General features: G+C 45.6%; 48 protein-coding genes, 4 tRNA genes and 3 rRNA genes (2 of these 55 running past the window's edge). 10 read left to right on the top strand and 45 right to left on the bottom strand.

Annotated features, from left to right (window positions below; translation table 11 throughout):
- The 18 genes from der to trmJ form a co-directional block, all read right to left on the bottom strand.
- Positions 1-1,165, bottom strand: the 5' portion of a protein-coding gene (gene der / locus ACZ5ZC_RS10865; RefSeq protein ID WP_005381694.1) for a ribosome biogenesis GTPase Der. 332 nt of this gene lie to the left of the window's left edge; only the first 1,165 of its 1,497 coding nucleotides appear in the window; it begins with the start codon at positions 1,163-1,165; its stop codon lies beyond the left edge, outside the window.
- A 167-nt stretch (positions 1,166-1,332) separates the two neighbouring features.
- Entirely contained in the window at positions 1,333-2,493 is a 1,161-nt protein-coding gene (gene bamB, locus ACZ5ZC_RS10860; RefSeq protein ID WP_005381696.1) for an outer membrane protein assembly factor BamB, read from the bottom strand.
- 12 nt (positions 2,494-2,505) lie between these two features.
- Positions 2,506-3,120, bottom strand: a complete 615-nt coding sequence (locus ACZ5ZC_RS10855; protein ID WP_005381697.1) for a YfgM family protein — start codon at positions 3,118-3,120, stop codon at positions 2,506-2,508.
- Between the two features lie 126 nt (positions 3,121-3,246).
- Positions 3,247-4,515: a histidine--tRNA ligase gene (gene hisS / locus ACZ5ZC_RS10850; protein ID WP_005381698.1), complete on the bottom strand. Its 1,269-nt coding sequence runs from the start codon at positions 4,513-4,515 to the stop codon at positions 3,247-3,249.
- Between the two features lie 26 nt (positions 4,516-4,541).
- Entirely contained in the window at positions 4,542-5,660 is a 1,119-nt protein-coding gene (gene ispG, locus ACZ5ZC_RS10845; protein WP_005381699.1) for a flavodoxin-dependent (E)-4-hydroxy-3-methylbut-2-enyl-diphosphate synthase, read from the bottom strand.
- A gap of 6 nt (positions 5,661-5,666) precedes the next feature.
- Complete coding sequence (gene rodZ, locus ACZ5ZC_RS10840) at positions 5,667-6,617, bottom strand: cytoskeleton protein RodZ (protein WP_005381700.1); 951 nt, start codon at positions 6,615-6,617, stop codon at positions 5,667-5,669.
- A 435-nt stretch (positions 6,618-7,052) separates the two neighbouring features.
- A complete protein-coding gene (rlmN, locus tag ACZ5ZC_RS10835; RefSeq protein ID WP_017633913.1) occupies positions 7,053-8,180 on the bottom strand; it encodes a dual-specificity RNA methyltransferase RlmN in 1,128 nt (375 codons plus the stop codon).
- Positions 8,181-8,553: 373 nt separating this feature from the next.
- On the bottom strand, positions 8,554-8,979 hold the full coding sequence (gene ndk / locus ACZ5ZC_RS10830; protein ID WP_005381702.1) for a nucleoside-diphosphate kinase: 426 nt from the start codon (positions 8,977-8,979) through the stop codon (positions 8,554-8,556).
- Between the two features lie 95 nt (positions 8,980-9,074).
- Positions 9,075-10,373, bottom strand: a complete 1,299-nt coding sequence (gene pepB / locus ACZ5ZC_RS10825; protein ID WP_005381709.1) for an aminopeptidase PepB — start codon at positions 10,371-10,373, stop codon at positions 9,075-9,077.
- Positions 10,374-10,534: 161 nt separating this feature from the next.
- Positions 10,535-10,729 carry a Fe-S cluster assembly protein IscX gene (gene iscX, locus ACZ5ZC_RS10820; protein WP_005391546.1) on the bottom strand — a complete coding sequence of 65 codons (195 nt, stop codon included), beginning with the start codon at positions 10,727-10,729 and terminating at the stop codon, positions 10,535-10,537.
- Between the two features lie 44 nt (positions 10,730-10,773).
- Positions 10,774-11,112 carry an ISC system 2Fe-2S type ferredoxin gene (gene fdx / locus ACZ5ZC_RS10815; RefSeq protein ID WP_005391548.1) on the bottom strand — a complete coding sequence of 113 codons (339 nt, stop codon included), beginning with the start codon at positions 11,110-11,112 and terminating at the stop codon, positions 10,774-10,776.
- Positions 11,113-11,125: 13 nt separating this feature from the next.
- On the bottom strand, positions 11,126-12,979 hold the full coding sequence (gene hscA / locus ACZ5ZC_RS10810) for a Fe-S protein assembly chaperone HscA (protein WP_258662719.1): 1,854 nt from the start codon (positions 12,977-12,979) through the stop codon (positions 11,126-11,128).
- Between the two features lie 21 nt (positions 12,980-13,000).
- Positions 13,001-13,516 (bottom strand): co-chaperone HscB, encoded by a 516-nt coding sequence (gene hscB, locus ACZ5ZC_RS10805; RefSeq protein ID WP_012842113.1) that lies wholly within the window; start codon positions 13,514-13,516, stop codon positions 13,001-13,003.
- 55 nt (positions 13,517-13,571) lie between these two features.
- Positions 13,572-13,895: an iron-sulfur cluster assembly protein IscA gene (iscA, locus tag ACZ5ZC_RS10800; protein ID WP_005391554.1), complete on the bottom strand. Its 324-nt coding sequence runs from the start codon at positions 13,893-13,895 to the stop codon at positions 13,572-13,574.
- Between the two features lie 70 nt (positions 13,896-13,965).
- A complete protein-coding gene (gene iscU / locus ACZ5ZC_RS10795) occupies positions 13,966-14,349 on the bottom strand; it encodes a Fe-S cluster assembly scaffold IscU (RefSeq protein ID WP_005381718.1) in 384 nt (127 codons plus the stop codon).
- 38 nt (positions 14,350-14,387) lie between these two features.
- Positions 14,388-15,602: an IscS subfamily cysteine desulfurase gene (locus ACZ5ZC_RS10790; protein ID WP_005381719.1), complete on the bottom strand. Its 1,215-nt coding sequence runs from the start codon at positions 15,600-15,602 to the stop codon at positions 14,388-14,390.
- Between the two features lie 28 nt (positions 15,603-15,630).
- On the bottom strand, positions 15,631-16,137 hold the full coding sequence (gene iscR, locus ACZ5ZC_RS10785; RefSeq protein ID WP_005381720.1) for a Fe-S cluster assembly transcriptional regulator IscR: 507 nt from the start codon (positions 16,135-16,137) through the stop codon (positions 15,631-15,633).
- A gap of 125 nt (positions 16,138-16,262) precedes the next feature.
- Positions 16,263-16,982 (bottom strand): tRNA (cytosine(32)/uridine(32)-2'-O)-methyltransferase TrmJ, encoded by a 720-nt coding sequence (trmJ, locus tag ACZ5ZC_RS10780; RefSeq protein WP_005383693.1) that lies wholly within the window; start codon positions 16,980-16,982, stop codon positions 16,263-16,265.
- Positions 16,983-17,213: 231 nt separating this feature from the next.
- Between trmJ and suhB the strand changes: the two genes are divergently transcribed.
- Positions 17,214-18,017 carry an inositol-1-monophosphatase gene (suhB, locus tag ACZ5ZC_RS10775; RefSeq protein ID WP_005381722.1) on the top strand — a complete coding sequence of 268 codons (804 nt, stop codon included), beginning with the start codon at positions 17,214-17,216 and terminating at the stop codon, positions 18,015-18,017.
- A 209-nt stretch (positions 18,018-18,226) separates the two neighbouring features.
- Here the strand turns inward: suhB and secF are convergent, their stop codons facing one another.
- The 6 genes from secF to ACZ5ZC_RS10745 all read right to left on the bottom strand — a co-directional run bounded on the left by secF (position 18,227) and on the right by ACZ5ZC_RS10745 (position 25,351).
- Complete coding sequence (secF, locus tag ACZ5ZC_RS10770; protein ID WP_464931913.1) at positions 18,227-19,174, bottom strand: protein translocase subunit SecF; 948 nt, start codon at positions 19,172-19,174, stop codon at positions 18,227-18,229.
- Positions 19,175-19,188: 14 nt separating this feature from the next.
- Positions 19,189-21,045 carry a protein translocase subunit SecD gene (gene secD / locus ACZ5ZC_RS10765; protein ID WP_006741889.1) on the bottom strand — a complete coding sequence of 619 codons (1,857 nt, stop codon included), beginning with the start codon at positions 21,043-21,045 and terminating at the stop codon, positions 19,189-19,191.
- A 21-nt stretch (positions 21,046-21,066) separates the two neighbouring features.
- The gene (yajC, locus tag ACZ5ZC_RS10760; protein ID WP_005381725.1) at positions 21,067-21,396 is read right to left on the bottom strand and encodes a preprotein translocase subunit YajC; all 330 of its coding nucleotides are present in this window, start codon (positions 21,394-21,396) and stop codon (positions 21,067-21,069) included.
- A 166-nt stretch (positions 21,397-21,562) separates the two neighbouring features.
- Positions 21,563-22,711 (bottom strand): tRNA guanosine(34) transglycosylase Tgt, encoded by a 1,149-nt coding sequence (tgt, locus tag ACZ5ZC_RS10755; RefSeq protein WP_005391577.1) that lies wholly within the window; start codon positions 22,709-22,711, stop codon positions 21,563-21,565.
- 150 nt (positions 22,712-22,861) lie between these two features.
- Positions 22,862-23,914 (bottom strand): tRNA preQ1(34) S-adenosylmethionine ribosyltransferase-isomerase QueA, encoded by a 1,053-nt coding sequence (gene queA / locus ACZ5ZC_RS10750; RefSeq protein ID WP_006741890.1) that lies wholly within the window; start codon positions 23,912-23,914, stop codon positions 22,862-22,864.
- A gap of 270 nt (positions 23,915-24,184) precedes the next feature.
- Positions 24,185-25,351 carry a S1 family peptidase gene (locus ACZ5ZC_RS10745; RefSeq protein WP_464931912.1) on the bottom strand — a complete coding sequence of 389 codons (1,167 nt, stop codon included), beginning with the start codon at positions 25,349-25,351 and terminating at the stop codon, positions 24,185-24,187.
- A gap of 323 nt (positions 25,352-25,674) precedes the next feature.
- Here ACZ5ZC_RS10745 and ACZ5ZC_RS10740 point away from each other — a divergent pair, with 323 nt between their 5' ends.
- Entirely contained in the window at positions 25,675-26,124 is a 450-nt protein-coding gene (locus ACZ5ZC_RS10740; RefSeq protein WP_005391583.1) for a CBS domain-containing protein, read from the top strand.
- A 124-nt stretch (positions 26,125-26,248) separates the two neighbouring features.
- On the opposite strand, the gene aceA is transcribed toward ACZ5ZC_RS10740, so the two are convergent.
- The 3 genes from aceA to ACZ5ZC_RS10725 all read right to left on the bottom strand — a co-directional run bounded on the left by aceA (position 26,249) and on the right by ACZ5ZC_RS10725 (position 30,823).
- Positions 26,249-27,562 (bottom strand): isocitrate lyase, encoded by a 1,314-nt coding sequence (aceA, locus tag ACZ5ZC_RS10735; protein WP_005391585.1) that lies wholly within the window; start codon positions 27,560-27,562, stop codon positions 26,249-26,251.
- A 120-nt stretch (positions 27,563-27,682) separates the two neighbouring features.
- Positions 27,683-29,311, bottom strand: coding sequence for a malate synthase A (gene aceB / locus ACZ5ZC_RS10730; protein ID WP_054868178.1), 1,629 nt, complete (start codon positions 29,309-29,311; stop codon positions 27,683-27,685).
- 606 nt (positions 29,312-29,917) lie between these two features.
- Positions 29,918-30,823 carry a hydrogen peroxide-inducible genes activator gene (locus ACZ5ZC_RS10725; protein WP_005383681.1) on the bottom strand — a complete coding sequence of 302 codons (906 nt, stop codon included), beginning with the start codon at positions 30,821-30,823 and terminating at the stop codon, positions 29,918-29,920.
- Positions 30,824-31,022: 199 nt separating this feature from the next.
- Between ACZ5ZC_RS10725 and ACZ5ZC_RS10720 the strand changes: the two genes are divergently transcribed.
- From ACZ5ZC_RS10720 to ppk2, 3 genes are all read left to right on the top strand, one after another.
- A complete protein-coding gene (locus tag ACZ5ZC_RS10720) occupies positions 31,023-31,634 on the top strand; it encodes a peroxiredoxin C (RefSeq protein ID WP_005381738.1) in 612 nt (203 codons plus the stop codon).
- 283 nt (positions 31,635-31,917) lie between these two features.
- Positions 31,918-32,661 carry a copper homeostasis protein CutC gene (locus ACZ5ZC_RS10715; protein ID WP_395204212.1) on the top strand — a complete coding sequence of 248 codons (744 nt, stop codon included), beginning with the start codon at positions 31,918-31,920 and terminating at the stop codon, positions 32,659-32,661.
- A gap of 70 nt (positions 32,662-32,731) precedes the next feature.
- Positions 32,732-33,508, top strand: coding sequence for a polyphosphate kinase 2 (gene ppk2, locus ACZ5ZC_RS10710; protein WP_464931911.1), 777 nt, complete (start codon positions 32,732-32,734; stop codon positions 33,506-33,508).
- Between the two features lie 62 nt (positions 33,509-33,570).
- On the opposite strand, the gene phoU is transcribed toward ppk2, so the two are convergent.
- Genes phoU through ACZ5ZC_RS10690 form a run of 4 tightly spaced genes read right to left on the bottom strand, consistent with a single transcriptional unit; the run spans position 33,571 to position 39,029 of the window.
- On the bottom strand, positions 33,571-34,269 hold the full coding sequence (gene phoU, locus ACZ5ZC_RS10705; protein WP_005381744.1) for a phosphate signaling complex protein PhoU: 699 nt from the start codon (positions 34,267-34,269) through the stop codon (positions 33,571-33,573).
- A gap of 30 nt (positions 34,270-34,299) precedes the next feature.
- The gene (gene pstB / locus ACZ5ZC_RS10700; RefSeq protein ID WP_005381745.1) at positions 34,300-35,118 is read right to left on the bottom strand and encodes a phosphate ABC transporter ATP-binding protein PstB; all 819 of its coding nucleotides are present in this window, start codon (positions 35,116-35,118) and stop codon (positions 34,300-34,302) included.
- 2 nt (positions 35,119-35,120) lie between these two features.
- A complete protein-coding gene (gene pstA, locus ACZ5ZC_RS10695; RefSeq protein ID WP_047010198.1) occupies positions 35,121-36,794 on the bottom strand; it encodes a phosphate ABC transporter permease PstA in 1,674 nt (557 codons plus the stop codon).
- A gap of 30 nt (positions 36,795-36,824) precedes the next feature.
- Complete coding sequence (locus ACZ5ZC_RS10690) at positions 36,825-39,029, bottom strand: ABC transporter permease subunit (RefSeq protein WP_464931910.1); 2,205 nt, start codon at positions 39,027-39,029, stop codon at positions 36,825-36,827.
- Between the two features lie 207 nt (positions 39,030-39,236).
- On the opposite strand from ACZ5ZC_RS10690, the gene ppk1 reads away from it, so the two are divergent.
- Positions 39,237-41,327, top strand: coding sequence for a polyphosphate kinase 1 (gene ppk1, locus ACZ5ZC_RS10685; protein ID WP_017820555.1), 2,091 nt, complete (start codon positions 39,237-39,239; stop codon positions 41,325-41,327).
- Positions 41,311-42,816, top strand: coding sequence for an exopolyphosphatase (ppx, locus tag ACZ5ZC_RS10680; RefSeq protein ID WP_047010200.1), 1,506 nt, complete (start codon positions 41,311-41,313; stop codon positions 42,814-42,816). Before ppk1 ends, ppx begins: the two co-directional genes overlap by 17 nt.
- Before the next feature lie 34 nt (positions 42,817-42,850).
- Here the strand turns inward: ppx and ACZ5ZC_RS10675 are convergent, their stop codons facing one another.
- From ACZ5ZC_RS10675 to phoB, 3 genes are read right to left on the bottom strand one after another with little or no spacing between them, the layout of a single operon-like run.
- A complete protein-coding gene (locus ACZ5ZC_RS10675; protein WP_176320218.1) occupies positions 42,851-43,810 on the bottom strand; it encodes a PstS family phosphate ABC transporter substrate-binding protein in 960 nt (319 codons plus the stop codon).
- The gene (phoR, locus tag ACZ5ZC_RS10670; protein ID WP_006741902.1) at positions 43,810-45,108 is read right to left on the bottom strand and encodes a phosphate regulon sensor histidine kinase PhoR; all 1,299 of its coding nucleotides are present in this window, start codon (positions 45,106-45,108) and stop codon (positions 43,810-43,812) included. The genes ACZ5ZC_RS10675 and phoR overlap by 1 nt, the downstream gene beginning before the upstream one ends.
- A gap of 40 nt (positions 45,109-45,148) precedes the next feature.
- Positions 45,149-45,838, bottom strand: a complete 690-nt coding sequence (gene phoB / locus ACZ5ZC_RS10665; RefSeq protein WP_005381752.1) for a phosphate regulon transcriptional regulator PhoB — start codon at positions 45,836-45,838, stop codon at positions 45,149-45,151.
- A 224-nt stretch (positions 45,839-46,062) separates the two neighbouring features.
- On the opposite strand from phoB, the gene rdgC reads away from it, so the two are divergent.
- The 3 genes from rdgC to ACZ5ZC_RS10650 all read left to right on the top strand — a co-directional run bounded on the left by rdgC (position 46,063) and on the right by ACZ5ZC_RS10650 (position 48,800).
- Positions 46,063-46,977: a recombination-associated protein RdgC gene (gene rdgC, locus ACZ5ZC_RS10660; protein WP_464931909.1), complete on the top strand. Its 915-nt coding sequence runs from the start codon at positions 46,063-46,065 to the stop codon at positions 46,975-46,977.
- Between the two features lie 165 nt (positions 46,978-47,142).
- Positions 47,143-48,543 (top strand): prephenate-dependent tRNA uridine(34) hydroxylase TrhP, encoded by a 1,401-nt coding sequence (gene trhP, locus ACZ5ZC_RS10655; RefSeq protein WP_006741904.1) that lies wholly within the window; start codon positions 47,143-47,145, stop codon positions 48,541-48,543.
- 2 nt (positions 48,544-48,545) lie between these two features.
- Entirely contained in the window at positions 48,546-48,800 is a 255-nt protein-coding gene (locus ACZ5ZC_RS10650; protein WP_464931908.1) for a YfhL family 4Fe-4S dicluster ferredoxin, read from the top strand.
- 42 nt (positions 48,801-48,842) lie between these two features.
- Here ACZ5ZC_RS10650 and ACZ5ZC_RS10645 read toward each other — a convergent pair whose 3' ends face one another.
- The 11 genes from ACZ5ZC_RS10645 to clpB form a co-directional block, all read right to left on the bottom strand.
- Entirely contained in the window at positions 48,843-49,151 is a 309-nt protein-coding gene (locus ACZ5ZC_RS10645) for a hypothetical protein (RefSeq protein WP_005391608.1), read from the bottom strand.
- A gap of 322 nt (positions 49,152-49,473) precedes the next feature.
- Positions 49,474-50,310, bottom strand: coding sequence for a penicillin-insensitive murein endopeptidase (mepA, locus tag ACZ5ZC_RS10640; RefSeq protein ID WP_237283612.1), 837 nt, complete (start codon positions 50,308-50,310; stop codon positions 49,474-49,476).
- 12 nt (positions 50,311-50,322) lie between these two features.
- The gene (locus tag ACZ5ZC_RS10635; protein ID WP_005391613.1) at positions 50,323-50,655 is read right to left on the bottom strand and encodes a DUF1904 domain-containing protein; all 333 of its coding nucleotides are present in this window, start codon (positions 50,653-50,655) and stop codon (positions 50,323-50,325) included.
- A 345-nt stretch (positions 50,656-51,000) separates the two neighbouring features.
- Positions 51,001-51,077: transfer RNA gene (locus tag ACZ5ZC_RS10630), tRNA-Trp, on the bottom strand.
- Positions 51,078-51,112: 35 nt separating this feature from the next.
- Positions 51,113-51,189, bottom strand: a tRNA-Asp gene (locus ACZ5ZC_RS10625).
- A gap of 46 nt (positions 51,190-51,235) precedes the next feature.
- A 5S ribosomal RNA gene (rrf, locus tag ACZ5ZC_RS10620) occupies positions 51,236-51,352 on the bottom strand.
- Positions 51,353-51,437: 85 nt separating this feature from the next.
- A 23S ribosomal RNA gene (locus ACZ5ZC_RS10615) occupies positions 51,438-54,328 on the bottom strand.
- Positions 54,329-54,626: 298 nt separating this feature from the next.
- Positions 54,627-54,702, bottom strand: a tRNA-Ala gene (locus tag ACZ5ZC_RS10610).
- 42 nt (positions 54,703-54,744) lie between these two features.
- A tRNA-Ile gene (locus tag ACZ5ZC_RS10605) sits at positions 54,745-54,821 on the bottom strand.
- Positions 54,822-54,887: 66 nt separating this feature from the next.
- Positions 54,888-56,440: ribosomal RNA gene (locus ACZ5ZC_RS10600) — 16S ribosomal RNA — on the bottom strand.
- Together the 16S, 23S and 5S rRNA genes with 4 tRNA genes alongside form the textbook arrangement of a ribosomal RNA operon.
- A gap of 550 nt (positions 56,441-56,990) precedes the next feature.
- Positions 56,991-57,671 carry the final stretch of an ATP-dependent chaperone ClpB gene (clpB, locus tag ACZ5ZC_RS10595; protein ID WP_464931907.1) on the bottom strand. Its footprint extends 1,893 nt past the window's final position, so the window shows 681 of its 2,574 coding nt (coding positions 1,894-2,574); the start codon falls outside the window, past its right edge; the stop codon is at positions 56,991-56,993.

The raw sequence follows: 57,671 nt of genomic DNA, 5'->3' as shown, positions 1-57,671 counted from the left end.
ACGTACCCACACGCGTTGTCGCCGAGTTATATGCTTCTTGGATAGATTCAAACAAATGACCAACGCCAGTACCGTGCAGCGCAGAGATAAAGTGGATACGCGCGAAGTCGACGAATCCTAGACGGCGGTCCAGTTCTTTCTTCACACTTTCTTTCACGTCACTGTCTAGACCATCCCACTTGTTAACGGCGATGACAATTGAGCGGCCAGCATTCAGTGCAAAACCAAGCAAGCTTAGGTCTTGGTCTGAAATATTTTCACGTGCATCAATCACCAGTAGAACGACGTTTGCATCTTCTACCGCTTTCAGCGTCTTAACAACAGAGAACTTTTCAACCGTTTCATTGATACGACCACGACGACGAACACCTGCGGTATCAATTAGTACGTATTCGCGTCCATCACGCTCCATCGGGATATAGATAGAATCACGCGTCGTACCAGGCATATCGTATACAACCACACGTTCTTCACCCAGAATACGGTTAGTCAGTGTCGATTTACCTACGTTAGGACGACCGATGATCGCCAACTTAATCGGCTGCTCTTGAAGGCGTTTGAACTCTGCTTCTGCGTCTTCTTCAGTGTAATCTTCAACAAGAGGCTCTTCGTCTTCGAATCCAGTCAGGTCTTCAATCTCACCGTCTTCAGACTCACTTGTTAGTAGATCATCAAAGAATGGAGATAAAGCACGCTCAAGCAAAGCGGTCACACCACGGCCATGAGCGGCCGCAATCTGGTACATATCATCCACGCCGAGCTGCCAAAAGTCAGCACACGCCGCATCGGCATCAATACCATCGATTTTGTTTACTACCAGCATCGCTGGCTTTTCAATTTTACGCAGATGAGCAGCAATTGCTTCATCTGAAGGTGTCAGACCAGCACGACCGTCAACAAGGAACAATACAACATCAGCCTCATCAATCGCGGCTAATGACTGTTCTGCCATCTTTGTTTCCACGCCTTCTTCTGTGCCATCGATACCACCAGTATCAATCACAATGAATTCGTGCTCTTCACCAAGTCTCGCCTGGCCATATTTACGGTCTCGCGTTAGGCCTGGAAAGTCCGCAACCAACGCGTCACGAGTGCGAGTCAATCGGTTAAATAGTGTAGATTTACCTACGTTCGGACGCCCTACTAGAGCTACAACAGGTACCATAACAACCTCTACAATAATCTTTCTTCTGTAGTTATAGGTAACGACTTGCTCGATGCCAAATCAAACCAGCTTTTTACCTATAACCACGTCAGGGTTAATAAATTCAAACAACAAAACGGCTCCTAGCTGTCACCAGCCAGGAGCCGAATGTGAATTATATCACGATATTATTCGTTAATGGTTAGTTTCTTTACATCGCCGTTGCGAGTTGTAATCACATAACCATCCGACAATAACGTCGGGCCAACAGCCAAGCCGCTATCATCGACAAACTGCTGCGCAACAAATTCGCCCGTTGAACGATCCATCCAGTGAAGGTAACCAAGCGTGTCACCGACAACGAGATAATTGCCAACAATAACTGGCGCTGTAAGTTGTCGGTGCTCAAGCAAGCTGTTTTCCCACAACTCAGTCCCGCTTCGTGAATCAACGGCAACAACATGATCTTTTTCCGTTATCACAAAGATGCGACTACCATCTGTAGAAATGTCTGTCGCAGATGAGTAATTACGCTTCCAAATCGGGTTCGCTGAACGCAAGTCAATGGCGATAAGTTGACCATTGTATCCAATGGTGAAAAGAGTACCGCCTAGCACAATTGGCGATGAATCAACGTCAACCAAACGATCAATTTCTGTCGCGCCTTTTGGCGTACCAACAGGCTGTTGCCAAATCAACTGACCACGCTCAACGATAGCAGCTGCGAGTCGGCCATTTGCCGTTCCCCAAAATACACCGCCGCCAATTGCAGTCGGAGTACTGTCGCCACGTAAAGTTAAGTTCGGCACTTCTGTACTCAATGCCCAGCGTTGCTCACCTGTACTCTCATTAAGGGCAATCAACATGCCTCGGCTAGTATTGATGATAATAAGGCCTGAATCTGCAACTGGCTTCGCCAGTACCTCACCACCAACTTTTACACGCCAAACAATTTCACCTGTTTCTTGGTCAAGAGAGATGACTTCACCATTCTCAGAGCCAATGTAAAGGTTTCCGTATGCCGCTGTGATACCACCAGAGAGACGAGCAATGACATCTTCTTCTAGGTCCGTTTGCCAACGTTGTTTACCATTCTCAGGATCCAGCGCTTTTACTAAGCCATCACGACTTGCCACGAACAATGTATCATTCGCAAATACAGGGGATAGTTTTGAAAAGTAATGACCAACACCATCGCCAACCGACGTGCTCCACTCACTACTGGTTGTAAACTGACTGTCTACCTGAGGTAGTGGCGCCATTACAATGGTGTCTTTCTCACCTGCACAACCGGCAAGTACTCCCATTGTTAACGCCCCTAGCAAGGCTTTCTTAAAGACTCTTTTCATCCAATGCGGTCCTTATTTCGCCAGATCGTCCAATTTCATTTGTAGTGTCGGGCTTGCATCTGCCGCTTGCTGAGCTTCAGTATACGCAGCGTACGCAGCATCTTTGTCACCTTGGCGAATCGCAATATCGCCACGAAGTTCAGCAATACGACCTGTCCATGCTGTATCAGTGACGTTACTTAACTCTGCCGTTGCAGCGTCGAAGTTACCCATTTCCGTCTCAATACGCGCAATGCGGTAACTAATCAATGGTAACAACGCAGCATCTTGAGTGTTGCTTTGCGCCCACTTCAGTTGCTCCAATGCAGCAGAAAGGTCTTGAGCTTCAACTTGTGCTTTAGCAAGTTGTAGCGCAGCCAATACTGAATATTCTTTTACTTCATTTGACTCAATGAAAGCTTTCACGTCAGCTTGAGCATCAGTGCCTTTGTCTTGCAAAGCATTCATTGCTGTCGTGTAGCTTTGAGAAGCTGCTTCACTCGCCTGAATCACAGAATCCTGGTAGTAACGCCAGCCAAATAGACCACCTAAACCAACAACCGCACCGATGATGACGGCTTTGCCGTTTTCCTTCCACCAGTCTTTAATGGCTTCAACTTGTTGTTCTTCAGTATCGTAAAGTTCCACTTCCTGTCCTCTTAAAACATGTAAATGGCAGCTTAGCTGCCATTGTTCCTATTTCGTTTAAAGGCTCCACATTTGGGAGCCTTAGCTTACGAACTAGGATGTAATTTTGTTAGATTACTAAAAGACTTAAATCAGTGCTGCGATCTTTTCTGCAACTTCTGCTTGGTTGTAAGTCTCTTGCTCACCACCAGCTAAGTCTTTCAGTACTACGGTATTATCCGCAACTTCGTTTTCGCCCAGAACCAATGCTACAACAGCACCAACTTTGTCTGCGCGTTTAAACTGTTTCTTGAAGTTACCGCCACCGAAGTGATTCATCACACGAACGCCTGGAACAGACTCGCGAAGCTGTTCTGCTAGCTTCATTCCTGCCATCATGGTGCCTTCACCCGCTGTGACTACGTACACGTCAACACTGCGACGAACGTCTGTCAGTTCCAACGTTTCTAGCATCAGTACTAGACGCTCTAGGCCCATTGCAAAGCCAACCGCTGGTGTTGGTTTACCACCTAATTGCTCTACAAGGCCATCGTAACGACCACCGCCACATACAGTGCCTTGAGCACCTAGGCTCTCAGTGATCCACTCAAATACCGTGCGATTGTAGTAATCCAGACCACGAACTAGACGTTCGTTAACTGTGTATTTGATACCTGCGGCGTCTAAAAGTTCACATAGACCTGCGAAGTGTGCTTTAGATTCTTCACCCAAGTAATCTGAAAGGCGAGGCGCATCACCTAAAATAGCTTGAACGTCTGGGTTCTTCGTATCCAAAACACGCAGTGGGTTCGTGTGCATGCGACGCTTACAATCTTCGTCTAGCACATCAATATGTTGCTCAAGGAATGCAACCAGTGCAGTACGGTAGTCTGCGCGGTCTTCTTGAGAACCGATAGAGTTCAGCTCAAGACGAACATGTTCATTGATACCTAGCTCACGCCATAGACGCGCCGTCATCATGATAAGCTCTGCATCAACATCTGGACCATTTAGACCAAACACCTCAACACCACACTGGTGGAATTGACGGTAACGACCTTTCTGCGGACGTTCATGGCGAAACATAGGTCCCATGTACCACAGACGCTGTTCATCACGGTTGATAAGGCTGTTTTGAATACATGAACGTACACAACCCGCCGTACCTTCAGGGCGAAGTGTTAGGCTGTCGCCGTTACGGTCATCAAAGGTGTACATTTCTTTTGAAACGACGTCTGTTTCTTCACCAACAGCGCGGCTGAATAGGTTTGTTTCTTCAACGATTGGCATGCGCACTTCGTTATAACCGTATGCGCTAATTACATTTTTCACTGTGTTTTCTAGTTTTTGCCACAGTGGCGACTGAGTTGGGAGGCAATCGTTCATGCCTCGAATTGCTTGAATTGTTTTTGCCACAATACTTACCGTAATTCTCGTTGAGATTAATCTTGTACTTTAACTTCGATGCGGTTTTCGCCATTCATCATAGCTGCTTTCGCACGGATCTTAGCTTCTAGCTTATTCACAAGGTCATCGTTATCAAAGCGCTCTTTCTGGCGTTTACCATCTTCGTAGAATGCGCTCTTCTTGTTACTACCTGCTAGACCTAAGTGAGAAACTTCTGCTTCACCAGGGCCGTTTACCACACAACCGATGATAGACACATCCATTGGCGTGATGATGTCTTCTAAACGTTGCTCCAGTGCATTCACCGTACCAATCACATCGAATTCTTGGCGTGAGCAGCTTGGGCACGCAATAAAGTTGATGCCTCGAGAGCGAATGCGCAGAGATTTAAGGATGTCGAAACCGACTTTGATTTCTTCAACTGGATCGGCAGCCAAAGAGATACGCAGCGTATCGCCTATCCCTTCAGATAACAGCATACCTAAGCCAACAGATGACTTAACAGCGCCAGCTCGAGCACCACCCGCCTCTGTTATACCTAAATGAAGAGGCTGATCGATTTTCTTCGCCAGCAGACGATATGAATCCACCGCAAGAAAAACGTCTGAAGCTTTCACGCTAACTTTAAATTGGTCAAAGTTAAGACGATCGAGATGATCTACGTGACGCATCGCAGATTCAACCAAGGCTTCTGGCGTAGGCTCACCGTATTTCATCTGTAGATCTTTTTCCAAAGATCCACCATTGACACCAATACGGATCGGGATATTTTTATCGCGAGCGCAATCAACAACAGCGCGAATGCGCTCTTCATTGCCGATGTTACCTGGGTTGATACGTAAACAGTCAACTCCGTACTCCGCAACTTTCAGCGCGATACGATAGTCGAAATGAATATCAGCCACTAATGGTACAGAAACTTGCTGTTTAATCAGTTTGAAAGCTTCTGCTGCGTCCATCGTAGGTACAGAAACTCGAACGATATCTGCGCCAACTTTTTCTAGTGCTCGGATTTGAGCGACTGTCGCTTCTACGTCAGTCGTGCGAGTGTTAGTCATTGACTGTACTGCAATTGGCGCACCATCACCAATTGGCACATCACCCACATAAATACGCGTCGATTTACGACGAATAATTGGAGATTCGTGTTGCATAATTTTTTATAACGGTAGAGTGAATCTAGCTACTTTGCCTGAAGTATACCCAGAAAGGTCGACAGGTTCACTTGCAAATGTCATTGTAACCCCTTCCGGTGCGCCCAATATCACTTTAAATGGCGCTTTTCCGGTAAGTTCTACATCTTGTCCTGGCTTATGAGTACCACTTACCAGCGTTTTACCATTGGTGTCTTTTACTTGAATCCAACAGTCCGCTTTAAACTTCATAGTAAGAAGTGTCATGCCTTCAGGTACTACTGGCGCAGGCTGTTCCTCTTCCGCCGCTTCAATCACGGCAACAGGTTCTTCAGAATCTACGCTTGTTGTATTTTCAGTTTCAGTCAGCAAAGGATCCGCCCCTTGCTCAACGGATGCTTCAGTCGATTCAGCAACGCCTTCATTAGTTGAAGCAACTTCTTCAGGAGTGCTTGCGATTAACTCTTCAGCCGTCATCAAATCGATATCAGCTAATTCTTGAGCTGTGGGCTGCGGCGCTTCAACACTCGAATCCGTTACTTCCTTAGTTAGGCTATTCTCTTGTTGGTTTTGCCACCACCATGCCGCTGAAATGCCAATAATGACCAGCCCGATAACCCAAGTAAGGAGCATAATACGGCTATTGTGCTTCTCGTCTTTTGTTTTACGAGAGAAGCTTTGCATTTCAATTTCTTGCTCTTGAGGCTGAGCATCTGCAGTCTGCTCTAACGCCGTCAAAACCACCTTCTCATCAAGACCTACGAATTTAGCGTAAGAGCGTAAGTAACCACGCGTAAATGTCGCGACTTGTTGAGATTCAAATCGGTTATTTTCAATATCTTCAATCACAGAAATGCGAAGCCTCAGGCGATCGGCAACTTGCTTTTGGCTCATTCCCAAGGATTCACGTTTGTTTTTCAGTAATGTGCCAGCTTCAATAGAGAGTGGCACTTCATTCGTATTTTCGTGTTCTGTCATAATGGCGGTATTTAATCTGTTTTAGTGGCTAACGTGGTCATGTATTTTCGTTATTGTTCTTAAGCCTCTTTAAAGATAGCTAGCCTAAACGCGTTAACCAAAAATAATAATTTTAAGAAACTCTCAGCGATCTGAGTGCGAATACCCGTTTTGCAAAAATCAGCAAAACGTATGTGAGAAAGTGCTGAGAATTATCGGTGTCATCGTTAGTGTTACATATCATGATAAGCGAATGCGCAACGAAGACAAAAACTCTTTACACTCAAACTAACAGATAGCTCAAGCTTTTGTCCAAACTTTGACAAAGGAATTCGAAATTATACCCAAATAACCTTAGGTTGAAGAGTGATAGTCCCAAATCTTGGCGAAAATGTCCTAAACAATAAACAAAATAGCCAGAGCGAATGGCTCTGGCTATTTTTGAATTCCGGTCGTTTATACAGCTTTCACTTCAATGGTATCAGCACCGCGTGACGCTTTCAGCATTGCCGTACGTTTAGTTCGGTCAATTACATCACCGACCAACTGACCACATGCGGCATCAATGTCATCACCACGCGTTTTACGAACCGTAACTGTGTGCTCGTATTGCATCAATGTTTTTTGGAAGCGATCAATACGTGAGTTACTTGGTTTCTTGTAAGGTGAACCTGGGTACGGGTTAAACGGAATCAAGTTAATCTTACATGGTGTGTCTTTCATCAGCTCAGCCAGTTCACGAGCATGGTCCATGTCATCGTTCACATGATCAAGCAACACGTACTCGACTGTTACCTTGCCACGGTTTGCATTCGATGAAGCAATGTAACGACGAACGGATGCTAGGAAATCTTGAATATCCCAACGATCGTTAATTGGCATGATTTCACTACGCAGCTTATCGTTTGGCGCATGAAGAGAGATCGCCAACGCAACGTCGATTTTGCCCGTCATCTGATCAAGACCAGAAACCACACCTGATGTTGATACGGTTACGCGACGCTTCGACAAACCAAAGCCAAGGTCATCCAGCATTAACTCCAATGCAGGAATCAAGTTCTTCATATTAAGAAGCGGCTCACCCATGCCCATCATCACGACGTTCGTAATTGGGCGACGGCCTGTTTCTTTCTCAAGACCAATTTCACGTGCAGCACGCCACACCTGACCGATGATCTCTGAAACTTTCAAGTTACGGTTAAAGCCCTGCTGTGCTGTTGAGCAGAACTTACATTCCAATGCACAACCTACTTGAGAAGATACACAAAGCGTTGCGCGATCATCTTCTGGAATGTAAACCGTTTCTACATCCTGATCACCAACCTTCATTGCCCACTTGATCGTGCCGTCTGAAGAATGCTGGGCTTCTGCTACAGTTGGAGCTTTAATTTCACACTTGTGTAAGAGCTTTTCGCGCAGCTTCTTGTTGATGTTTGTCATTTTTTCGAAGTCATCTACACCGAAATGGTAGATCCACTTCATAACCTGATCGGCACGAAACGCTTTCTCGCCAAGTTCTTCCGCGAAAAACTGACGCATGCCTTTGCGATCAAAGTCGAGTAGATTGATTTTTTCAGTGGTCATGTTGCCTCTCAATGACTGAAACAAGAATAAGGGCGCGAATTGTACAGCCTTTATGCAGCTACAACAAGGGGTGTAAGACCCTGAGTTTGCTAAGGCATTAAAATAAAAACGATTAAATTTTAAACAGATTTTGCGGTGAGAATAATGATTAGACAACCGACAGCAAAAGCGTAGAAGTGATACAGAGAAAACAGTGAGAACAAACACACTTAACTAAGCTTTCCCCCCTGTAAGATGCTCAAATTAGCCAACGTCTTCGCGAATAATTACGAATGAACTCGCCGGGGAAATGGAGAACGCGGAATAAAAAACCTCGGACAATTCCGAGGTCATTACGAACTAGATCATCACGCAAAAGTGATGCATGAACGAGTTAGCGAGAGAAAACTTCTGATTCAGGGAAGAAAAACTCAATTTCACGAGCGGCAGACTCAGGGCTATCTGAACCATGAACTGAATTGTGACGCATGCTGAGTGCGTAATCAGCACGCAAAGTGCCACATGCCGCGTCCTCTGGGTTGGTTTTACCCATTAGCTCGCGGTAACGTGCAATCGCATTTTCGCCTTCCAATACCTGAACCATAATAGGACCAGATGTCATGAACTCTTTTAGAGGAGGGAAAAACTCTTTACCTTCATGCTCTGCATAAAAGCCGCTTGCCTGATCTTCTGTCAGGTGAACCATTTTGGCAGCGATGATACGTAGGCCAGCCTTTTCAATACGATTGTAGATTTCACCAATTAGGTTTCGCTCTACAGCATCAGGCTTAATGATTGAAAATGTTCTTTCTAGAGCCATAAAATTTCCTTTCTGTACTTGTAATAATAGTTGTGCTTTTAAAGTGACTTACTGGGTAAGAGCAGCACTCAAACAAGAGAGTGCTGCAATCAATCTTATTTTCCAGCTTGCTCATTGAGGAAACGAGCAAGTGTACGAACACCCATACCCGTTGCTCCCGCAGCCCATTTATCAGAAGCGGCTTTACGATACGTACCCGCACAGTCGAAATGTAACCAGCCTTTTTTGTAGTCCTCAACGAAGTAAGACAAGAATGCAGCTGCAGTACTTGCACCTGGAGAATAATCACCAGAGCTGATATTCGATAAATCGGCAAAATTAGATGGCAGCATTTCTCGATGGAAATCAGCAAGTGGTAGCGGCCACAAGCCTTCTTTTTCCTGGTTTGCCGCCGTAAGCGCTTGATGCGATAGCTCATCATCAAAGCTCATTAGCGCATGGTAATCGTTACCTAACGCATTCTTCGCTGCGCCTGTTAACGTCGCGCAGTCAATGATTAACTCAGGCTTTTGCTCACTGGCGTAGATAAGACCGTCTGCAAGCACCAAGCGACCTTCCGCGTCGGTATTCATAATCTCAACGGTTTTGCCGTTTTTGTAAGTGATGATGTCGCCAAGCTTAAGGGCACGGCCAGAAACCATGTTCTCAGCACAACACAAGATCAGTTTTACGCGCTTGTTTAAACCGCGCAAGATAGCTAATCCTAGGCCACCAGTTATAGTACCCGAGCCACCCATATCTGCTTTCATTGCACTCATGAAGGTAGAAGGCTTCAAGCTGTAACCACCGGAATCAAAGGTGATGCCTTTACCCACAAGACATGCGAATACAGGTGCGTTTTCGTCACCAGTTGGGTTGTAGTCTAACTGAAGCATCGCAGAAGTACGCTCAGAACCACGGCCTACTGCGTAAATACCTTCCCAACCTTCTGCCAACAAGTCTTTGTCTTTGACGATACGAGCTGTCACCGTGCCTTTCGGCGCAACAGATTTGATGAATTCAGCAGCCATTGTCGCTAGCTGACGAGGAGCAACTTCTTCTGCCGTTTTGTTGATAATATCGCGGGTAAAATCAGTCGAAGTAATACGAGCTTGAAGCTCTGCTTGATCTTCATCAGACAATGCTGCCCACTCAACTGAGCCATGTTTTTTAGGGTTACGGAACCCTTGGTGGAAAGCCCATACGCTCTCTAGATCCCAGTTATCACCAGAAAGAAAAATAGAACGAATTCCTTGGCCATCTAGCTGACGAGCTGCACGTTGAATTGCGCCGAGATCATGACCTTCACCTAAGTGAATAGTTGCGCCGTTTTCAGCAAATGAAAGCAGTGCTTTTTCACCCCAATGTGGTGCTGCCGACTCTTGACTTAAAAATACAGACATCTGTGTAGACATGGTTTCTCCTTGTCTTATAGCAGCGTTGCCTACGCTGCTTCTTTTTAATAACTCACGGATGTTAGCATTATGTAGGGCAAAAATGTCAATTGGATAAAAAAACGGACCTAAAGGTCCGCTTTTTTTAGTAAGAATTGTTAACTAGGCTGTGTTTTACAGACTTAGTCTGCTTCATCCATCCAGCACATGATAACGGCTTCCAGAATCTTTTCGTTACAATGGTTTGGGTCATCTTCAAACTCATCTAACTCCATGATCCATTGATGAAGATCGGTAAAACGCACCGTTTGCGGATCAACATCTGGAAACTTGTCACAAAGTTCAATCGCGATATCGCGAGAATCTGTCCATTTCATTGCTCATCTTCCTTTTGCTTCTTCCCTATATTGGGAAGATAGTTTTAGTGATCTTCTGAAGCGTGGTTTAGCGTGTACTTAGGAATTTCTACCACTAAGTCTTCATCAGCAATTTTCGCCTGACACCCTAGACGTGATTCAGGCTCTAGACCCCACGCTTTATCCAGCATGTCGTCTTCCAGCTCTTCACTTTCTTCTAGCGAATCAAAACCTTCACGGATGATCACGTGGCAGGTGGTACAAGCACATGATTTTTCACACGCATGTTCAATACCGATACCATTTTTTAGCGCTACGTCCAGAACGGTTTCACCAGTGTTTGCTTCCAACACTGCGCCTTCTGGGCACAAATCGTCGTGTGGTAATACAATAATCTTAGGCATAACTACTTATCTCTTATATATCGTCTACTGATTGACCTGACAGAGCAGCTCGAATCGATTTATCCATACGGCGCGATGCGAAATCTTGGCTCGCTTTATCGGTATCTTTAATGCCTTGCTCAATCGCATCTGCATCATCACCATTACGCAGCTCAATCAAGGCTTCGATGGCTTTTATCAGGTCTTGTTTCTCTTGTTCTGATAGTAGTTCGTCACCATCAGCTTGCATGGCTGCAATCAAGCCTTCTATCACACGGTCGGCCTCAACACGCTGCTCAGCTAGCGCACGAGCTTGCATGTCTTCTTTAGCGTGAGTCATTGAATCACGCAGCATATCCGCCACTTCATTATCGCTTAACCCGTAAGAAGGTTTTACTTGAATCTCTGACTGAACACCGGTGCTCTTTTCCATTGCCGTAACAGAAAGAAGACCGTCAGCGTCAACTTGGTAAGTCACACGAATATGTGCTGCACCCGCCGCCATCGGTGGAATGCCTTTCAATGAGAAACGAGCCAGTGAACGACAATCATCAACCATTTCACGTTCACCTTGTACCACATGAACACTCATGGCCGTTTGGCCATCTTTGAATGTGGTAAATTCTTGCGCACGCGCAACAGGAATCGTGGTATTGCGAGGGATGATCTTCTCAACCAAACCACCCATGGTTTCAATACCAAGCGACAGTGGGATCACGTCAAGAAGTAACATTTCTGAATCAGGCTTGTTACCCGCTAGAATGTCGGCTTGGATACCCGCGCCGATTGCGACAACTTCATCAGGATTAATGCTTGTTAGCGGTGTGCGGCCAAAAAACTCGCCTACCATTTCACGAACCAGCAATGTGCGTGTTGAACCACCAACCATGACAACTTCGAGTACTTCCTCTGCATCAACATCAGCATCTTTTAATGCACGACGACAAGACATTAGTGTTTTCTTCACTAGTGGGCGAATCAGATCTTCGAACTGCTCACGAGTAACGGTGCCCTTCCAGCCAAACACATCAACATCAACGCTGTCTTGCTCAGAGAAAGCAATCTTAGTCGCAGTAGCAATGTTCAGTAGCGTACGGTTTTTTTCAGCAGAAAGTGGGGCTTCGAGACCCGCTTGCTCCATTAGGTAATCCGCTAACAGATGGTCAAAGTCATCACCGCCTAACGCAGAGTCACCGCCTGTTGCTAATACTTCAAATACGCCTTTCGACAAGCGTAGGATAGAGATATCAAATGTACCGCCGCCTAGGTCATAAACTGCAATCACTCCTTCTTGGCCTGAGTCTAAGCCATAAGCAATTGCCGCGGCAGTTGGTTCGTTCAGAAGACGGAGCACATGAAGGCCAGCTAATTTCGCGGCGTCTTTCGTACCTGCACGCTGAGCATCATCAAAGTAAGCAGGAACAGTGATCACAACACCCGCTAACTCACCACCTAACGTTTCTTCTGCTCGCTTACCTAGCGCTTTTAGAATGTCCGCAGATACTTCAATCGGGTTTTTGTCACCTTGAGGCGTTTGCAGGATCGGAAGACCATTTTCACTCTCTCTAAAACGATAAGGAAGTGAAGAGTAACGGGACTGGATGTCCTTTAATGAACGACCGATCAAACGTTTTACAGAGATAATAGTGTTCTCTGGTTCAAGCTCTGCTTTGGCTTTGGCTTCGTGGCCAACCGTTAACGTTTCCTCAGTGTAATTAACGACTGAAGGTAAAATAGTACGGCCCTGCTCGTCCGCAAGTGGAGTTGCATCGCCGCTACGTACAGAAGCAACCAAAGAGTTGGTAGTACCTAAGTCGATACCCGCTGCTAACTTATGCTCATGAGGTGCCGAGCTTTGGCCCGGTTCTGCGATTTGAAGTAGTGCCATGATAGGTCCTTGTCACGCTAACTAGCCGAGGAGTTTGTCTTCGACTAGTTCAATTTCGTTCTTTAGTTTGGCAATGAATTTTAGCTTACGAACTCGGTCTGCGGCTTCAGCCCAAAGACCATCATCAAGCTCTTGCTCGACGCTTGCCAGATGCTGTTTGTACATTTTGCTGACCTTAGAATCGAAGTCAAAAAGCGCCGATTCAGGATCGGTGCTGTCAGCAATTTCTTCCAGTTCTTCGCGCAGCTCCATTTGCTCCATTAAGAACATTGGATCTTGCATTGTCTGCTGTTCACCTCGGATCTCAACTCCCTGCTCTGCGAGGATGTACTCGGCACGGGAGATAGGATTTTTCAGAACTTGATAGGCATCGTTGATTTGCGCTGCCTTTTGCACCGCCATCAAACGGTCACGTTCAGATCCCGTTGCAAAGTTATCCGGGTGGAAGCGTTTTTGTAGTTCTCGGAACTGAGAAGAAAGAAGGCTACCATCCAGCTTAAACTGACTTGGTAGCCCAAATAATTCAAAGTGATTCATTAAGTTCGGGTCCTAGTAAAGCCTTCCGGACTCGCTTGCCCAGAAGGACAATCAATTAGACGTTGAAGCTTTCACCACAACCACATTCACTTTTCGCGTTAGGGTTGTTGAATTCAAAACCTTCATTCAACCCTTCTTTCACGTAATCCAATTCGGTACCGTCTAGGTACACTAAGCTTTTTTTGTCGATGATGATTTTCACTCCAGAGAGTTCAAAAACTTCATCTTCTTCGTTAAGCTCATCGACAAACTCAAGTACATATGCCATGCCTGAACAACCAGTCGTCTTCACTCCAAGGCGTAAACCGATACCTTTGCCTCGGTTATCTAGGAATGCTCTTACGCGACTTGCCGCTGATTCTGTCATTGTGATGGCCATACTGCACCTTAGTCTGTCTAAATTTCGATTGGAATGGGAGCGTCAAAGCTCCCATTATATTACGGAATAATTATTCTTGGTGTTTTTTCTTGTAGTCTGCAACCGCTGCTTTGATTGCATCTTCAGCAAGAATTGAACAGTGAACTTTCACTGGTGGAAGCTCTAGCTCTTCAGCAATTTCAGAGTTTTTAATTGCTGCTGCTTCATCAACTGACTTGCCTTTTACCCACTCAGTTACTAGTGAGCTTGATGCGATTGCACTACCACAACCGTATGTTTTGAACTTCGCATCTTCGATGATACCTTCCGGTGTCACTTTGATTTGAAGCTTCATTACGTCACCACAAGCTGGAGCGCCAACCATGCCGCTACCTACTGATGGGTCTTCTTTATCGAATGAACCAACGTTACGTGGGTTCTCGTAGTGATCAATTACTTTTTCGCTGTATGCCATGATAAATTACCTCGAATCCTCTATTTCAATCCCTGAGATTAATGGTGAGCCCATTCAACAGTGCTCAAATCAATCCCTTCTTTGTACATATCCCATAGAGGAGACATGTCGCGTAGCTTAGTCACTGCAACGCGGATTTGTTCAATTGCGTAATCAATTTCTTCTTCAGTCGTGAAACGACCAAACGAGAAACGAACCGAGCTGTGAGCCAATTCGTCATCCATGCCTAGGGCACGAAGAACGTAAGAAGGCTCAAGGCTTGCAGACGTACAAGCACTACCAGAAGATACCGCTAGATCTTTAAGCGACATTAGTAGTGATTCACCTTCTACGAATGCGAAACTGATGTTTAGGTTGTGTGGTACACGCTGCTCAAAGTCACCGTTTACCGTCACTGCTTCTAAGTCTTTCACGCCATCAAAAAGACGGTTACGAAGCGCTAAAGCATGATCGTAATCTTTTTGCATGTCTTCTTTTGCAATGCGGAATGCTTCACCCATACCTACGATTTGGTGAGTAGGTAGTGTACCAGAGCGGAAACCACGCTCATGACCGCCACCGTGCATTTGCGCTTCAAGACGAATACGAGGCTTACGACGTACATAAAGTGCACCGATACCTTTAGGACCGTAAACTTTGTGAGCAGAAAGTGAAATTAGATCAACTTTCATCTCTTGAACGTCGATTGGTAATTTACCAGCAGATTGCGCAGCGTCCACGTGGAAAACAATTTTACGCTCACGGCACAGTTCGCCGATCGCTGTAATGTCTTGAACCACACCAATCTCGTTGTTTACATGCATAATAGACACAAGCACGGTGTCATCACGCATGGCTGCTCTAAGCTTCTCTAGATCGATCAAGCCATTTGATTCTGGCTCAAGGTAAGTCACTTCAAAGCCTTCACGCTCAAGTTGACGACATGGGTCAAGAACGGCTTTGTGCTCTGTTTTACAAGTGATTACGTGCTTGCCTTTCTTCGAGTAAAAGTGCGCTGCACCTTTAATCGCAAGGTTGTCTGATTCTGTCGCACCAGATGTAAATACGATTTCGCGAGGATCTGCATTTAGAAGGTCAGCAATTTGCTCACGAGCAGTATCGACCGCTTCTTCTGCCTGCCAGCCGTAACGGTGCGAACGTGACGCTGGGTTGCCAAATGTGCCATCCATTGTCATGTACTGAACCATTTTTTCAGCAACACGTGGATCAACTGGACATGTAGCGGAATAATCAAGATAAATCGGCAGTTTCATTCTCTACTCCAATGTAAAAAGCTGACCGCTAAGAGCGGACGTTTACACCGATGGGCGCGGCGGTTGTATTTTTGTTTGATAGCCCATGGGTTACCGCCAGATCAATGTCCTGACGATCAGAAATTTCGAGTACTTCATTGTCTGTCATCAACTCACCAAGAGTGATGTTATTCAAAAAGTCACTAATGCGAGAGCTTAGGTCACGCCACAGCGTGTGAGTAAGGCAACGTGTTCCACCTTGGCAATCTCCTTTACCTTGGCATTTGGTTGCATCTACTGACTCATCAACGGCAGCAATCACGGTACCAATAGCGATACTGTGAGCGTCGGCACCAAGTCGGTAACCACCACCAGGACCACGAACGCTGGCAACGAGACCTGCTTTACGCAATTTTGAAAATAGCTGCTCTAAGTAAGAGAGCGAGATCCCTTGACGCTCTGAAATATCAGCCAGAGGTACAGGGTTTTGTTGCGAATGCAGTGCCACATCCAGCATGGCTGTCACCGCATATCTTCCTTTAGATGTAAGTTTCATACCACACCGTATCCACATGGTTTGTAATGGTTAAGATTTTTCCATACCTGAGTAATTTGGTCAAGTATTTATTTGACCATTTTACTCAGGTATTCATCCTTACACCTAAAGTGGTTATTGTTTACTCAGAACTTCTTTTCTATCGAAGTCAAAACGCCTCGTAGAATATTAAGTTCTTGGGTTTCTGGTCGAGCACGAGAGAACAAACGGCGCAACTTATTCATCACCTGTCCAGGTTGCTCTTTGTTAATAAACTGGGTCTCAACCATCACCTTTTCAAGATGCTCGAAGAACATTTCGAGTTCTCGATGACGCGGGTATTCTTCCGATTCATTTGGGGAAAACTGGCTTTGCTCTAAGTTCAAGTGTGCAACTCGCACTTCGTAACTGAGAGTTTGTACAGCCATAGCTAGGTTAAGCGAGCTGTACTCAGGATTAGCGGGAATACAAACATGGTAGTGGCACTTTTGTAGCTCTTCGTTTGTCAAACCAGTTCTTTCTCGGCCAAACACGAGCGCAACCGGATGCTTTCGGCCTTCAACTGCAAATTTCTCACCGCATTCACGTGGCTCGAGCATTGGCCATTCTAATGTACGAGAGCGGGCGCTAGAACCCACAACAAGGCCACAATCTTCAACCGCTTCTTCTAATGTGCCGACAATCTTTGCATTTTGAGCAATATCACCAGCACCCGCAGCTAAAGCAAGAGTTTGTTCATCCACTTCACATTGTGGATCGACTAATACTAGTTGGTTTAAACCCATCACTTTCATTGCTCGAGCTGCTGAGCCAATATTGCCTGAATGAGAGGTACCTACGAGTACAATTTTTACTTGATCCAACATCTGTGTTTGCTACCTAAATTAAAACCGCAGAATGTTATCATAGTTTTTTGAGACACCCTAGAGGCAAGCAGACCTCTCTTCTCATTCTTGGTTATTGTTCTCGTCCGCAGTATGCTCTGTACACTCAGTCGGCCGCAATTAGAGCAAAAAATAACCACTTCCCTTTTTGATTATCTCTGGTATACTCGCCGCCGCTTTCATTTGTTCTTTAACATCCGTTGGGAAATTCGTATGCATCCAATGCTAAACATTGCTATTCGCGCTGCGCGAAAGGCAGGCAATCATATTGCTAAATCATTAGAAAACACTGATAAAGTAGAATCTACTCTTAAAGGCACTAATGACTTTGTCACTAACGTAGACAAAGAAGCAGAATACATCATCATCGATACTATCAAGCAGTCTTACCCTGAGCACTGTATCGTTGCTGAAGAACAAGGTCTTATCGAAGGTAAAGATAAAGACGTACAATGGATCATCGACCCACTGGATGGCACCACTAACTTTGTAAAAGGTTACCCAACTTTCGCGGTTTCTATCGCTGTTCGTATTAAGGGCAAAACTGAAGTTGCTTGTGTTTACGATCCAATGCAAAACGAGCTATTCACTGCACAACGCGGTGCCGGCGCTCAACTAAACAGTGCACGTATTCGTGTTGCTCAACTAAAAGACCTTCAAGGCACTGTTCTAGCAACAGGCTTCCCATTCAAGCAGAAACAACACGCTGAGTCTTACATCAAGATCGTTGGTGCGCTATTCACTGAATGTGCTGATTTCCGTCGTAGCGGCTCTGCTGCTCTTGACCTTTGTTACGTGGCTGCTGGCCGTGTTGATGGTTACTTCGAGCTAGGCCTAAAACCTTGGGATATGGCAGCAGGTGAGCTTATTGCTCGTGAAGCTGGCGCAATCCTAACTGACTTTGCTGGCGGCACTGACTACATGAAGTCTGGTAACATCGTTGCTTCAAGCGCTCGTGGCGTAAAATCTATCCTTAAGCACATTCGCGAAAACGGTAACAGCGCGATCCTTAAGTAAGATTTGAAAGTCATATATAGCCCGTCACGCTGATGACTTTAGAAAGCCCCGCTCATTGAGCTGGGCTTTTTTGTATCTACTGCTCCGTATCGACTTAGCTGTAGCTGAAGGCTCTTCATACAGAGAGGCTCTACAAGCTCACTACTCTATTCAGATACAAAAAAACCGCTGATTGTTCAGCGGTTTTTGTTTTCGGTTCTCAATCTGCCTTATGGCATTTCGTCGAACTCTGCACCTTCTTTTTCTACTTGAGGTGGCATCAAGTGCTCTTTCTGGATGCCCAGTTTCAGCGCTAGTGCTGATGCTACGTAGATAGAAGAGTAAGTACCAACAGTGATACCTAGTAGTAGTGCAGTTGCGAAGCCGTGAATCATCGCACCACCCTGCATGAACAGTGCAATTACTACGAACAAGGTTGTACCCGACGTAATCAATGTACGGCTCAACGTTTGAGTGATTGAGGCGTCCATAATGTCTGAAGGCTCACCCTTACGCATCTTACGGAAGTTTTCACGAATCCGGTCAAATACAACGATGGTATCGTTGAGTGAGTAGCCCACAACTGTCAGTAGCGCAGCTACGATAGTCAGGTCAACTTCAATTTGTAGAAACGAGAAGACACCTAGCGTGATAATTATATCGTGAGCCAATGCCATTACCGCACCAGCCGCTAGACGCCATTCAAATCGCATCGATACATAAAGCAGGATACAGATCAGCGACACGAGGATCGCTAGACCGCCAGCTTCTGTTAGCTCATCACCAACGTTAGGACCTACGAATTCAATACGACGCATTTCTACGCTTTCGCCAGTACCATCTTTGATAGCACCAATGATTTGGTTGCCCAGCGTTTCACCAGAAACGTCATCACGTGGACGAAGACGAACCATTACTTCACGAGCACTACCGAAGTTTTGTACTGTCGCATCACCAAAACCTTTCGCCTCTAAAGCGGTTCGGATTTTTTCAAGGTTCGCAGGTTTTTCAAAGCCAACTTCAATTAGCGTACCGCCAGTGAAGTCTAGGCCCCAATTTAGCCACTTAGTTGACAAAGTGAAGATAGAAGCAGCAATCATAAAGATTGAAAAAACGAATGCTACTTTCGACCAACGCATAAAGCCGATCGTCTTCTCTGCTTTTAGAATTTGAAACATATTAATTCCCAGCCTTAGATCGACAATTTATCAACGCGTTTGCCACCGTAAATCAGGTTCACGATACAACGTGTACCAATAATGGCGGTGAACATTGAAGTTAAGATACCGATAGATAGAGTAACCGCGAAACCTTTCACTGCACCAGTACCGACTGCAAATAGGATAATTGCAGTAATCAGTGTCGTGATGTTCGCATCGGCAATCGTACTGAATGCATTCGCGTAACCTTGGTGAATAGCTTGTTGTGGACTACGCCCATCACGAAGCTCTTCACGGATACGCTCGAAGATCAGTACGTTCGCATCAACCGCCATACCGACCGTTAACACGATACCGGCAATCCCCGGAAGCGTCATGGTAGCGCCTGGAATCATCGACATAACACCAATGATCAACACTAAGTTAGCCATTAGAGCGATGTTGGCAATCAAGCCAAAGCCACGGTAGTAAAGCAGCGTAAACAGCATTACGGCAACCATACCCCAGATACACGCTTGGATACCCATATCGATGTTTTGCTGGCCCATTGATGGACCAATAGTACGCTCTTCAACGATAGAGATAGGTGCGATCAGTGCACCAGCACGTAATAGAAGTGCAAGGTTGTGCGCTTCAGCTGCGGAGTCTATACCCGTGATACGGAAGTTACGTCCAAGAGCCGATTGAATCGTCGCTTGGTTGATGACTTCTTCATGCTTATCTAGGATGACTTTGCCTTCTGGCGTACGACGACCACTGTCTTTGTACTCAGCAAACACGGTAGCCATTAGCTTACCGATGTTCTTCTTAGAGAACGCTGACATCTTGTTACCACCTTCGCTGTCTAGCGAGATGTTAACTTGTGGACGACCGTATTCATCGACACTTGAGCTTGCATCCGTAATGCTTTGACCACCAAGAATAACACGCTTCTTAAGCACAACCGGACGACCGTCTCGGTCCATTTTGATTTCACTGCCTGCTGGCGCACGACCATTTGCCGCCGCTGATAGGTCAGCTTTATCGTCAACTTCACGGAATTCTAGCGTTGCAGTCGCACCTAGAATCTCTTTTGCACGAGCAGTATCTTGAACACCAGGAAGCTCAACAACAATTCGACTTGCACCTTGACGTTGAACGAGAGGCTCTGCAACACCTAGCTCGTTTACACGGTTACGTAAAATCGTAATGTTTTGCTCAACAGCGTAGTTACGGATCTCTTGTAAACGTTGCTCGGTAAAGGTCGCAGTAAGAGCGTAACGGCCATTTGAATCAGATTCGACAAAGAGCATGTCCGGGTGATTCTTTTCTAGCATTGCTTTCGCTTCTGCTAATTGCTCTTCGTTACGTAGCAGAACCTCTACCGCTTCTTTGCCAGAAGGGCGGATAGCACGATAACGAATTTTTGCCTCACGAAGTTCGCTACGGAAAGCTTCTTCTTGCTGACCAACGAGCTTTTCCATCGCAGCGTCCATGTCTACTTCCATTAAGAAGTGGACACCACCACGAAGGTCAAGACCCAGCTTTAATGGTGACGCGCCAATCGCTTCTAGCCAATCGGGTGTAGAAGGAGCAAGGTTAAGTGCAACAATTGTGTCTTTGCCAAGCGCTTCGCTGATGACATCACGAGCACTGATTTGCGTGTCAGTGTCGTTAAAACGAACAAGAATTGATCCATTCTCGAGAGCAATGGATTTATGAGAGAGTTGCTCTTTATCAAGAGCAGTAGTGACAGCATCCAGCGTTGACATATCTACAGAGGCGCCACGCGCCCCTGTAACTTGAATAGCCGGATCTTCACCGTAGATATTTGGAAGTGCGTATAACGCAGCGGTGATGATGGCAAAAAATACCATCAAGTACTTCCATAATGGATAACGGTTTAGCACAGCGAGGATCCTTTAGCTGTTTTATAGAGACTTAAGCGTACCTTTTGGCAACACTGCAGTGATGAAGTCTTTCTTGATTACCACTTCATTGTTCGCGTTAAGCTCGATTGAAATGTAGTCATTGTCTTCAGCAATCTTAGTGATTTTACCCACTAGGCCACCGCTAGTTAGAACTTCGTCGCCTTTGCCCATAGAAGCCATTAGGTTCTTGTGCTCTTTTACACGTTTCGCTTGTGGGCGGTAAATCATGAAGTAAAAGATCACTGCGAACATGCCAAGCATGATTAGCATTTCAAAACCACCGCCTGCTGGCGCGCCTTCTGCTGCTGCGTGAGCCTGAGAAATAAACATTAAAACATCCTCATTATATTTTATTGATAATCCAACAAGTTGGGCTTTCGCATTTTAGATTCAAGTCTGAGAGTAACTAATAGCGATCACTCTCTCAAAAATAACGTGCGTTAGCCTACTTTATTAGCAAAAGCCTCTGGCGACATGCCAAAGGCTTTAATTCTTTTTAGTCCGTCAATGACTGTTCTTTTGCTAGTGGTGGCACTTCACGGCCACGACGCTCATAGAACTCAGTAACAAACTCATCAAAACGATCTTCATCAATCGCTTTACGAATACTTTCCATCAGACGCTGGTAGTAGCGTAGGTTGTGGATCGTATTCAGACGAGCACCCAGAATTTCATTACAACGCTCTAAGTGATGAAGGTACGATTTACTGTAGTTTTGACAAGTGTAACAGTCACAGTGCGGATCCAACGGGGTTGTATCCGTTTTATGTTTCGCATTACGGATCTTGATCACACCACCAGTCACAAACAGGTGACCATTACGCGCGTTACGCGTTGGCATTACACAGTCAAACATGTCGATACCGCGGCGAACACCTTCAACCAAGTCTTCTGGTTTACCCACGCCCATTAGGTAGCGAGGCTTGTCTTCTGGAAGCTGCGGACAAGTGTGCTCAAGAATACGGTGCATGTCTTCTTTAGGCTCGCCTACTGCCAAGCCACCAACCGCGTAACCGTCAAAACCGATTTCCGTTAGACCTTTTACCGACACATCACGTAGATCTTCGTAAACACCACCTTGAACAATACCAAACAGGTTGTTCGGGTTTTCTAGCTTCTCGAAGTGATCACGTGAGCGCTGTGCCCAACGTAGTGACATTTCCATCGATTTCTTCGCTTCATCGTGTGTCGCTGGGTATGGCGTACACTCGTCAAAAATCATGACGATGTCAGAACCTAGGTCTTTTTGAATTTCCATCGACTTTTCTGCGTCCATGAAAATCTTGTCACCATTAACTGGGTTACGGAAGTGCACACCCTCTTCGGTAATAGTACGCATCTTGCCAAGGCTGAATACTTGGAAGCCGCCTGAATCAGTAAGAATAGGACCGTGCCAGTTCATAAAATCATGCAAGTCGCCGTGCATTTTCATGACTTCTTGACCTGGACGCAGCCAAAGGTGGAACGTGTTACCTAGTAAGATTTCTGCGCCCGTACCTTTCACTTCTTCTGGCGTCATGCCTTTAACCGTACCGTAAGTACCAACTGGCATAAACGCTGGGGTTTGAACAGTGCCACGTTCGAAAGTCAGTTGACCACGACGCGCATTGCCGTTTTTCTTCTTAAGATCGAATTTTAATTTCACGATGCCTCCGGGTGTCAGAGAAACAGTCTGACTGAGTGTTTAGGGCTCTACCCTACTTTAAGGAGCGGTCGCTTTTCCTTGCGAGAGATAAAGCAGAGGTTCTGCTCTATTTCCTAGCTTACTGCTAGCACTCGTAAATCTTATTTTTTACTAAATCGTTTTCTTCTTGATGAACATTGAATCACCATATGAGAAAAAGCGATATTTGTTTTCTACCGCATGCTTGTAAGCATTCATGGTGTTCTCATAACCTGCAAATGCACTCACCAACATGATCAGTGTTGATTCTGGCAAGTGGAAATTGGTAATCAAGCAATCCACAAGCTGATATTCGTAGCCAGGGAAAATAAAGATTTCTGTATCACCAAAGAATGGGGCCAACTCAGTCCCTTTTTTCAATGCGTCTTGCGCTGCGCTTTCAAGTGAGCGTACCGATGTAGTACCAACAGCAATAATTCGTCCACCGCGCGCTTTCGTCGCTTTAATTGCTTCGACGACTTCTTGCGGTACTTCTACGTACTCAGCGTGCATATGGTGATCGTTGATGTTTTCTACTTTTACTGGCTGGAATGTACCTGCCCCAACGTGCAAAGTGACGTAAGCAAACTCTGCGCCTTTCGCTTTGATTTTCTCTAGTAGAACATCATCAAAATGAAGACCCGCTGTCGGCGCCGCTACTGCGCCTGGCTTCTGGTTATATACGGTTTGGTAACGCTCTTTATCTGCATCTTCATCTGGGCGGTCAATGTAAGGAGGAAGTGGCATGTGGCCGATTTCTTCCAAAATTTCTAATACCGTCTTATCAGCGTTAAATTTCAGTTCAAATAGAGCGTCATGACGCGCCACCATTTCTGCTGAGTATTCATCATTCTCGCCAACAATGATGGTTGTACCTGGTTTTGGAGATTTAGAGCAGCGAACGTGCGCGAGGATGCTTTTCTCGTCAAGCATGCGCTCCACCAGCACCTCTAGCTTACCACCCGACTCTTTACGACCAAAAAGACGAGCAGGTATAACACGAGTATTATTAAACACCACGAGATCACCGGGTTGAACTTGGCCCAATACATCAGTAAATGTGCCATCAATTAGCTCTCCGGTATTGCCGTCCATTTGTAATAGTCGGCTAGCGGTACGCTCTGGCTGAGGGTAACGAGCGATAAGTTCATCTGGAAGGTCGAAATGGAAATCTGATACTTGCATGTTACTTGTCTTATATATTGGTCAAATCACGTCTAGGACGACGATAAAATTGCGACGAGTTTTTCGCAGCAGACTAGTATATGTTTACATGCTGCAATAGCAAGCAAATCCCCAGAATATCACTGTAAAAGCCATGATGAAGAGTGTAATAAAACGTGAAAAACCGCGATCACTTGGCATTATTTTTCAGTTTAAGTCGAAAGAAATGGAACATTAAAAAGCAAAGCAGCGCATAACGCTGCTTACTCGTTTGGTATTCAAATCGCCCTATCAAACCTCACGCCTTCGCCACCACGCCAAGGGTACGAATAGACTCAATAGCCACAGACCCAAACTGCCACCATCATCATCTGACCCTTTGAAATCACAGTTATTGGTTGCGATACCGTCGTGACACTCTTTATCTCCGCCGACTTCGTTATTAGCCTCTTTAATAAAGTTCGGTGCAATGATGTAGCTACTTGGTGGCGCATCGGCAGTAATGTAAGACTGTACCCAGTCGTAATATTGGCTCACCTTGGTGTAGAAACTTGGAATCGTCAAAGAGCCACAAGTCGGAAGAATGAGAGGTCCACCGCTAACAATACCAATCTGTTTTCCCGTCGCCACATCGACCAGCGGCCCCCCACTGTCACCTTTACATGCAGAGTTGCCATATTGGGTGTGGCTATCCGGCTCTAATACTCGGTTTTTCGTTGGTAGCGTACAAATTTTGGTTTGGTTTTCTCTTGAGTCGATGATCCCCGGAAAACTGCTGCCAATTTCTAAACGCTCATAACATTTGTCGATGGGTAAAAATGTACTAATGGTGGTTTTGAGCGTATTGGAAGGTTCAGAAGCATCCGGCTGAGTGGTCCCCCACCCAAACACTTGCACATTTTCGACACGTTGATTGGTCAGGTAATTATCGTTCCAATCCGCAGCCAACCGCGCTTCGATACTCTCCATGTCGGCTTTGTTTGCTAAATCAGCAAAGCTTGCGTTTGCCACTGGGCGCGTGAGATACAGCAACGCGATGTCTGAGTCTAAACCGGTTTGGATAGGTTTCACGTTACCACTACTGTCGGTCTCAGCTTTTGAAATCCGCGTGTAATCAGGGTGAACCACAACGTGAGACACCGGATAGAAGTTATCAAGCCCTGCTGAATTAAGTTCATGCATATTCGCATTCACCGACAACTCGCCCGGCGGGGTCACATAGTAGCTGGCTTCATTCGTTCCCTGCCCCATTACCACGCAGTGTGCCGCAGTCAACACCCACTGCTCCGTCAGCATGGTGCCGCCACACAGTGGGAACTCTGCCATATTACTTGCTCGTAAAGTAACACGATCAACAGAGTCGGTTAGTTCATCTCCTAACACAATCGCCTGTGCTGATTGCACACTGAATGCCGCCACTGCCAGCGCAATGAGTTTGTTACACGTTGTTCTTTTCATTTAGGTTGCTGTCTTCAATTTGGTAAGCCTGAGCGTATCTTCTTCGAGAGACGAATCTTGGAAAATCCAACGAATAAAAATGTGCGATTCAATTCATTGGATTACCTTGGGTACACATTCAATATCAATCAAAAATGCCAACTGACTCGCACGCAAACCGACTTATTCAAATTAATAAAAACGTCGATAAGACACAGATTACGAAGACAAAAAGAAGCGCAAGTGTATTGTGCTATTTAATTGATGAAAAACGAGTTAGCTCCCAGATATACAGAAAAATATTCTCTATATTTAAGAGAAGGACAATGCCGCTGGAGGTCTCTATGATCAAGGTTGAAGACATGATGACTCGTAATCCTCATACCTTACTGCGCACGCACACCTTGCGTGATGCAAAAAGCATGATGGATGCGCTTGATATTCGACATATTCCGGTTGTTGATGCCAATAACCACTTACAAGGCTTGGTGACTCAACGCGACATTCTTGCTGCTCAAGAATCGAGCTTGCACCCAGATGAGGCTGAACAATCTTTTACTCTAGATACACCGCTCTACGAAATGATGCACACCAACATCATGACGGCCGAACCCATCGCGGGGCTTAAAGAGAGCGCTATCTACATGCAAAAGCACAAAGTTGGCTGTTTACCTGTTGTCACCAAGGGTCGATTGGTAGGCATCATTACTGACAGTGACTTTGTGACCATTGCGATTAACTTATTGGAACTGCAAGAAGAAGTGGAACCCGAAGAAATCGAGCCAGAAGAATAATACGCAAACGCGTTATCTTGGGTGTAAATTTCGTTTCTTAAACGTTTTAAACGAAAAAAGAGCGGCAAGGTTGCCGCTCAAAATGCCATTACTGACGCTGATTAAGGAAGTGTTTCTCTGCCAATTAGAATTGGTCTTCTTCGGTCGAACCTGTCAATGCGGTCACTGAAGAGTTACCACCTTGGATAGTATTGGTCATTCTATCGAAGTAACCTGTACCTACTTCTTGTTGGTGTGCAACAAAGGTATAGCCTTTTTCTGCCGCCTGGAATTCAGGACGCTGAACTTTCTCAACATAATGACGCATACCTTCACCTTGAGCATAAGCGTGTGCCAGTTCGAACATGTTGAACCACATGTTGTGAATACCTGCTAGCGTGATGAATTGGTACTTGTAGCCCATGTCTGCCAACTCTTGTTGGAACTTAGCAATGGTTTCTGCATCTAGGTTTTTCTCCCAGTTGAATGAAGGCGAACAGTTGTACGCCAACAATTGATCTGGGTATTCAGCGTGAATCGCTTCTGCAAACTTACGTGCTTCTTCCAAACATGGCGTAGCCGTTTCACACCAAATCAAATCTGCATATGGTGCGTAAGCCAGGCCACGAGAAATCGCTTGGTCGATCCCCGCGCGAACGCGGTAGAAACCTTCTTGAGTACGCTCTCCTTCAATAAAGTCTTTATCGTATGGGTCGCAATCTGAAGTAATGAGATCTGCCGCATTCGCATCAGTACGAGCAATAACCAAGGTTGTTGTACCCGCTACATCAGCAGCTAAACGAGCAGCAACCAGTTTTTGTACCGCTTCTTGCGTTGGAACTAATACCTTGCCGCCCATGTGGCCACACTTTTTCACCGATGCTAGCTGGTCTTCAAAGTGAACGCCCGCTGCGCCTGCTTCGATCATCGATTTCATGAGCTCGTAAGCGTTAAGCACACCACCAAAGCCCGCTTCAGCATCCGCTACGATTGGTAGGAAGTAGTCAATACCGCCTTCATCTTCAGGCGATTTACCTGCTGACCATTGGATTTGGTCTGCACGACGGAACGAGTTATTGATGCGTTTTACTACTGACGGTACAGAATCTACTGGGTATAGAGACTGGTCAGGGTACATCGTTGAAGCGGTGTTGTTGTCCGCCGCTACCTGCCAACCAGATAGGTAAATCGCTTCAATACCAGCTTTAGCTTGTTGAACAGCTTGGCCGCCAGTTAACGCACCAAGACAGTTTACGTAACCTTTTTTCGCGCTACCGTTGACCAGTGACCAAAGTTTGTCTGCACCACGTTGTGCAATTGTGTTGGCTGGTACCATAGAGCCACGCAGTTCCACCACTTCCTCGGCAGTATATGTACGCTTTACATTTTTCCAGCGCGGGTTAGTTGCCCAGTCTTTTTCCAGAGCTTCAATTTGTTGGCGGCGAGTTAAGTTAGTCATTGGTCTATCCCTCTTTATAATTTGCACTTTATGCGTGTGCGTTGAGTTTCCGTTCTCAGGCAGTACTTCCCTATCTGCCTTGAAAATCCTTCACGTTATTGGTGTTACAGTTATTCTTTATTAATCCAGGTAGTCATAACCAGGAACTGTTAAAAAGTTGGTCAGCTCATCGCTCGTAGTGAGCCTTGCCATCAAGTCTGCCGCTTCTTCAAATCGACCCGCTTGGTAGCGCTGCTCGCCAATTTCTTGTTTCACTACTTCAATCTCTTCTTTTAGATAGAGCTCGAACAGATCCTTAGTGACCTTCAATCCGTTATCTAGCGACTTGCCGTGTTGAATCCATTGCCAGATAGAAGCGCGAGAGATTTCAGCTGTCGCCGCATCTTCCATCAAGCCATAAATCGGTACACAACCATTACCAGAAATCCAAGCTTCGATGTATTGCAGCGCAACACGAATATTGTGGCGCATTCCGGCTTCTGTACGCTCGCCTTCACAAGGCTCGAGTAGTTCAGCCGCTGTAATAGGTGCATCCTCTGAACGACTCACATCCAATTGGTTGGTGCGCTCGCCCAGTACAGCACTAAAAACTTCCATCGCGGTGTCAGCCAAACCTGGATGAGCTACCCAAGTACCGTCGTGACCATTGTTTGCTTCTAGCGATTTGTCAGTCTGGATCTTGTCTAATACTTTTTGATTCTCTTGCGGGTCTTTCGCTGGGATAAAGGCGGCCATTCCTCCCATCGCGAAAGCACCTCGTTTATGACAAGTACGCACCAATAATCGCGAGTAAGCGTTCAAGAATGGCTTGTCCATAGTGACCACTTGGCGATCTGGCAGTACGCGTTCAGGGTGCTTCTTCAAGGTTTTGATGTAGCTAAAGATGTAATCCCAGCGACCACAGTTCAAACCAACGATGTGTTCTTTAAGTGAGAACAGAATCTCATCCATTTCGAATACGGCTGGTAAAGTTTCAATCAGCACAGTCGCTTTGATGGTGCCTGTATCAAGACCGAAATAGTCTTCCGTGAAATGGAACACTTCGCTCCACCACTTCGCTTCGTGATGCGATTGCAGTTTTGGAATGTAGAAATAAGGGCCGCTGCCTTTTTGAAGTAACGCTTTGTAGTTGTTATAGAAGTACAGAGCGAAATCGAATAGCGCACCTGGAATGATCTGACCGTGCCACGTAACGTGTTTTTCTTTTAAATGAAGGCCGCGAACACGGCAGATCAACACCGCTGGGTCATCTTCCAGCTGATAATGCTTGCCATTGCCAGGGTTGGTGTAACTGATGGTGCCATTCACGGCATCGCGTAAATTCACTTGCCCATCCAGCACTTTACTCCATGCTGGAGACATTGAATCTTCGAAGTCTGCCATAAACACTTTTACATTCGCATTCAGTGCGTTAATCACCATCTTGCGATCAGTTGGTCCGGTAATCTCCACTCGGCGATCTTGCAGATCTTGTGGGATTCCTAGGATCTTCCAACTTCCTTCACGGATGTCTTGTGTCTCTGGTAGAAAATCTGGTAGCTCACCAGCATCAATACGTGCTTGCTTCTCTTCTCGTGCTTCCAGCAACTGTTCAACACGTCCGGCAAATTTTTCACACAGTAGAGATAAAAAGGTTTGGGCTTCAACAGGGAAAATTGCTTGATGTTCTGGAGCAACGACTCCATTCACCTCAAGCATGCCTTGGGTTTGCTTTAGTTGTTGTGTTTTTTGTTCTGTCTGAGCAAGCATAATCATTCATCCTTAACGTGCTTTATCAATCTTGGGCAATCAGCGTAAAGCTACATTTGTAAGTTATGAACAACAAATTACATCCTTTAACTTTGTGTTCAACTCGTCTAGCCATGTCGATAGATTGCGTAATGCTACGTGTATTTTCAATCTAGACATAAGTCGTACCGGCCTTTAAACAAGCTATCTCAACAAAGGGGTTAACGAAACCCCCAAGATAAACAAAACAGAAAATTCGAAGTTTTATTCGGCAGGGTAAAAACCGCCTATCGAACACCTATTTTTGTAATTTATTACGTAATTAAATTACATTAATTTTAAGGCCGATTTATCATTTCAAACGAGTGTATGAATATAGACTGGCAAACAAACACCTTGTATTCACAAGGGCTGGCAAGGTGAACTCAAACAAGGGTCAAACAAGACATACAAGGTTTTGTGTAAAATTAACATTGTGAAATTTCACTATTTTATGAAAGCTTCATCAAAGAAGAGCTGTAAAATTTTACAAGTCAAAGTTCACCAACAGAATAAAATACTAGAAAGCGCACTGTTTTCAGTGCGCTTTTAGATAAATAATGGAGATGTAGAGGCTAATACTAATAGCTAAAGCAGCTCGGAAACGACTTCTGCAAGCTGATTAAATGTTTTCGTTCTTGATGAACTCGGACGCCAAACTAAGCCAATTTCACGATAGGCTTGCTTTCCTGGGGGATCGATCACGACTAAATTCTGGTTATGCAGCAGGCCGTGGTCGATAGCCATTTGAGGAATGAACGTCGTTCCTAAACCATTCGCAACCATTTGCACCAAAGTATGAAGGCTGGTTGCTGTAAACGGATTAATTTTTTCTTTATCTGTTAATTTACACGCTGATACCGCGTGTTCCGTTAAGCAATGCTCTTTCTCTAATAAAAAGACGGATTCGTCAGGTAAATCTGCGTAACGAATCGGCACAGGCACCGATTGGGCTTGATTCGCACTAATAACCATTCGAAACGGATCCTTACCCACCACTCGACTTTCCATACCGTCAATTTCAACTGGCAACGCTAAAATGAGTACATCCAACTCACCGTGTCTAAGCGCTTGAAGTAAGTTTGTTGTCGTGTCTTCTCTTAATAAAAGATTCAGTTGTGGGAAACGGTAGTTAACCTCTTGCACCAAATCACACAGTAAAAACGGAGCAATTGTTGGTATGCATCCCACTTTTAGCTGGCCTTGCATATCGTCGCCTTGGCACATACGTCCAAGCTCGACCAAATCTTGCCCTTTTGCTAACAGCTCTCGCCCCTGCTTTACTACCATTTCTCCTGTTTGGGTAAAAACCAGTGGACTTTTCTTGTCTTTTTTTTCATATAATGGACAACCAATCAATTCCTCTAAGTTTTGAATACCTTTACTTAAAGTCGACTGACTGACAAAACAACGCTCTGCAGCGTCACTAAAATGTCTTGTTTCATGCAGTGTGACTAAGTAGTGCAACTGCTTCAAACTGGGCCATTTATTCATAATTGTATTTGTATCTACCGCCGTTCCAGTGATCGAGTTAAGAGTTTTGCTATTATCGTTTTTTTCGATTAACTCAATCTATTTATTTCGCTTTTTTCAATACTACAATCTGTACTATAGTTTGTCTCGTACAAACACGGACCAAACCGACACAACTGAATTCGGTTTGGAACTAACCATACTTTTTAGGAGCAAAAAAATGGTACTAGTAGGTCGTCAAGCCCCTGATTTTACTGCAGCAGCTGTTCTAGGTAACGGTGAAATCGTTGAAAACTTCAACTTTGCAGAGTTCACTAAAGGTAAGAAAGCAGTAGTATTCTTCTACCCACTAGATTTCACTTTCGTTTGCCCATCTGAGCTAATCGCATTCGACAACCGTCTAGCTGATTTCCAAGCTAAAGGTGTTGAAGTAATCGGTGTTTCTATCGATTCTCAGTTCTCTCACAACGCATGGCGTAACACTGCTATCGAAGATGGCGGTATCGGTCAAGTTAAGTACCCACTAGTTGCTGACGTTAAGCACGAAATCTGTAAAGCTTACGACGTTGAGCACCCAGAAGCAGGCGTTGCTTTCCGTGGTTCTTTCCTAATCGACGAAGAAGGCGTTGTACGTCACCAAGTAGTTAACGACCTACCACTAGGCCGTAACATCGACGAAATGCTACGCATGGTTGACGCTCTTAACTTCCACCAGAAGCACGGCGAAGTATGTCCTGCACAATGGGAAGAAGGTAAAGCAGGTATGGACGCATCTCCAAAAGGTGTTGCAGCGTTCCTATCTGAGCACGCAGCTGACCTAGGCAAAAAATAATAGACCTTCACCCTAGCTCAACGGGTGTGATGGTTGGATGTATATAAAGCAAAAAGCTAATGTGGAAAACCGCAAACGCCAATCAGTCTAAGTAAAGTCTTATCAAAGCCCAGAGCAAATGCTCTGGGCTTTCTTTTACCTTTAGATAAACCGCCAAAATGAGGTAACGCAGCAGCGTAAACTTTACCTCTATTTCTCATTCCCTCCATACAGATTCTGCTTACTGGCCCTGTTAATATCTTAGCCACAACACTTATTTGTAACGTTAGCAGGATGAATGAACGTGGTTACTCACCTAGAAGTCTGTATCGATAATATTGAATCTCTGCACTACGCCATTGCTGGCGGCGCCACTCGGATTGAGCTTTGCTCCTCTTTGGCTTTAGGCGGACTAACACCCAGTTATGGCTTTATGCAGCAAGCGGCTAAGCTTTCTAGTGTTCCAGTTTATGCCATGATCCGCCCACGCCAAGGTGACTTCTTCTACAATGAAGAAGAGATCGAAATGATGCGTTGGGATATTGAAGCGGCTCACCAATCGGGCTTGGATGGTGTGGTTCTCGGTGTACTCACCCAAGAAGGGGATATCCACATGCCCTTTGCAACAGCACTGTGCGAATTCGCACAGGAATTAGGGCTGGGCGTAACGTTCCATCGTGCTTTTGATCAATGTAGAAACGCTCAATCAGCATTGGAAGAGGTCATCAGTTTGGGCTGCGAACGCATTCTCACTTCAGGGCTCGCACCTTCTGCGCCAGCAGGCCAGAAAGTACTTAAATCTCTTGTTGAACAAGCCCAAGGACGCATTGCAATCATGGCGGGTGCTGGCGTTAATGCAAGTAACGTACGTGCATTAGTAGAAGACACTCAAGTTCCTGAAATCCATCTGTCAGGCAAAACGACTCGACCTAGTAAAATGAACTTTGTTGCTGAACAAAGCAAAATGGGCGCAACTGATGTCGATGATTTCTTAATCCCCATCACAAGTACACAAGCCATTACCGATGTCGTAGCAGCTCTCAAATAGACGACCGTAACCTCACACGCATAGCTTTTGAGTGCTAACATATTGTTTATCAAGGAGTGAGGAAAGGTGTATGTCTAAATTGAAGAAAAAGGAATACGAAAAGGAGCTCAAAAACCTGCAAGTTGAGCTCGTTAAACTTCAAGAGTGGGTCAAACACAAAGGGTTAAAAGTGGTGGTTCTGTTTGAAGGCCGTGATGCTGCGGGCAAAGGCGGGGGGATAAAACGCATCACAGAAAAGCTAAACCCGCGTGTTTGTCGCGTGGTCGCTCTGCCTGCACCGACAGAAAAAGAAAAAACGCAATGGTACTTCCAACGTTACGTCGCTCATTTGCCATCTGCTGGTGAAATCGTTTTATTTGACCGAAGTTGGTATAACCGAGCAGGTGTCGAAAAAGTCATGGGGTTCTGTACTCCAGACGAATACGAGGAGTTTTTACGCTCTTGTCCTGAATTCGAAAGAATGTTGCAACGCTCTGGGATTATTCTGATTAAGTATTGGTTTTCGGTTTCAGACGAAGAGCAGGAAAAACGTTTTCTAGGCCGAATTAATACGCCGATCAAACGTTGGAAATTCAGCCCAATGGATTTGGAGTCACGTCATCGCTGGGCGGAGTATTCGGAAGCAAAAGATAAGATGTTTGCCTATACAGACACGAAAAACTGCCCTTGGTGGGTCGTCCCTTCTGATGATAAAAAGAAAGCGCGCTTGAACTGTATCAGTCATTTACTAAGCCAGATTGATTACAAAGCACTTGAGTACCCACCGATTGAATTACCTGATCTCAATAAAGAAGGTTATGTCAGAGCGCCCATTGATGATCAGACCTTCGTGCCCGATAAATATTGATGTACTTTCCCTCTCCCTAATAAATAGACCAGCCTAAAAGCTGGTCTATTTATTGAAATCAGTTACTTCAGTACGTCATCAATGCTTTGATCACCTAGATGGCGTACATCTTTCCCTTTCACGAAGTAAATAATGTATTCACAGATGTTCTGGCAACGGTCCCCCACGCGTTCAATCGCGCGTGCAGACCACATCACTTGCAGAATATTGGGGATATTTTTTGGGTCTTCCATCATGTAGGTCATCAACTGACGAATTACCGCTTCATATTCGGCGTCTAGCTTGTCATCTTGTTTGTGCACCTCTGCTGCCGCTTCTACATCCATGCGGGCAAACGCATCCAAAACCTGATGCAGCATATTAATTGCCTGACGGCAGAGAGGCTCTAACGACACTTGGAATTGTCGTTCTTTTGATGATGGACTTTCAATGGCAACGTAAGCAATGCGTGTCGCCACGTCACCGATACGTTCTAAATCAGTGATCGTTTTGATGATAGCCATGATTAAGCGCAAGTCTTTTGCCGTTGGCTGACGCTTAGCAATAATGCGTGTACAGGCGTCATCGATCGAGACTTCCATCGCATTCACTTTATGATCGTCACGCACAACCTTACGCGCCAGTTCGATGTCTTCTTTATGCAAGGCTTGAATAGCATACGAAAGCTGCTGTTCTACCAAGCCACCCATGGTTAATACATGAGTACGAATCGATTCTAGCTCTACGTTGAATTGTCCTGAAATATGACGTCCAAAGTGCATGATGTTCCTTATTCCGTATAGAGTCGCGACTTAACCGTAGCGACCCGTAATGTAATCTTCGGTCTGTTTCTTCATTGGCGAAGTGAAGATCGAGTCCGCGTCAGAGTATTCAATTAACTTACCCATATGAATGAATGCAGTATGATCGCTCACTCTCGCCGCTTGTTGCATGTTATGGGTAACGATAACGACAGTATATTGAGTCTTCAGCTCATTGATAAGCTCTTCAATAGTTAAAGTTGAGATTGGATCCAACGCTGATGTTGGCTCGTCCAATAACAGGACTTCCGGCTCAATCGCCACCGCGCGCGCAATGACCAAGCGCTGTTGCTGACCACCAGATAAGCCAAATGCGTTCTCATGCAAGCGGTCTTTTACCTCATCCCACAACGCCGCCGAGCGCAAGGATCGCTCCACTGCGTCATCTAAGCTGCGGCTGTTTTTTACACCTTGTAAGCGTAAGCCATAAACTACGTTTTCATAAATAGACTTAGGAAATGGATTGGGTCTTTGAAACACCATCCCTACTCGGCGTCGAAGTGTCGCAACATCGACATTAGGATGATAAACATTCTTGCCATGGAGACGCACTTTACCTGTGACTCGACACCCTTCCACTAAGTCGTTCATGCGATTGATGCAACGTAATAACGTCGACTTTCCACACCCTGAAGGACCGATAAAAGCGGTGACTCGCCCTTTGGGAATTCGCATCGAAATATCATGCAGCGCCTGAGTTTGACCATAGAACAGATTAAGGTTCTCGATTGAGATTGCTGTTTGTTCATCCGTTAAATTATGAACGTCCAATGGTGGCTCATAACCTAATGTACTATCAAAATTAAACATACTTAATCTTGTCCTAACGTTCTGTATTTTTCTCGTAAATTATTGCGAATACTGATTGCTGTTAAGTTTAGCCCGACAATCACTGTCACGAGTAAGAAAGAGGTGGCATAAACTAATGGTCGCGCAGCTTCGATGTTGGAGGTTTGAAAGCCAACATCGTAAATGTGAAAACCTAAATGCATGAACTTTCTATCCAAATGCACATAAGGGAATTGCCCGTCAACCGGTAAACTGGATGCCAATTTCACGACCCCCACCAGCATCAGTGGCGCTACTTCGCCAGCTGCACGTGCAATCGCAAGGATCAACCCTGTGATAATAGCTGGCGTCGCCATAGGCAAAACCACACGCCATAGGGTTTCGAACTGAGTTGCACCAAGCGCCAGAGAGCCATGTCGTACTGAACTCGGAATACGAGTTAAACCTTCTTCTGTCGTCACAATCACAACTGGAAGCGTCAACACGGCAAGGGTTAATGCGGACCATAACAAACCCGGCGTACCAAAGGTTGGTGCCGGTAACTTTTCCGCATAGAATACGTTGTCGATAGAGGCACCAATCGTATAAACAAAGAAGCCTAAACCAAATACGCCATAAACAATCGATGGAACACCCGCTAGGTTTATAACCGCAATACGAATAACCCTGGTTAGAGCGTTATTCTTAGCGTATTCATGCAGATAGATAGCGGCGATCACCCCAAGTGGCATCACAATGATCGACATGATAAGTACTAAGAAAACCGTACCAAATATCGCAGGGAACACGCCTCCTTCAGAGTTCGACTCTCTTGGATCTTCAGATAAAAACTTCCAAACCTGCTTCCCCCAGTGCATGACTTTATCAGGCAGTGACATTTGGTTTGGGTACCAGTAGTCCAAAATGTCTTCGAGCGGAATCGATACTTGTGAGCCCGTCATATCCTCGACAATCAGGGCATAGCCAGAAAGCTGTAATCGTAAGCCATCAAGCTGTAAATCTAACGTCGCCAGAGCTTTCTCTATCCGCTCTTTTTTCGTCTGGTTTTCCTTTAAAAAGCTTTCTGTCAGCGTGTCATTCAACTCATGCTTGCGCTTATCTAATCGCAACTGCTCTAGCTTCCAACCAAGCTCTTTAAGCTGATCGACCACCAAAGAATCAATCTCATGGCGCAGAGTTTCTGCATCATCAAGCTTTTTATTTAGTACCGATTGAATATCACTGGTGTATATATTATCGCCATCTTGAAACGCCACCAGCTTACCAAAGAAATAACCACCGCTGCTGCGCTCGATCACAGCCCACTCTTTTGGCGTCGTGGGCTCGTCCAACTGCATTTGCAATACGGAGATAAAATCGGCGGGATACAACTCTCGGTTAGCGATTTTGATACTGAGTCGCGTGGCAAAGTCTTCATCGTCTTCTAACTGCTGTGCTGCGCTTTCAGGCAGATAACTCTTCGGTACAAAGCTGCGCTCATACACTTGGCCAATCAGAATAGTATTTTCATGTAGCACTTCGCCTTGTACAGGCGTCAATGCTGCAACATTCCACTGATACAAGGGCGCTGGCCAAAAGTAAGTCAGGCCTTTCCAGCCGATAAGGAGTAACAACCCTAATACCGACAACAAACTGATGCTGACTGCACCGCCTGTTAGCCATATCCACGGTGCGCCAGAACGAATCCAATTTAACACGTCATTACTCGCTCTTTATTCAAACCATTATTACAACGCACGGTACTTGTCTCTCAGTCTCTGACGAACCCACTCCGCAAGCGCGTTTACTGCAAACGTAAACACAAACAAAATCAATGCAGCTAGGAACAATAGACGATAATGCGAACTTCCAACTTCGGACTCTGGCAACTCAACGGCGATGGTTGCTGACAGGCTGCGCAATCCTTCCAAAATATTCCAATCCATTAATGGCGTATTGCCCGTTGCCATTAACACAATCATGGTTTCACCAACAGCGCGTCCCAGCCCCATCATAATGGCAGAAAAAATACCCGGACTTGCGGTAAGCAAGACAACATAGATTAAAGTTTGCCAAGGCGTGGCCCCTAATGCCAAAGAGCCATCCGATAAATGCTTCGGCACAGAGAAAATGGCATCTTCGGCGATGGTAAAAATCGTCGGGATAACAGCAAACCCCATCGCTAACCCCACCACCAATGCATTACGTTGATCGTAACCAATACCATGCTCGGTTAAGAATAAGCGCATATCACCACTGAAGAACGTCTGCTCAATCGTAGGCGAAATCCACACTCCAAGCCCAATCAGTACCAATATGACAGGCATGAGCACTAAAGCATGCCAACCATTAGGCAGACGATTTCGCAAAGGTTGCGGTATTAACGCCCATACCCCGCCCATAATCATGGTGCTCAAGGGCAAAACAAACAGCATGACGACGATCGTAATCAGGTGGTCTTCGACAATAGGTGCGAACCACAACCCCGCGAGGAAACCAATGATCACCGTCGGCAGTGCTTCCATTAGCTCAATCGACGGTTTTACGACACGACGCATGCGTGGTGACATAAAGTACGCCGTATAAATAGCACCTAGCACTGCGAGCGGTACTGAAAACAGCATCGCAAACATCGCCGCTTTTATCGTCCCAAACGCAATAGGTACTAGGCTGAACTTAGCCTCGAAGTTATCGCTCGCCGAAGTCGATTGCCACACATATTCAGGCTCAGGATACCCTTCGTACCACACTTCTTGCCATAATGAGGACAATGAAATTTCCGGATAGGCATTGTCCACTTCCGCAACATTTAACTCATTATTTTGCCAAGTGATTAAGTAGCGTTCATTGTTAGACATTGCTGCGATTGCGGGCGCTTGATTGTACGCACGCTTAAACAACACCAGTTTTTCACTGGTTGTATAATGGCTTTGCAACGTGCCGTTGGTGTAAAAGCTATAAAATCCTTTGCGATGAGAATCCGGCAACAAATACTTAAGCTCTGATGCCAATTTAAAATCACGAATATGCGTTAACGTGCGTCTCTCTTCTTGCAGCGTATCAAACCATTGCGACACCCGACCATCGTTGTGTGTCACCAAAAGCGAGTAAGCACCAGCCAGTAGGTCCATTGTACGAACGGAGTGCTTCTTATCACCTTGAGTGAGGTCGACCACCTCTCGCACAGCAAATTTACGTGCGGTTTTCTTTAACACGATCAACTCAGAGCCATCGCGCAAATAAAGCGTTTCACCATCAGGTGTCAATAACATTTGCTGAGGTGCATCAAAGCCTGAAGAGAACGTAAAATCGATCGTTGTCGGAGGCGTACCCAAAGACGAAGCCACTTGCCAACGAGCCTTCACTTCACCGCTTTGTGTCTGCCAAACAATTGTTGGTATAGGCGTTGAAACTGCAAACACAAACTGAGTCACAGGATCTTGAGGCGTACTCAGCGTCAGATCCATGCTGGTGTCTAACTCAATCACTTCCGGAGGACGTGTATTTTCTCTCAACGTGGCATTAAATTCAGGCTTGAAAAGGTGCGCTTTACCCTGCCCATCAACAAACCCATACCAACCTAGTCCAGGAGCAGATTGAGAGAAAGCGACGGGTTCCTGGACAATTTGCTGTTTATACACCGCAGGCTTCGTAGGATCGTCCATCGACAAATATTGAATCTCACCACTTTGGGTTAGAACGAACGCGAGCTGAGCGTAATCATCCACCGAAATCGCCAGTGGTGTTTCAATATGGGTGGCTCGAATGGCTTGGTTGGTTTTGATCGCCGCATCAGAAAAAAGCGGAATGATCACCATGGCGAGGTAGACAAAGATCAAAATAAGCGCCGCGAGTACGCCGACACCACCGGATGTCACTGCAAGTCGAACTAAACGATCTTTTATCAGTCGTTTCTTATCTTTTTCCTGCAATGAAAACTCGGCTTGTGCCATTTAAATCTCTACCTTTTTTGACTTAGTACTAGAATATGTCGTTAAGATGACAATTATATTACAGATCACATTAAACACCTGAAAAGAATACAACTCCTATGCAATGCGTGGTATGAAATAAATCTGTAATGAAAATCTCATAATGTTCTCACTCATCCATTTTTCCAAGATGAGTACGTATTACTTCACTTTTGGCTAGGTAAGGTTATGAGCGCAGAAAAACTATATATAGAAAAAGAACTGAGTTGGTTGTCTTTCAACGAACGAGTATTACAAGAAGCTGCCGATAAAACCGTCCCTTTGATCGAACGTATTCGCTTTCTTGGGATCTTTTCCAACAATTTAGATGAATTTTACAAAGTACGCTTTGCGGACGTGAAGCGCAGAATCCTAATCAGCCAAGAGCGCGGTGGCAGCGATAGCCCTAAACGACTGTTAACCAAAATGCAGTCGAAAGCACTCAAGCTTAACGAACAATTTGATGAGCTTTACAGCGAATTGATTCGAGAAATGGCGCGACGTCGCATTTTCTTGGTCAACGAGCAACAACTGGATGAATCGCAACAAAAGTGGATCGCGAAATACTTCCGTAGAGAGGTCATGCCGCATATCACTCCTCTGCTAATGAAAGATGAGATCGATGTTCTGCAATTTCTCAAAGACGAGTACGCTTACATCGCCGTAGAGCTGCGTAAAGAAGAACATTACCAATACGCTCTGATCGAAATTCCGACCGATCACCTTCCCCGCTTTGTGATGGTACCAGAACAGAAAGGAAAGCGTCGAAAAACCATCATCTTACTTGATAATATTATCCGCCATTGTTTGGACGAGCTGTTCAAAGGCTTTTTTGATTATGATGAGCTTAGCGGCTATGCGATGAAAATGACGCGTGACGCCGAATACGATTTACGCAATGAAATCGAGTACAGCTTGCTTGAACAAATGTCAGAGGGTGTCAATCAGCGACTGACAGCAAAGCCCGTTCGCTTCGTCTACGAACGTGATATGCCGCCCCAAATGCTAGAGTTTCTTTGTAACAAGCTCAATATCTCTAATTACGATAACCTTATTCCCGGCGGCCGCTATCACAATTTTAAAGACTTCATCGGGTTTCCAAATGTTGGGCGAGAGTACCTTGAAAATAAACCGCTTCCGCCAATGAAATGCGCCGATTTCGAAGGTTACGCTAACAGCTTTGATGCGATTAAAGCGAAAGATATTCTACTCTATTACCCCTACCACACTTTTGACCACATTAGTGAGTTGGTACGCCAGGCCTCCTTCGATCCAAAAGTACTTAGTATCAAGATTAACATTTATCGCGTCGCGAAAGATTCTCGCTTGATGAACTCATTAATTGATGCGGTGCACAACGGAAAAAATGTCACAGTGGTCGTGGAGCTGCAGGCTCGCTTTGATGAAGAAGCCAATATCGAATGGTCAAAAGTGTTGACCGAAGCTGGTGTGCACGTAATCTTCGGAGCACCTGGCCTTAAGATTCACTCAAAGCTACTGATGATCAGTCGCCGTGAAGGTGAAGAAATTATTCGCTACGCGCACATCGGCACAGGCAACTTCCATGAGAAGACGGCACGAATTTATACCGACTTCTCTCTCCTTACCGCAGATCAAGAAATCACTAACGAAGTTCGTAATGTCTTCGGTTACATTGAGAATCCATATCGCCCAGTGAAATTCAATCACCTCATGGTATCTCCACGTAATTCTCGTACCCAAATCTACCGCCTGATCGATAATGAAATTGCGAATGCCAAGCTAGGAAAGAAAGCCGCTCTTACGATCAAGGTCAATAACCTAGTCGATAAAGGCATCGTCAATAAGCTGTATGGAGCAAGTACGGCGGGAGTGAAAATAAATATGATCATTCGCGGCATGTGCTCCTTAGTACCGGGCATTGAGGGGATCAGCGACAATATTCGCATCATCAGTATTGTTGACCGCTTTTTGGAACACCCACGCGTGGTGATTACCCATAACGATGGCGATCCGCAAGTCTATATCTCTTCTGCTGACTGGATGACAAGAAATATCGATCACCGCATTGAGGTGGCGGCGCCAGTCCGTGATCCACGTTTGAAACAGAGAATTATTGATATAACGAATATCCATTTTACCGATACAGTAAAGGCTCGTTTTATAGATAAGGAAATGAGCAACGCTTACGTACCACGAGGTAATCGCAAAAAAGTTCGTTCTCAAATCGCTATCTATGACTATCTTAAAAATATAGAAAAGCAAACTAGAAAACAAAATTCAGATGCCTCAAATACTTGAACAAGATACTCGCTACATTGCCGCGATAGACCTCGGCTCAAACAGTTTCCACATGGTAGTGGCCAAGGTTGTAGGCAGTGACTTACAACTGGTTAGCCGTCATAAACAGCGTGTTCGCTTAGCATCAGGACTCGACAGTGAATTGAACTTAAGTCATTCCGCGATGGAACGTGCGTTAGAGTGCTTAGCCATGTTCGCAGAGAGACTGCAAGGGCTTGATGAGTCGAATGTGCGTATCGCCGCGACACACACACTAAGACGCGCTAAAAATGCTCATCTATTCATTGAGCGTGCGAAAGAAGTGATGCCCTTCCCAATAGAAATCATCCCAGGGGAAGAAGAAGCCCGCTTGATTTACTTAGGTGTCGCTCACACTCAAGTAGAGTCAAACTCCAAGTTGGTCGTTGATATTGGTGGCGGCAGTACCGAAATGATCATTGGACAAGAGTTTGAACCTGAGCTTCTCAACAGTAAACAGATGGGATGCGTCAGCTTTACAGAGCAATATTTTAAAAACGGCAAACTGTCTGGGAAAAACTTTAATAAAGCGATGTTAGCCGCCGAGCAAAAACTCGAGTCCATCGCTTCAGCATACCGTAAAAAAGGCTGGGATATCGCGCTCGGCTCATCAGGAACCATCAAAGCGATTCAAGAAGTGCTAGTAGGATTAGGTTTTGAAGATGGCCTGATCACCGCGAAGAGACTGGACACGCTTATTGAAACTCTGTGTAATTTTGATTCAATTGAAGAGATTGAACTGACAGGTTTAACAGAAGAACGTAAGCCCGTATTCGCGGCAGGCGTGGCGATTTTGTCCGCAATTTTCAAAGCACTTCGCATTGAGCAGATGTTTTTCTCCGATGGTGCTCTGCGCGAAGGCCTGTTGTACGAAATGGAAGAGCGTTTTGCGCGCTCCGATATACGTATGCGCACAACTGAAAATTTAGCCAACAAACACCGGGTTGACTTAGAGCATGCTGCTCGTGTTAAAGGCCATGCACGTGAGATGTTATGTCAGGTGCGCTCTGAACTAGGCATTAAGAAAAAAAGTGAGTTATTTGACTTACTAGAATGGGCAGCATTGCTTCATGAAGTCGGATTAAGTATCAACTTGCGTAGTTTCCATCGCCACTCTTTTTATATTCTGTTGCACTCCACCCTACAAGGCTTCAACCGTGAGCAGCAATTAGTGCTTGCAACATTAGCTCGCTTCCAGCGTAAAGCGCTCAAATTGCAAGAACTACCAGATTTCAACCTCTATAAACAGAGTGACGTGATAAGCCTCATCAAAATATTACGACTTTCTATCGTATTAAATGGACAGCGTAACGAAGATCCATTGCCTGACATCACTTTATCCATCAAAAATGATGAATGGATTCTTACGTGCACAGATAAAGCATGGCTAGAAAACAACAAATTGCTTCATGCTGATTTGCAGGAAGAACAAGAACGTTGGGACAGCGCGAAGTGGACACTCACTTTCTGATCTCGTGCTGTTCATACCTAAACAAAAAGTCGGCTTACAGGCCGACTTTTTTTAACTCTTCTTCTGCAAAGTCTGCTGTAATGGGCACATAACCATCTTTCTCAACCAACGCTTGCCCCTGAGCGGAGAAAATAAAGCGAATAAACTCGGCTTCTATTGGTGTTAATGGGTAATCCGGGTGCTTATTCACATATACATATAAGTAACGTGATAGTGGGTACTTACCACTAACAATATGTTCTCGCGTTGGCGTCACATAGTCATTCCCCGTTTTTGCCACCGGAACTAAGCGTACGCCTGCCACTCGATAACCGACACCAGAATAACCAATTCCACTGATGGTTGACGCTACAGCTTGCACAACTGACGCGGAGCCTGGCTGCTCGTTTACTCGGGTCTTGAAATCGCCGCCACACAAGGCATTGCTTTTGAAGTAACCATAAGTTCCAGAAACGGAGTTACGACCAAACAACTGTACGTTTCGCTTTGCCCACTGTGATTCAAGACCGAGTTGCTGCCAGTTTGTGACAAATTGACTTTCACCACAGCGCAGAGTTGCAGAAAACAAAGCATCTAACTGACTAAAGTTGAGCCCTTGAATTGGATTGTCTTGATGGACAAAAATACCGATAGCATCGATGGCCACCCTAAGCGCCGTTGGCTTGTAACCATGTTCACGTTCAAACGCTTCAACCTCTCTTAAACGCATAGGACGGCTCATGGGACCAAACTGAGCAGTTTGTTCGGTCAATGCTGGGGGGGCAGTAGAAGAGCCAGACGCTTGGACTTGCGCATTAATATTCGGGTAAATGGATTTAAACTCTTCAACCCAAAGTGTTGTCATGCCCGCAAGTGTATCGGAGCCGACAGAGAGCAAATTCCCGACAATCCCAGTCGTTTTATGATAATTCGGCAATGGTTTATCTTGAGCGACAGCCATACCGGAACAAGCGAGAGCCAGTAGACTGAACACTTTTGCGACTCTTAATGCCATTATTTCACCACCAAACGCTCAGGCAATACAAAAGAAAACTTACTGCCCACGCCCACTTCACTGTGAATTTCCAAATGAGCATCATGGTGGCTCAGCGCATGTTTCACAATAGCCAACCCTAACCCACTCCCTCCGGTATCGCGTGATCTTGCTTTATCGACGCGATAAAAACGCTCAGTAAGTCGATGGAGGTGCTGAGGCTCTATACCATCACCACTATCCTCCACCTCTAAGCATGCGCCTTGAGATGTCTGGAACCAACGAACATTAATGTTCGCGCCAGGCGGTGTGTATTTGACAGCATTATAAACGAGGTTAGAGATAGCACTACGTAACTGGTCATCATCGCCCAGTACGCGTAGGCTAGCATCAACATCAAATTTCAATTTATGTTGGTTGTCCCCGCTAAGGCTGACCGCCTCTTTTTCTAGTACTTCTAGCATCGCAGGTACATTCACGACATCTTCAAGCTCATGCATAGGTGCCGCTTCAATTTTAGATAGCGTCAATAGTTGGTTCACCAAACTGTTCATGCGGTTGAGCTGCTCCGTCATAACACCATGCGCTTTGCTCCACATTGGGCCCACAACCATGTCAGGATCTTCTGTCATCTCCAAATAACCTTGCAGCACCGTCATTGGTGTACGAAGTTCATGAGAAACGTTAGCAAAGAAGTTGCGGCGCATTCCCTCAAGTTGTTTTAACTGGCTAACATCACGCACCACCATCAAATGTTCACCTTCGGTATACGGTACGATACGTAGTTCTAGCATGCGTTCGACATTGAGTGGTGAGCGCATTTCCAATGGCTCAGAGAAGTCTTTCTTGTTGAGGTACTTGATAAAATCAGGCGTACGAATGAGGTTGGAGATAGGTTGACCAGAGTCTTCCGGCCAATGGAAACCCAATAAGTGTTGAGCCAGTTTGTTACACCAAACGATATTGCCTTCAGCACGGAACACCACGACGGCATCGGGTAACGATTCCGCACCATTTCTGAATCGGCGAATGAGATTAGTAAGCTCTTTGCGTTTACGGCGTTGGCGCTGCTGTAAGCGATACAAGCCATTGAACAAAGATTCCCAGTTACCGCTACCAGACGGTGGCGTAAGGCGCTTTTCATCCCATAACCAAGAAGATAAACGTACTTGGTTATGCAAATGCCACACAAGCTGCAATGCCGTAGCTGCCAAAAGCAACCACGGCATATAACCGAATATCCAACCTACTATCACCCATGGGGTGTAAAAAAAAGCCAGCTCCCAGGCCAGCTTTTTCCACGTTAATCTTTCAACCACTCATAACTCCAGAAATGGTACCGATAAGCTGCGTGTTAATTTATGCCTTTGTCGAGAAGCGGTATCCAGCACCACGAACAGTTTGGATCAGCTTATCATGACCTGCGGCTTCCAATGCTTTACGCAGGCGGCGAATATGAACATCAACCGTACGATCTTCGACATACACGTTAGTACCCCAAACATTGTTTAATAGCTGCTCACGGCTGTACACACGCTCTTGATGCGTCATGAAAAAATGCAGCATTTTAAATTCTGTTGGGCCCATATCTAATGGTGCATCATTAGCCGTGACACGGTGTGATACAGGATCAAGCTTCAATCCCTGCACATCAATTACGTCTTCCAGTGCGGTCGGGGTTACGCGACGAATCACCGCTTTTAAGCGCGCAACCAACTCTTTAGGAGAGAATGGCTTAGTAATGTAGTCATCCGCACCGACTTCTAAACCGCGCACTTTATCTTCTTCTTCACCACGAGCGGTAAGCATCACAACTGGAATGTTGCGCGTTAATTCCTCTCGCTTCATGTGTTTGATGAAGTTAATGCCGCTGCCGCCTGGTAACATCCAATCCAGTAAAACTAAATCAGGGAAGGGTTCAGCCAGTTTGGTTACTGCAGTATCGTAATCTTCCGCTTCTACCGCTTGGTAACCTTTCTGCTCAAGTACGAAGCACAGCATTTCGCGAATAGGAGCTTCGTCTTCAACAACCAGAATCCTTCTAGACATAATTGAGTAACCTTATGTTCGTTGAGCTAATGAATTTAAGAGACAAAGCGCCCCTCTATGCATAAGCATTATCACCACCAATTATGACACTTTTGTGACCTTTGAAAACAAATTTTCATATAACTTTCTTTTGAGGTTCATTCGGATATTTTTCATTTCTATTAAGACATCAGCACAAAAATTCCCTATGATTAGTCCCTTGTCATCAAGCCTAGAGAAGATTTATGTGGTTTAAAAACTGTCTGGTATACCGCGTTAACCGCGAGGTTACTTTCAACGCCGAACAACTAGAAACTCAACTGTCTGAATTCCGATTCACCCCATGTGGCAGTCAAGATAAACAGAAATTTGGCTGGGTCAGTGCAATGGGTAGACATGGCGACATGATGACTCACGTGTCAGAAAACCGCATTCTGATTTGCGCCAAGAAAGAAGAGAAAATGCTACCTGCCTCAGTGATCAAAGAGTCATTGAATGCAAAAGTAGAAGCAATGGAAGCGCAAGAAGGTCGTCCTCTGAAGAAGAAAGAGAAAGACAACCTGAAAGATGACATCGTAATGGATTTACTGCCTCGCGCATTTAGCCGTAGCAGCCACACTCACGTGCTCATCATGCCAAAAGAAGGGTTCATCCTTGTTGACGCAAGCAGCTACAAAAAAGCGGAAGACGTATTAGCACTACTTCGTAAAACCATGGGTAGTTTACCTGTTGTTCCTGCCATTCCAGAAGTAGCGATTGAAACAACGCTAACCGAGTGGGTGAAAACGGGTGACACACCTCAAGGTATCACCATGATGGACGAAGCTGAGCTAAAATCCGTGCTTGAAGAAGGTGGCGTGATTCGTTGTAAGAAGCAAGAGCTGGCCACAGATGAAATCCGCAACCACATCGCAGCAGATAAAGTCGTAACGAAGCTTGCACTTAATTGGCAAGATCGTATTGAATTCATCATGACAGAAGATGCGGGTATTAAGCGTCTAAAATTCTCTGATGAATTGAAAGATCAAAATGACGATATTCCACGTGAAGATCAAGCAGCTCGATTTGATGCAGACTTCTCTCTGATGTGTGGGGAGTTCAGTGCTTTCCTACCCAACCTATACGATGCGCTAGGCGGCTTACCAAATCCTAACGCTTAATGTTGTATAAAGGTTAACCATAACGCCCTCACTTTTTTTGAGGGCGTTTTTCTATCTGAAGCACAATTACCCTAGTCACAGTTCACATTTTGACGTAAAATTTGCGCCCCATTTCCATTAGGTGGAATTGGCCTGACTTGTGATCAGATAAAAGAGAATTGAGCAATGACAACTGAGAAAGCATTCGTACCTGAGCTACTGTCTCCTGCGGGAAGCCTGAAAAACATGCGTTACGCATTCGCCTACGGCGCAGATGCAGTTTACGCTGGCCAACCTCGCTACAGCCTTCGCGTACGTAACAATGAGTTTAACCACGAAAACCTAAAAATCGGTATCGATGAAGCGCATGCTCTAGGCAAAAAGCTTTATGTGGTATGTAACATTCAACCACACAACTCGAAGCTAAAAACCTTCATCCGTGATCTTAAACCAATCGTAGAAATGGGTCCTGACGCATTGATCATGTCAGATCCAGGCCTAATCATGATGGTTCGTGAAGCTTTCCCAGAAATGCCAATTCACCTTTCTGTACAAGCAAACGCTGTAAACTGGGCGACTGTTAAGTTCTGGGCAGCGAATGGCGTGGAACGTGTGATCGTTTCTCGCGAACTATCTTTAGAAGAAATCGAAGAAATTCGTGAGCATTGTCCTGAAACTGAACTTGAAGTATTCGTTCACGGTGCATTATGCATGGCTTATTCTGGTCGTTGCCTACTTTCTGGTTACATAAACAAACGTGATCCTAACCAAGGCACTTGCACCAACGCGTGCCGTTGGGAATACAAAGTGGAAGAAGGCAAAGAAAACGACGCTGGTGATATTGTAGAGAAATTTGACCCATCTGAAGCACAGCCTGTCGAAGTACAAGACGAACGCCCTGAAACCACAATTGGTCGTGGTAAACCAACGGATGAAGTCGTTCTACTTTCTGAAGCGCACCGTCCAGAAGAAAAAATGGCAGCGTACGAAGATGAACATGGTACTTACATCATGAACTCTAAAGACCTGCGAGCAGTGCAGCATGTTGAGCGCCTAACCAAGATGGGTGTGCACTCGCTGAAAATCGAAGGTCGTACTAAATCATTCTATTACTGTGCTCGTACTGCACAGGTTTACCGCAAAGCAATTGATGACGCTGTAGCAGGCCGACCATTTGATGAAAGCCTAATGGGTACACTAGAGAGCCTAGCTCACCGTGGCTATACCGAAGGCTTCCTACGTCGTCATACTCACGACACCTACCAGAATTACGATTACGGCTACTCAGTCTCTGATGCTCAACAGTTTGTCGGTGAGTTCACTGGTAAACGTCGTGGCGATATGGCTGAAGTAGAAGTGAAAAATAAATTCCTTGTCGGTGATAGTCTTGAGCTAATGACGCCAAAAGGTAATGTTGTTTTCACGCTAGAAGCGATGGAAAACCGTAAGTCAGAGTCTATTGAGGATGCCAAAGGGAATGGTCACTTCGTCTTCATTCCAGTACCAGCAGATCTAGATTTAGAATACGGTCTATTGATGCGTAACTTAAACTCAGGGCAGGACACCCGTAACCCGACTGGTAAGTAATCATGGCCTTGCTTATTACTGACAAATGCACCAACTGCGACATGTGCGATCCCGAATGCCCCAACGGGGCAATCAGCATGGGAGAAAGCATTTTCGAGATTGACCCAGCTCTATGTACAGAGTGTAAGGGACATTACGAAAAGCCGACCTGTCAGTCAGTGTGTCCGATTACAAAATGCATCATCACAGACCCGGAGCATATAGAAACAGAAGAGCAGTTACTGGAGAAGTTCGTGATTATTCAAGGGTTAGCATAAGAACAAGTAGGTTCAACTTTGGAGACAAAGTTGAACCTTTTTTTAACCCGACTTTTCAATAGGATAGATATTACAAAACAACTCTTTTTCAAAATGAGACTCTAACCGATCTCGCCAATTTTCAGCTTGGGAAACCGGCACAAGATAAAAGTTTTCTCGGCTCGTGTCCGTAACGAAAGCCATTCCATATTGCATCAGCTCGTAATGCACATCATTAACAAATCCGGGATCAAGACGCTGACGTCCTGTCAGGTGGTTTACATCAACCCGAGTCAATAAGACCCCTTTCGTTTCACTGCTAAATCTGTGTCTTAACCACTCTGCAAATTCTTTTGCACAAATCATAGTCATGGTTTTATCCTTGATTTACTCTTCTAGCAGGAGAAGTATCCATTCCCGCCTCACACACTTGTCTGCCTTGTTATTGCTTCGCTAGCCAACTGACAGACATATTGCTAAGAAACCAAAGTATCGTGACGAAAGATCTTTCTAAACAGAGAAGTTACGACTTATCTATACTACAACTCTTTGTTTAATTTAGATTTCTATATTATGTCACCAAAACTAATTAGGTTAGTTTTTGTATTGGTATTATTCACTGTAGACAAAAGTATGATGTTTCTCCAGTTTCATAAAAGAGATACGTAAGGGAATATAAACCTGTAGAGTCACTCTAGTTAGTAGAGATAAGTGATTGGCATTGCGGTGGAATCGCTTTTTTTCGCTTGGGCTTAGCAATAACTTTCGCAGACGGAGGCTTATCGATAGGCTTAACTTTCGGTCCCCAACTAGCAAGCTCTACCCCACAACCATCACCAGCGGGAGGCAGAGCTTGTTCAACACAATAGCCACTCGACTCAGGGCAAGATAACCTGACGTGGAAGTGGTAATGATGCCCCCACCAAGGGCGAACTTTACGTAACCAAGAACGTTCTTTGCCTTCTTCTTGCGAGCAAAGCTGCTCCTTAATGACAGGATGTACAAAAATTCGTGCAACATCCTCACTCTGTGCAGCATATCGAATCAGCCTAAAGTGCCTATCTTCCCAGCGATGGTTAAGTATGGAATACCCTTTTAAGTCCACCACACTCATTGGCTTAGGGAGTTGTAATTCGTTATAAGAAAGCGGTTGGTCAGCGAGTCTTAACCAGATATCAATATCTAACCCAGTTTGGTGACTAGAATGGCCAGAAGAAAACCTTCCTCCTCGTGGTAAAGAAAGGTCACCTATAAGCAGCGTTGTGTTGAGATTTTGATGAGCTTGAAGCGCTAGGTTTTCAATAAACTCTATCGTTTTAGGGTGCCCATAGTAGCGTTTCGTTTTACTACGTAAAACTTGATAACCAACGCCATCAAGAGGCAAAGGTAATGCGCCATCCAAACAACCGTTGGCATAACTACCAATAGAGGAAGAAGAGTTTAGGGTAGGGTTAGCAACAGACTCCCAAGGAGTAGAGTATACAGAAGCTGAGAAACATAAACCCAAAGATACAATGAAACTCAGCTTCATAGCTTTTAGCCTTTAGTAGTGTTCGCCATTATCGTAATAAGCTTTAGGGGATAAAGCTGAAAAGATAACTGCAACATCAATATCTGCACCAGCAATACCACGAACTTGCTGTGTAATAAGCTTAGCAACTTTATCTTGTACTTCCTGACCACGGTCAAACCAAAGCACTTCGACAAAAGGATATGCAGCACTCACCTCGCCCTCATTGAAAAACGTAGTGTAGATGTACTCAAAAGTAAAATCCTCACGCGGACAGTCCATCAGAGGCTGAAGTTCATCCGTCAGAGGCTTTGATAGTGCCTGAACAGCTTGCGGCTCTACAGCACGGAATCGAAAATGTGGCATAAACTTACTTCCTAATTATTAGCATTAACTCATGATAATAACAGGAACCAAGTCAGTAATCATCCAAGCCAATGTAACCACTAACCTTTTCTATACACGTCATATAGATCAAGTAGTAAATCAACTAGCTCACTAACGAAGAATAATGGGAGTATGAATAGAGGTAAGAAGGGGTAAAACGATACACCGAAGCTTAGTGACGCAATCTATTGCAAGGAAAAATAGAATGGCTTAAGTCACCGATGTAATATGTTCTTAAGATCAATGTGTATCAGATATCGACAACTATTCGAACTATTCGTTAGAAACGAAAAAGGCTCTGACCTAAGTCAGAGCCTTGATATATGGCAGGGGTGGAGAGATTCGAACTCCCAACACGCGGATTTGGAATCCGCTGCTCTGCCAATTGGAGCTACACCCCTGCAGTTCGTGTTTAATGAGACGACTCTCAAATAAGTGGCGGAGTGGACGGGACTCGAACCCGCGACCCCCGGCGTGACAGGCCGGTATTCTAACCAACTGAACTACCACTCCGCAGTGGTATCACTCGCTTGTAATCAGCAAGTGTCCATAATTTAAAGCCTGGCGATGTCCTACTCTCACATGGGGAAGCCCCACACTACCATCGGCGCTAATTCGTTTCACTTCTGAGTTCGGAATGGAAATCAGGTGGGTCCAAAACGCTATGGTCGCCAAGCAAATTCTTTAATTCGGAAAGCTGTTTTCGTTCTTACACATTCAATGTTCTTTCATTGAGTCCATCAAAACCCCTTGGGTGTTGTATGGTTAAGCCTCACGGGCAATTAGTACAGGTTAGCTCAACGCCTCACAACGCTTACACACCCTGCCTATCAACGTCGTAGTCTACGACAACCCTTTAGGATACTTAAAGTATCAGGGAGAACTCATCTCAAGGCTCGCTTCCCGCTTAGATGCTTTCAGCGGTTATCGATCCCGAACTTAGCTACCGGGCAATGCGTCTGGCGACACAACCCGAACACCAGAGGTTCGTCCACTCCGGTCCTCTCGTACTAGGAGCAGCCCCTTTCAATTCTCCAACGCCCACGGCAGATAGGGACCGAACTGTCTCACGACGTTCTAAACCCAGCTCGCGTACCACTTTAAATGGCGAACAGCCATACCCTTGGGACCGACTTCAGCCCCAGGATGTGATGAGCCGACATCGAGGTGCCAAACACCGCCGTCGATATGAACTCTTGGGCGGTATCAGCCTGTTATCCCCGGAGTACCTTTTATCCGTTGAGCGATGGCCCTTCCATTCAGAACCACCGGATCACTATGACCTGCTTTCGCACCTGCTCGAATTGTCATTCTCGCAGTCAAGCGGGCTTATGCCATTGCACTAACCTCACGATGTCCAACCGTGATTAGCCCACCTTCGTGCTCCTCCGTTACGCTTTGGGAGGAGACCGCCCCAGTCAAACTACCCACCAGGCACTGTCCGCAACCCCGATGAGGGGTCGACGTTAGAACATCAACACTACAAGGGTGGTATTTCAAGGACGGCTCCACGCAATCTAGCGACTGCGCTTCAAAGCCTCCCACCTATCCTACACATGTAGGGTCAATGTTCAGTGCCAAGCTGTAGTAAAGGTTCACGGGGTCTTTCCGTCTAGCCGCGGGTACACTGCATCTTCACAGCGATTTCAATTTCACTGAGTCTCGGGTGGAGACAGCGTGGCCATCATTACGCCATTCGTGCAGGTCGGAACTTACCCGACAAGGAATTTCGCTACCTTAGGACCGTTATAGTTACGGCCGCCGTTTACCGGGGCTTCGATCAAGAGCTTCGACCGAAGTCTAACCCCATCAATTAACCTTCCGGCACCGGGCAGGCGTCACACCGTATACGTCATCTTGCGATTTTGCACAGTGCTGTGTTTTTAATAAACAGTTGCAGCCACCTGGTATCTGCGACTCTCAATAGCTCCATCCGCGAGGGACTTCACCGTCGAGAGCGTACCTTCTCCCGAAGTTACGGTACCATTTTGCCTAGTTCCTTCACCCGAGTTCTCTCAAGCGCCTTGGTATTCTCTACCCGACCACCTGTGTCGGTTTGGGGTACGATTCCTTACAATCTGAAGCTTAGAGGCTTTTCCTGGAAGCATGGCATCAATGACTTCACTACCGTAGTAGCTCGACGTCGTGTCTCAGCCTTAAGAGAAACCGGATTTACCTAATTTCTCAGCCTACGCACTTGAACCTGGACAACCGTCGCCAGGCCCACCTAGCCTTCTCCGTCCCCCCATCGCAATTGTAAGAAGTACGGGAATATTAACCCGTTTCCCATCGACTACGCCTTTCGGCCTCGCCTTAGGGGTCGACTTACCCTGCCCCGATTAACGTTGGACAGGAACCCTTGGTCTTCCGGCGAGGAGGTTTTTCACCCCCTTTATCGTTACTCATGTCAGCATTCGCACTTCTGATACGTCCAGCATGCGTTACCACACACCTTCAACCGCTTACAGAACGCTCCCCTACCCAATGCACAAAAGTGCATTGCCGCAGCTTCGGTTTACTACTTAGCCCCGTTACATCTTCCGCGCAGGCCGACTCGACCAGTGAGCTATTACGCTTTCTTTAAATGATGGCTGCTTCTAAGCCAACATCCTGGCTGTCTGAGCCTTCCCACATCGTTTCCCACTTAGTAGTAATTTGGGACCTTAGCTGGCGGTCTGGGTTGTTTCCCTCTCCACGACGGACGTTAGCACCCGCCGTGTGTCTCCCGGATAGTACTTACTGGTATTCGGAGTTTGCAAAGGGTTGGTAAGTCGGGATGACCCCCTAGCCTTAACAGTGCTCTACCCCCAGTAGTATTCGTCCGAGGCGCTACCTAAATAGCTTTCGGGGAGAACCAGCTATCTCCAGGTTTGATTGGCCTTTCACCCCTAGCCACAAGTCATCCGCTAATTTTTCAACATTAGTCGGTTCGGTCCTCCAGTTGATGTTACTCAACCTTCAACCTGCCCATGGCTAGATCACCTGGTTTCGGGTCTATATCCAGAGACTGAACGCCCAGTTAAGACTCGGTTTCCCTACGGCTCCCCTAGATGGTTAACCTTGCCACTGAATATAAGTCGCTGACCCATTATACAAAAGGTACGCAGTCACAGGACAAAGCCTGCTCCTACTGCTTGTACGTACACGGTTTCAGGTTCTATTTCACTCCCCTCACAGGGGTTCTTTTCGCCTTTCCCTCACGGTACTGGTTCACTATCGGTCAGTCAGTAGTATTTAGCCTTGGAGGATGGTCCCCCCATATTCAGACAGGATATCACGTGTCCCGCCCTACTCGATTTCACTGAATATGCGTCGTCAGTTACGGGGCTATCACCCTGTATCGCCAAGCTTTCCAGCTTGTTCACCTGACGCCTATAAAGCTTAAGGGCTAGTCCAATTTCGCTCGCCGCTACTTTCGGAATCTCGGTTGATTTCTTTTCCTCGGGGTACTTAGATGTTTCAGTTCCCCCGGTTCGCCTCGTTATGCTATGTATTCACATAACGATACTTACTTATGTAAGTGGGTTTCCCCATTCGGAAATCCCAGACTCAAGTGGTTTTTACTACCTAATCTGGGCTTATCGCAAGTTAATACGTCCTTCATCGCCTCTGACTGCCAAGGCATCCACCGTGTACGCTTAGTCACTTAACCATACAACCCGAAGGAGTTTCGAGTTGATAATCAAATCACCAAAGTTGTCTCTCATTATTTGAATGAGCGAGAGACATTCGATTTTGCCGGACTCATCTCTTTACCTTCATTTTTAGAAAAAATGAAAACAAAAAGCCAAGAACACTTGAATGTGTTTTTTGGTGTTTATCTTTCGATAAACATTGAGAACTTTACAAACAACAATAAATTGTTGTTTTGTCAGCTTTCCAAATTGTTAAAGAGCTAGATTTTCTGATGAAAACCATTTTTAAAAGCACTCATTGAATGCGCTTAAAGATGGTGGAGCTATGCGGGATCGAACCGCAGACCTCCTGCGTGCAAGGCAGGCGCTCTCCCAGCTGAGCTATAGCCCCATCAAGGTGTCGATACTGTAGCCAATTTCTTGGAAAAGAAATTGGTGGGTCTGAGTGGACTCGAACCACCGACCTCTCGCTTATCAGGCGAACGCTCTAACCACCTGAGCTACAGACCCAGTATCGTCTCTTTACTTTATAAACCGTATCAATCTGTGTGAACACTCATCGCAATAATCATCGTTTAAGGAGGTGATCCAGCGCCAGGTTCCCCTAGCGCTACCTTGTTACGACTTCACCCCAGTCATGAACCACAAAGTGGTAAGCGTCCCCCCGAAGGTTAAACTACCTACTTCTTTTGCAGCCCACTCCCATGGTGTGACGGGCGGTGTGTACAAGGCCCGGGAACGTATTCACCGTGGCATTCTGATCCACGATTACTAGCGATTCCGACTTCATGGAGTCGAGTTGCAGACTCCAATCCGGACTACGACGCACTTTTTGGGATTCGCTCACTCTCGCAAGTTGGCCGCCCTCTGTATGCGCCATTGTAGCACGTGTGTAGCCCTACTCGTAAGGGCCATGATGACTTGACGTCGTCCCCACCTTCCTCCGGTTTATCACCGGCAGTCTCCCTGGAGTTCCCGACATTACTCGCTGGCAAACAAGGATAAGGGTTGCGCTCGTTGCGGGACTTAACCCAACATTTCACAACACGAGCTGACGACAGCCATGCAGCACCTGTCTCAGAGTTCCCGAAGGCACCAATCCATCTCTGGAAAGTTCTCTGGATGTCAAGAGTAGGTAAGGTTCTTCGCGTTGCATCGAATTAAACCACATGCTCCACCGCTTGTGCGGGCCCCCGTCAATTCATTTGAGTTTTAATCTTGCGACCGTACTCCCCAGGCGGTCTACTTAACGCGTTAGCTCCGAAAGCCACGGCTCAAGGCCACAACCTCCAAGTAGACATCGTTTACGGCGTGGACTACCAGGGTATCTAATCCTGTTTGCTCCCCACGCTTTCGCATCTGAGTGTCAGTATCTGTCCAGGGGGCCGCCTTCGCCACCGGTATTCCTTCAGATCTCTACGCATTTCACCGCTACACCTGAAATTCTACCCCCCTCTACAGTACTCTAGTCTGCCAGTTTCAAATGCTATTCCGAGGTTGAGCCCCGGGCTTTCACATCTGACTTAACAAACCACCTGCATGCGCTTTACGCCCAGTAATTCCGATTAACGCTCGCACCCTCCGTATTACCGCGGCTGCTGGCACGGAGTTAGCCGGTGCTTCTTCTGTCGCTAACGTCAAACGATGCAGCTATTAACTACAACGCTTTCCTCACGACTGAAAGTACTTTACAACCCGAAGGCCTTCTTCATACACGCGGCATGGCTGCATCAGGCTTGCGCCCATTGTGCAATATTCCCCACTGCTGCCTCCCGTAGGAGTCTGGACCGTGTCTCAGTTCCAGTGTGGCTGATCATCCTCTCAGACCAGCTAGGGATCGTCGCCTTGGTGAGCCCTTACCTCACCAACTAGCTAATCCCACCTAGGCATATCCTGACGCGAGAGGCCCGAAGGTCCCCCTCTTTGGCCCGTAGGCATCATGCGGTATTAGCCATCGTTTCCAATGGTTATCCCCCACATCAGGGCAATTTCCTAGGCATTACTCACCCGTCCGCCGCTCGACGCCGTTATCGTTCCCCGAAGGTTCAGATAACTCGTTTCCGCTCGACTTGCATGTGTTAGGCCTGCCGCCAGCGTTCAATCTGAGCCATGATCAAACTCTTCAATTTAAGATTTTGTCTGCTCAATGAATACTGAACATTACATAAGTAATGTTTGAATTGACTGTGCTCTTATTGGTTTTCACTTTTAAAAAGTGAAATAAAACAGCTCAAGGCTGCATCCCAATTCGAATGGTCACTTCGTTTCATTGAAACCTAATTTGAAGCCGAAGCTTCTAATTGGATTATCATCAACGAGTGCCCACACAGATTGATAGGTCTATATTTTTAAAGAGCGCACTTTGAAGTTCTCTTCAAAGTGGACGGCCATTTTAGCTAGATAACTTATCGTGTCAAACACTTTTTTAAGTTATTTATCTGCGAGTTAATTCTTAACCCACTGACCTTGTTGTCTAGGCTTCGCTTAACTTGCTTTCCCTTGACAACGGAGGCGCATTATAGGGCGTTCATTAAGGAACACAAGTGCATTTTTAAAAAAACTCACCTTTTTAGTTCATTCGTATAGAAAATAGGCAAAAGGTTCTAAAACATTATAGAAAAGGGGCCAAATGGCCCCTTGAATGTGATTTTTATCTCATTTCTTATTGTATCCGTGCAATTACTGATGGGCACGAATTTGGTCATTAGTAACGATTAGCTGCACTTTCTTGTCTGGAACAATTTCACCAGAAAGAATCGATTTGGCTAATGGGTTCTCGACATTCTGTTGAATTGCGCGTTTTAAAGGACGCGCACCATATACAGGGTCGAAACCAACTTGAGCGATCAAATCGAGTACTTTGTCAGAAACCTCTAGTTGATATCCTTTTTCTTCTAGTCGTTTCGCCAAACGTTCTAATTGAATAGAAGCGATGGACTTGATGTGCTCTTGACCAAGTGGATGGAACACCACGATTTCGTCAACACGGTTCAAGAACTCAGGACGGAAGTGTTTGCTAACCACATCCATTACTTCACTCTTGATACCTTGATAGTCTAATGTTGCGAAATTCTCTTGGATACGAGATGAACCCAAGTTCGATGTCATGATCACAACCGTATTACGGAAGTCAACAGTACGACCTTGACCATCCGTTAAACGCCCATCATCGAGAACTTGCAGCAGAATGTTAAATACATCCGGATGCGCTTTCTCTACTTCATCTAACAAAATTACCGAATACGGCTTGCGACGAACCGCTTCCGTTAAGTAACCACCCTCTTCATATCCGACATAGCCTGGAGGCGCACCCACCAATCTTGCCACTGAGTGTTTCTCCATGAACTCAGACATGTCGAT

The sequence above is a fragment of the Vibrio sp. JCM 18905 genome (assembly GCF_055393305.1).
The sequence above is the reverse complement of the archived record's forward strand: the minus strand, read 5'-3'. Positions and strand labels throughout refer to the sequence as shown.

What these genes read in the sequence shown, in the direction of transcription:
- bamB (WP_005381696.1), bottom strand. Translation starts at nt 2,493, where the DNA reads ATGAAAAGAGTCTTTAAGAAAGCCTTGCTAGGGGCGTTAACAATGGGA.
- ispG (WP_005381699.1), bottom strand. Translation starts at nt 5,660, where the DNA reads ATGCAACACGAATCTCCAATTATTCGTCGTAAATCGACGCGTATTTAT.
- rodZ (WP_005381700.1), bottom strand. Translation starts at nt 6,617, where the DNA reads ATGACAGAACACGAAAATACGAATGAAGTGCCACTCTCTATTGAAGCT.
- rlmN (WP_017633913.1), bottom strand. Translation starts at nt 8,180, where the DNA reads ATGACCACTGAAAAAATCAATCTACTCGACTTTGATCGCAAAGGCATG.
- ndk (WP_005381702.1), bottom strand. Translation starts at nt 8,979, where the DNA reads ATGGCTCTAGAAAGAACATTTTCAATCATTAAGCCTGATGCTGTAGAG.
- pepB (WP_005381709.1), bottom strand. Translation starts at nt 10,373, where the DNA reads ATGTCTACACAGATGTCTGTATTTTTAAGTCAAGAGTCGGCAGCACCA.
- iscX (WP_005391546.1), bottom strand. Translation starts at nt 10,729, where the DNA reads ATGAAATGGACAGATTCTCGCGATATCGCGATTGAACTTTGTGACAAG.
- fdx (WP_005391548.1), bottom strand. Translation starts at nt 11,112, where the DNA reads ATGCCTAAGATTATTGTATTACCACACGACGATTTGTGCCCAGAAGGC.
- hscA (WP_258662719.1), bottom strand. Translation starts at nt 12,979, where the DNA reads ATGGCACTACTTCAAATCGCAGAACCGGGCCAAAGCTCGGCACCTCAT.
- hscB (WP_012842113.1), bottom strand. Translation starts at nt 13,516, where the DNA reads ATGAATCACTTTGAATTATTTGGGCTACCAAGTCAGTTTAAGCTGGAT.
- iscA (WP_005391554.1), bottom strand. Translation starts at nt 13,895, where the DNA reads ATGGCCATCACAATGACAGAATCAGCGGCAAGTCGCGTAAGAGCATTC.
- iscU (WP_005381718.1), bottom strand. Translation starts at nt 14,349, where the DNA reads ATGGCATACAGCGAAAAAGTAATTGATCACTACGAGAACCCACGTAAC.
- ACZ5ZC_RS10790 (WP_005381719.1), bottom strand. Translation starts at nt 15,602, where the DNA reads ATGAAACTGCCGATTTATCTTGATTATTCCGCTACATGTCCAGTTGAT.
- iscR (WP_005381720.1), bottom strand. Translation starts at nt 16,137, where the DNA reads ATGAAACTTACATCTAAAGGAAGATATGCGGTGACAGCCATGCTGGAT.
- trmJ (WP_005383693.1), bottom strand. Translation starts at nt 16,982, where the DNA reads ATGTTGGATCAAGTAAAAATTGTACTCGTAGGTACCTCTCATTCAGGC.
- suhB (WP_005381722.1), top strand. Translation starts at nt 17,214, where the DNA reads ATGCATCCAATGCTAAACATTGCTATTCGCGCTGCGCGAAAGGCAGGC.
- secF (WP_464931913.1), bottom strand. Translation starts at nt 19,174, where the DNA reads ATGTTTCAAATTCTAAAAGCAGAGAAGACGATCGGCTTTATGCGTTGG.
- yajC (WP_005381725.1), bottom strand. Translation starts at nt 21,396, where the DNA reads ATGTTTATTTCTCAGGCTCACGCAGCAGCAGAAGGCGCGCCAGCAGGC.
- queA (WP_006741890.1), bottom strand. Translation starts at nt 23,914, where the DNA reads ATGCAAGTATCAGATTTCCATTTCGACCTTCCAGATGAACTTATCGCT.
- ACZ5ZC_RS10745 (WP_464931912.1), bottom strand. Translation starts at nt 25,351, where the DNA reads ATGAAAAGAACAACGTGTAACAAACTCATTGCGCTGGCAGTGGCGGCA.
- ACZ5ZC_RS10740 (WP_005391583.1), top strand. Translation starts at nt 25,675, where the DNA reads ATGATCAAGGTTGAAGACATGATGACTCGTAATCCTCATACCTTACTG.
- aceA (WP_005391585.1), bottom strand. Translation starts at nt 27,562, where the DNA reads ATGACTAACTTAACTCGCCGCCAACAAATTGAAGCTCTGGAAAAAGAC.
- aceB (WP_054868178.1), bottom strand. Translation starts at nt 29,311, where the DNA reads ATGCTTGCTCAGACAGAACAAAAAACACAACAACTAAAGCAAACCCAA.
- ACZ5ZC_RS10725 (WP_005383681.1), bottom strand. Translation starts at nt 30,823, where the DNA reads ATGAATAAATGGCCCAGTTTGAAGCAGTTGCACTACTTAGTCACACTG.
- ACZ5ZC_RS10720 (WP_005381738.1), top strand. Translation starts at nt 31,023, where the DNA reads ATGGTACTAGTAGGTCGTCAAGCCCCTGATTTTACTGCAGCAGCTGTT.
- ppk2 (WP_464931911.1), top strand. Translation starts at nt 32,732, where the DNA reads ATGTCTAAATTGAAGAAAAAGGAATACGAAAAGGAGCTCAAAAACCTG.
- phoU (WP_005381744.1), bottom strand. Translation starts at nt 34,269, where the DNA reads ATGCACTTTGGACGTCATATTTCAGGACAATTCAACGTAGAGCTAGAA.
- pstB (WP_005381745.1), bottom strand. Translation starts at nt 35,118, where the DNA reads ATGTTTAATTTTGATAGTACATTAGGTTATGAGCCACCATTGGACGTT.
- ACZ5ZC_RS10690 (WP_464931910.1), bottom strand. Translation starts at nt 39,029, where the DNA reads ATGGCACAAGCCGAGTTTTCATTGCAGGAAAAAGATAAGAAACGACTG.
- ppk1 (WP_017820555.1), top strand. Translation starts at nt 39,237, where the DNA reads ATGAGCGCAGAAAAACTATATATAGAAAAAGAACTGAGTTGGTTGTCT.
- ppx (WP_047010200.1), top strand. Translation starts at nt 41,311, where the DNA reads ATGCCTCAAATACTTGAACAAGATACTCGCTACATTGCCGCGATAGAC.
- ACZ5ZC_RS10675 (WP_176320218.1), bottom strand. Translation starts at nt 43,810, where the DNA reads ATGGCATTAAGAGTCGCAAAAGTGTTCAGTCTACTGGCTCTCGCTTGT.
- phoB (WP_005381752.1), bottom strand. Translation starts at nt 45,838, where the DNA reads ATGTCTAGAAGGATTCTGGTTGTTGAAGACGAAGCTCCTATTCGCGAA.
- rdgC (WP_464931909.1), top strand. Translation starts at nt 46,063, where the DNA reads ATGTGGTTTAAAAACTGTCTGGTATACCGCGTTAACCGCGAGGTTACT.
- trhP (WP_006741904.1), top strand. Translation starts at nt 47,143, where the DNA reads ATGACAACTGAGAAAGCATTCGTACCTGAGCTACTGTCTCCTGCGGGA.
- ACZ5ZC_RS10650 (WP_464931908.1), top strand. Translation starts at nt 48,546, where the DNA reads ATGGCCTTGCTTATTACTGACAAATGCACCAACTGCGACATGTGCGAT.
- ACZ5ZC_RS10645 (WP_005391608.1), bottom strand. Translation starts at nt 49,151, where the DNA reads ATGACTATGATTTGTGCAAAAGAATTTGCAGAGTGGTTAAGACACAGA.
- mepA (WP_237283612.1), bottom strand. Translation starts at nt 50,310, where the DNA reads ATGAAGCTGAGTTTCATTGTATCTTTGGGTTTATGTTTCTCAGCTTCT.
- ACZ5ZC_RS10635 (WP_005391613.1), bottom strand. Translation starts at nt 50,655, where the DNA reads ATGCCACATTTTCGATTCCGTGCTGTAGAGCCGCAAGCTGTTCAGGCA.